The organism is Vogesella sp. LIG4 (assembly GCF_900090205.1).
Classification (GTDB): domain Bacteria; phylum Pseudomonadota; class Gammaproteobacteria; order Burkholderiales; family Chromobacteriaceae; genus Vogesella.
On sequence record NZ_LT607802.1, the window covers coordinates 715,846 to 769,137 of the forward strand.

General features: G+C 64.0%; 59 protein-coding genes and 2 tRNA genes (1 of these 61 only partly in view). 17 read left to right on the plus strand and 44 right to left on the minus strand.

Features of this window, described 5'->3' with window-relative positions; translation table 11 throughout:
- Together PSELUDRAFT_RS19725 and PSELUDRAFT_RS03320 are read left to right on the plus strand one after the other, a co-directional pair.
- On the plus strand, window positions 1-191 hold a 191-nt coding region (locus PSELUDRAFT_RS19725; protein WP_231895295.1), incomplete at its 5' end, for a hypothetical protein.
- A gap of 86 nt (window positions 192-277) precedes the next feature.
- A complete protein-coding gene (locus tag PSELUDRAFT_RS03320) occupies window positions 278-907 on the plus strand; it encodes a pyrimidine 5'-nucleotidase (RefSeq protein WP_088965497.1) in 630 nt (209 codons plus the stop codon).
- Here the strand turns inward: PSELUDRAFT_RS03320 and PSELUDRAFT_RS03325 are convergent.
- Together PSELUDRAFT_RS03325 and PSELUDRAFT_RS03330 are read right to left on the minus strand one after the other, a co-directional pair.
- The gene (locus PSELUDRAFT_RS03325; protein WP_088965498.1) at window positions 881-1,975 is read right to left on the minus strand and encodes a VanZ family protein; all 1,095 of its coding nucleotides are present in this window, start codon (window positions 1,973-1,975) and stop codon (window positions 881-883) included. The two genes, PSELUDRAFT_RS03320 and PSELUDRAFT_RS03325, sit on opposite strands and share 27 nt — an antisense overlap.
- Window positions 1,976-2,099: 124 nt before the next feature.
- Window positions 2,100-2,693: an OmpW family protein gene (locus PSELUDRAFT_RS03330; RefSeq protein WP_088965499.1), complete on the minus strand. Its 594-nt coding sequence runs from the start codon at window positions 2,691-2,693 to the stop codon at window positions 2,100-2,102.
- 160 nt (window positions 2,694-2,853) lie between these two features.
- Between PSELUDRAFT_RS03330 and ubiD the strand changes: the two genes are divergently transcribed.
- Window positions 2,854-4,329, plus strand: a complete 1,476-nt coding sequence (gene ubiD / locus PSELUDRAFT_RS03335) for a 4-hydroxy-3-polyprenylbenzoate decarboxylase (protein WP_088965500.1) — start codon at window positions 2,854-2,856, stop codon at window positions 4,327-4,329.
- A gap of 61 nt (window positions 4,330-4,390) precedes the next feature.
- Window positions 4,391-4,744: a 50S ribosome-binding protein YggL gene (locus tag PSELUDRAFT_RS03340; RefSeq protein WP_088965501.1), complete on the plus strand. Its 354-nt coding sequence runs from the start codon at window positions 4,391-4,393 to the stop codon at window positions 4,742-4,744.
- 61 nt (window positions 4,745-4,805) lie between these two features.
- Here PSELUDRAFT_RS03340 and PSELUDRAFT_RS03345 read toward each other — a convergent pair whose 3' ends face one another.
- The 24 genes from PSELUDRAFT_RS03345 to PSELUDRAFT_RS03460 form a co-directional block, all read right to left on the minus strand.
- Entirely contained in the window at window positions 4,806-5,174 is a 369-nt protein-coding gene (locus PSELUDRAFT_RS03345; RefSeq protein WP_088965502.1) for a hypothetical protein, read from the minus strand.
- 53 nt (window positions 5,175-5,227) lie between these two features.
- On the minus strand, window positions 5,228-5,710 hold the full coding sequence (locus tag PSELUDRAFT_RS03350) for a GNAT family N-acetyltransferase (RefSeq protein ID WP_088965503.1): 483 nt from the start codon (window positions 5,708-5,710) through the stop codon (window positions 5,228-5,230).
- 172 nt (window positions 5,711-5,882) lie between these two features.
- On the minus strand, window positions 5,883-7,286 hold the full coding sequence (gene aspA / locus PSELUDRAFT_RS03355; protein ID WP_088965504.1) for an aspartate ammonia-lyase: 1,404 nt from the start codon (window positions 7,284-7,286) through the stop codon (window positions 5,883-5,885).
- Between the two features lie 296 nt (window positions 7,287-7,582).
- Entirely contained in the window at window positions 7,583-8,494 is a 912-nt protein-coding gene (locus PSELUDRAFT_RS03360) for a LysR substrate-binding domain-containing protein (protein ID WP_088965505.1), read from the minus strand.
- A 240-nt stretch (window positions 8,495-8,734) separates the two neighbouring features.
- Complete coding sequence (locus tag PSELUDRAFT_RS03365; protein WP_088965506.1) at window positions 8,735-10,048, minus strand: dicarboxylate/amino acid:cation symporter; 1,314 nt, start codon at window positions 10,046-10,048, stop codon at window positions 8,735-8,737.
- Window positions 10,049-10,441: 393 nt separating this feature from the next.
- Window positions 10,442-12,328 carry a nucleoside-diphosphate sugar epimerase/dehydratase gene (locus PSELUDRAFT_RS03370; protein ID WP_088965507.1) on the minus strand — a complete coding sequence of 629 codons (1,887 nt, stop codon included), beginning with the start codon at window positions 12,326-12,328 and terminating at the stop codon, window positions 10,442-10,444.
- 31 nt (window positions 12,329-12,359) lie between these two features.
- Window positions 12,360-12,719 (minus strand): GFA family protein, encoded by a 360-nt coding sequence (locus PSELUDRAFT_RS03375; RefSeq protein WP_088965508.1) that lies wholly within the window; start codon window positions 12,717-12,719, stop codon window positions 12,360-12,362.
- 12 nt (window positions 12,720-12,731) lie between these two features.
- A complete protein-coding gene (locus PSELUDRAFT_RS03380) occupies window positions 12,732-13,424 on the minus strand; it encodes a sugar transferase (RefSeq protein ID WP_088965509.1) in 693 nt (230 codons plus the stop codon).
- A complete protein-coding gene (locus tag PSELUDRAFT_RS03385) occupies window positions 13,424-14,587 on the minus strand; it encodes a DegT/DnrJ/EryC1/StrS aminotransferase family protein (RefSeq protein ID WP_088965510.1) in 1,164 nt (387 codons plus the stop codon). The genes PSELUDRAFT_RS03380 and PSELUDRAFT_RS03385 overlap by 1 nt, the downstream gene beginning before the upstream one ends.
- Before the next feature lie 120 nt (window positions 14,588-14,707).
- Entirely contained in the window at window positions 14,708-15,751 is a 1,044-nt protein-coding gene (locus PSELUDRAFT_RS03390; protein ID WP_088965511.1) for an acyltransferase, read from the minus strand.
- Window positions 15,752-15,794: 43 nt separating this feature from the next.
- Window positions 15,795-17,024: a glycosyltransferase family 4 protein gene (locus tag PSELUDRAFT_RS03395; RefSeq protein ID WP_088965512.1), complete on the minus strand. Its 1,230-nt coding sequence runs from the start codon at window positions 17,022-17,024 to the stop codon at window positions 15,795-15,797.
- Between the two features lie 95 nt (window positions 17,025-17,119).
- On the minus strand, window positions 17,120-17,815 hold the full coding sequence (locus tag PSELUDRAFT_RS03400; protein WP_088965513.1) for a DUF1345 domain-containing protein: 696 nt from the start codon (window positions 17,813-17,815) through the stop codon (window positions 17,120-17,122).
- Between the two features lie 16 nt (window positions 17,816-17,831).
- The gene (locus PSELUDRAFT_RS03405; RefSeq protein ID WP_088968372.1) at window positions 17,832-18,935 is read right to left on the minus strand and encodes a glycosyltransferase family 4 protein; all 1,104 of its coding nucleotides are present in this window, start codon (window positions 18,933-18,935) and stop codon (window positions 17,832-17,834) included.
- 45 nt (window positions 18,936-18,980) lie between these two features.
- Window positions 18,981-20,042: a glycosyltransferase family 4 protein gene (locus PSELUDRAFT_RS03410; protein ID WP_088965514.1), complete on the minus strand. Its 1,062-nt coding sequence runs from the start codon at window positions 20,040-20,042 to the stop codon at window positions 18,981-18,983.
- Window positions 20,039-21,265, minus strand: a complete 1,227-nt coding sequence (locus PSELUDRAFT_RS03415; protein WP_088965515.1) for a DegT/DnrJ/EryC1/StrS family aminotransferase — start codon at window positions 21,263-21,265, stop codon at window positions 20,039-20,041. Before PSELUDRAFT_RS03415 ends, PSELUDRAFT_RS03410 begins: the two co-directional genes overlap by 4 nt.
- Window positions 21,259-21,765: a DapH/DapD/GlmU-related protein gene (locus tag PSELUDRAFT_RS03420; protein ID WP_231895296.1), complete on the minus strand. Its 507-nt coding sequence runs from the start codon at window positions 21,763-21,765 to the stop codon at window positions 21,259-21,261. Before PSELUDRAFT_RS03420 ends, PSELUDRAFT_RS03415 begins: the two co-directional genes overlap by 7 nt.
- 13 nt (window positions 21,766-21,778) lie before the next feature.
- Window positions 21,779-23,071, minus strand: coding sequence for a lipopolysaccharide biosynthesis protein (locus PSELUDRAFT_RS03425; protein WP_088965517.1), 1,293 nt, complete (start codon window positions 23,069-23,071; stop codon window positions 21,779-21,781).
- 59 nt (window positions 23,072-23,130) lie between these two features.
- Window positions 23,131-24,228, minus strand: a complete 1,098-nt coding sequence (locus tag PSELUDRAFT_RS03430; protein ID WP_088965518.1) for a DegT/DnrJ/EryC1/StrS aminotransferase family protein — start codon at window positions 24,226-24,228, stop codon at window positions 23,131-23,133.
- A 31-nt stretch (window positions 24,229-24,259) separates the two neighbouring features.
- Entirely contained in the window at window positions 24,260-24,829 is a 570-nt protein-coding gene (locus PSELUDRAFT_RS03435; protein ID WP_088965519.1) for an acyltransferase, read from the minus strand.
- 114 nt (window positions 24,830-24,943) lie between these two features.
- Entirely contained in the window at window positions 24,944-25,480 is a 537-nt protein-coding gene (locus PSELUDRAFT_RS03440) for a DUF4337 domain-containing protein (protein ID WP_088965520.1), read from the minus strand.
- A 68-nt stretch (window positions 25,481-25,548) separates the two neighbouring features.
- Window positions 25,549-26,607, minus strand: coding sequence for a Gfo/Idh/MocA family protein (locus PSELUDRAFT_RS03445; RefSeq protein ID WP_088965521.1), 1,059 nt, complete (start codon window positions 26,605-26,607; stop codon window positions 25,549-25,551).
- A 108-nt stretch (window positions 26,608-26,715) separates the two neighbouring features.
- Window positions 26,716-27,459 carry a polyamine aminopropyltransferase gene (locus PSELUDRAFT_RS03450; protein WP_231895358.1) on the minus strand — a complete coding sequence of 248 codons (744 nt, stop codon included), beginning with the start codon at window positions 27,457-27,459 and terminating at the stop codon, window positions 26,716-26,718.
- 46 nt (window positions 27,460-27,505) lie between these two features.
- Window positions 27,506-28,501, minus strand: a complete 996-nt coding sequence (gene ttcA / locus PSELUDRAFT_RS03455) for a tRNA 2-thiocytidine(32) synthetase TtcA (RefSeq protein ID WP_088965523.1) — start codon at window positions 28,499-28,501, stop codon at window positions 27,506-27,508.
- 126 nt (window positions 28,502-28,627) lie between these two features.
- On the minus strand, window positions 28,628-29,380 hold the full coding sequence (locus PSELUDRAFT_RS03460; protein WP_088965524.1) for a pteridine reductase: 753 nt from the start codon (window positions 29,378-29,380) through the stop codon (window positions 28,628-28,630).
- Window positions 29,381-29,497: 117 nt separating this feature from the next.
- On the opposite strand from PSELUDRAFT_RS03460, the gene PSELUDRAFT_RS03465 reads away from it, so the two are divergent.
- The 3 genes from PSELUDRAFT_RS03465 to PSELUDRAFT_RS03475 all read left to right on the plus strand — a co-directional run bounded on the left by PSELUDRAFT_RS03465 (window position 29,498) and on the right by PSELUDRAFT_RS03475 (window position 30,938).
- On the plus strand, window positions 29,498-30,652 hold the full coding sequence (locus tag PSELUDRAFT_RS03465; RefSeq protein ID WP_088965525.1) for a class I SAM-dependent methyltransferase: 1,155 nt from the start codon (window positions 29,498-29,500) through the stop codon (window positions 30,650-30,652).
- A 97-nt stretch (window positions 30,653-30,749) separates the two neighbouring features.
- Window positions 30,750-30,826, plus strand: a tRNA-Met gene (locus PSELUDRAFT_RS03470).
- A 35-nt stretch (window positions 30,827-30,861) separates the two neighbouring features.
- A tRNA-Met gene (locus PSELUDRAFT_RS03475) sits at window positions 30,862-30,938 on the plus strand.
- Window positions 30,939-31,053: 115 nt separating this feature from the next.
- Here PSELUDRAFT_RS03475 and PSELUDRAFT_RS03480 read toward each other — a convergent pair.
- Window positions 31,054-32,184 (minus strand): P1 family peptidase, encoded by a 1,131-nt coding sequence (locus PSELUDRAFT_RS03480; RefSeq protein ID WP_088965526.1) that lies wholly within the window; start codon window positions 32,182-32,184, stop codon window positions 31,054-31,056.
- Between the two features lie 9 nt (window positions 32,185-32,193).
- A complete protein-coding gene (locus tag PSELUDRAFT_RS03485; RefSeq protein WP_088965527.1) occupies window positions 32,194-33,567 on the minus strand; it encodes an APC family permease in 1,374 nt (457 codons plus the stop codon).
- A gap of 116 nt (window positions 33,568-33,683) precedes the next feature.
- On the opposite strand from PSELUDRAFT_RS03485, the gene PSELUDRAFT_RS03490 reads away from it, so the two are divergent.
- From PSELUDRAFT_RS03490 to lnt, 9 genes are all read left to right on the plus strand, one after another.
- On the plus strand, window positions 33,684-34,478 hold the full coding sequence (locus PSELUDRAFT_RS03490; RefSeq protein ID WP_088965528.1) for a helix-turn-helix transcriptional regulator: 795 nt from the start codon (window positions 33,684-33,686) through the stop codon (window positions 34,476-34,478).
- 82 nt (window positions 34,479-34,560) lie between these two features.
- Window positions 34,561-35,751 (plus strand): cation:proton antiporter, encoded by a 1,191-nt coding sequence (locus PSELUDRAFT_RS03495; RefSeq protein ID WP_088965529.1) that lies wholly within the window; start codon window positions 34,561-34,563, stop codon window positions 35,749-35,751.
- Between the two features lie 132 nt (window positions 35,752-35,883).
- The gene (gene miaB, locus PSELUDRAFT_RS03500; protein ID WP_088965530.1) at window positions 35,884-37,218 is read left to right on the plus strand and encodes a tRNA (N6-isopentenyl adenosine(37)-C2)-methylthiotransferase MiaB; all 1,335 of its coding nucleotides are present in this window, start codon (window positions 35,884-35,886) and stop codon (window positions 37,216-37,218) included.
- Window positions 37,219-37,242: 24 nt separating this feature from the next.
- Window positions 37,243-37,536 (plus strand): YciI family protein, encoded by a 294-nt coding sequence (locus PSELUDRAFT_RS03505; protein WP_088965531.1) that lies wholly within the window; start codon window positions 37,243-37,245, stop codon window positions 37,534-37,536.
- Window positions 37,533-37,895 (plus strand): hypothetical protein, encoded by a 363-nt coding sequence (locus PSELUDRAFT_RS03510; RefSeq protein WP_088965532.1) that lies wholly within the window; start codon window positions 37,533-37,535, stop codon window positions 37,893-37,895. Before PSELUDRAFT_RS03505 ends, PSELUDRAFT_RS03510 begins: the two co-directional genes overlap by 4 nt.
- Window positions 37,892-38,860, plus strand: a complete 969-nt coding sequence (locus PSELUDRAFT_RS03515; protein ID WP_088965533.1) for a PhoH family protein — start codon at window positions 37,892-37,894, stop codon at window positions 38,858-38,860. Before PSELUDRAFT_RS03510 ends, PSELUDRAFT_RS03515 begins: the two co-directional genes overlap by 4 nt.
- Window positions 38,841-39,350, plus strand: coding sequence for an rRNA maturation RNase YbeY (gene ybeY / locus PSELUDRAFT_RS03520; RefSeq protein WP_088965534.1), 510 nt, complete (start codon window positions 38,841-38,843; stop codon window positions 39,348-39,350). The genes PSELUDRAFT_RS03515 and ybeY overlap by 20 nt, the downstream gene beginning before the upstream one ends.
- 12 nt (window positions 39,351-39,362) lie before the next feature.
- Complete coding sequence (locus tag PSELUDRAFT_RS03525) at window positions 39,363-40,202, plus strand: HlyC/CorC family transporter (protein ID WP_088965535.1); 840 nt, start codon at window positions 39,363-39,365, stop codon at window positions 40,200-40,202.
- A 2-nt stretch (window positions 40,203-40,204) separates the two neighbouring features.
- Window positions 40,205-41,719, plus strand: a complete 1,515-nt coding sequence (gene lnt, locus PSELUDRAFT_RS03530; RefSeq protein WP_088965536.1) for an apolipoprotein N-acyltransferase — start codon at window positions 40,205-40,207, stop codon at window positions 41,717-41,719.
- Between the two features lie 71 nt (window positions 41,720-41,790).
- On the opposite strand, the gene PSELUDRAFT_RS03535 is transcribed toward lnt, so the two are convergent.
- A complete protein-coding gene (locus PSELUDRAFT_RS03535) occupies window positions 41,791-43,431 on the minus strand; it encodes a methyl-accepting chemotaxis protein (RefSeq protein ID WP_088965537.1) in 1,641 nt (546 codons plus the stop codon).
- A gap of 241 nt (window positions 43,432-43,672) precedes the next feature.
- On the minus strand, window positions 43,673-44,989 hold the full coding sequence (locus PSELUDRAFT_RS03540) for an aspartate aminotransferase family protein (protein ID WP_088965538.1): 1,317 nt from the start codon (window positions 44,987-44,989) through the stop codon (window positions 43,673-43,675).
- Between the two features lie 120 nt (window positions 44,990-45,109).
- On the opposite strand from PSELUDRAFT_RS03540, the gene PSELUDRAFT_RS03545 reads away from it, so the two are divergent.
- Window positions 45,110-46,501, plus strand: a complete 1,392-nt coding sequence (locus PSELUDRAFT_RS03545; RefSeq protein WP_162291238.1) for a PLP-dependent aminotransferase family protein — start codon at window positions 45,110-45,112, stop codon at window positions 46,499-46,501.
- 43 nt (window positions 46,502-46,544) lie between these two features.
- Here the strand turns inward: PSELUDRAFT_RS03545 and rplQ are convergent, their stop codons facing one another.
- From rplQ to rpsH, 14 genes are all read right to left on the minus strand, one after another.
- Window positions 46,545-46,937, minus strand: coding sequence for a 50S ribosomal protein L17 (gene rplQ, locus PSELUDRAFT_RS03550; protein WP_088965540.1), 393 nt, complete (start codon window positions 46,935-46,937; stop codon window positions 46,545-46,547).
- Window positions 46,938-46,959: 22 nt separating this feature from the next.
- On the minus strand, window positions 46,960-47,943 hold the full coding sequence (gene rpoA / locus PSELUDRAFT_RS03555) for a DNA-directed RNA polymerase subunit alpha (protein ID WP_088965541.1): 984 nt from the start codon (window positions 47,941-47,943) through the stop codon (window positions 46,960-46,962).
- Window positions 47,944-47,966: 23 nt separating this feature from the next.
- Window positions 47,967-48,590 carry a 30S ribosomal protein S4 gene (rpsD, locus tag PSELUDRAFT_RS03560; protein ID WP_088965542.1) on the minus strand — a complete coding sequence of 208 codons (624 nt, stop codon included), beginning with the start codon at window positions 48,588-48,590 and terminating at the stop codon, window positions 47,967-47,969.
- A 17-nt stretch (window positions 48,591-48,607) separates the two neighbouring features.
- A complete protein-coding gene (gene rpsK / locus PSELUDRAFT_RS03565) occupies window positions 48,608-49,003 on the minus strand; it encodes a 30S ribosomal protein S11 (RefSeq protein WP_088965543.1) in 396 nt (131 codons plus the stop codon).
- A gap of 17 nt (window positions 49,004-49,020) precedes the next feature.
- Window positions 49,021-49,383, minus strand: a complete 363-nt coding sequence (gene rpsM, locus PSELUDRAFT_RS03570; protein WP_088965544.1) for a 30S ribosomal protein S13 — start codon at window positions 49,381-49,383, stop codon at window positions 49,021-49,023.
- Window positions 49,384-49,452: 69 nt separating this feature from the next.
- A complete protein-coding gene (rpmJ, locus tag PSELUDRAFT_RS03575) occupies window positions 49,453-49,566 on the minus strand; it encodes a 50S ribosomal protein L36 (RefSeq protein ID WP_011137711.1) in 114 nt (37 codons plus the stop codon).
- A 35-nt stretch (window positions 49,567-49,601) separates the two neighbouring features.
- Window positions 49,602-49,820, minus strand: coding sequence for a translation initiation factor IF-1 (infA, locus tag PSELUDRAFT_RS03580; protein ID WP_088965545.1), 219 nt, complete (start codon window positions 49,818-49,820; stop codon window positions 49,602-49,604).
- A gap of 19 nt (window positions 49,821-49,839) precedes the next feature.
- Entirely contained in the window at window positions 49,840-51,156 is a 1,317-nt protein-coding gene (gene secY / locus PSELUDRAFT_RS03585) for a preprotein translocase subunit SecY (protein WP_088965546.1), read from the minus strand.
- Between the two features lie 10 nt (window positions 51,157-51,166).
- Complete coding sequence (rplO, locus tag PSELUDRAFT_RS03590) at window positions 51,167-51,601, minus strand: 50S ribosomal protein L15 (protein WP_088965547.1); 435 nt, start codon at window positions 51,599-51,601, stop codon at window positions 51,167-51,169.
- Window positions 51,602-51,604: 3 nt separating this feature from the next.
- On the minus strand, window positions 51,605-51,790 hold the full coding sequence (gene rpmD, locus PSELUDRAFT_RS03595) for a 50S ribosomal protein L30 (RefSeq protein WP_088965548.1): 186 nt from the start codon (window positions 51,788-51,790) through the stop codon (window positions 51,605-51,607).
- Window positions 51,783-52,301, minus strand: coding sequence for a 30S ribosomal protein S5 (gene rpsE, locus PSELUDRAFT_RS03600; protein WP_088965549.1), 519 nt, complete (start codon window positions 52,299-52,301; stop codon window positions 51,783-51,785). Before rpsE ends, rpmD begins: the two co-directional genes overlap by 8 nt.
- Before the next feature lie 12 nt (window positions 52,302-52,313).
- Complete coding sequence (gene rplR / locus PSELUDRAFT_RS03605) at window positions 52,314-52,667, minus strand: 50S ribosomal protein L18 (protein WP_088965550.1); 354 nt, start codon at window positions 52,665-52,667, stop codon at window positions 52,314-52,316.
- Between the two features lie 13 nt (window positions 52,668-52,680).
- Window positions 52,681-53,214, minus strand: a complete 534-nt coding sequence (gene rplF / locus PSELUDRAFT_RS03610; protein ID WP_088965551.1) for a 50S ribosomal protein L6 — start codon at window positions 53,212-53,214, stop codon at window positions 52,681-52,683.
- 13 nt (window positions 53,215-53,227) lie between these two features.
- Window positions 53,228-53,292: the final stretch of a 30S ribosomal protein S8 gene (gene rpsH / locus PSELUDRAFT_RS03615; protein WP_088965552.1), read on the minus strand. It continues 331 nt past the right edge of the window; only the last 65 of its 396 coding nucleotides appear in the window; its start codon lies off the right edge, out of view; the stop codon is at window positions 53,228-53,230.

Sequence of the window (53,292 nt, forward strand, 5' to 3'; positions counted from 1 at the left end):
TGTCACTTTCTCTTGCAGTGCAAGTGTCTGGCTTGCCAGGCACTTACACCTATCGGTTATTTGGTTTGTTAAAGAGCGGGCTGACTTCGTTTCGTTGCGTCGTCAGCAGAGGAGGCGAACTATACCCATCGGCCCTGAGCCCGTCAACACCCGAAAAGCCGTTTTCTGTAATTAATTATCTAAACAGCTGATTCTACGAAACAAAAAAATCCGGATTACTCGCTGATGGCGGCAGGCTACACTGCTGTTCGAATTTTCATGACGTGATGTTGTTGCGATGAACTGGCTTTTCGACCTGGATGAAACCCTGCACCACGCCGGCCACGCGGTATTTCCGCGCATCAGCCAGCGCATGACCGATTACATCGTGACCTACCTGGGTTATGAGGAAGCGCAGGCCAACCAGCTGCGTACCCATTACTGGCGGCGCTATGGCGCGACGCTGGGCGGGCTGGTGCGCCACCACCGTATCTCTGCCGACCATTTCCTGCGCTTTACCCATGATATGGATGAGCTGCTGCCGTGGATCCAGCGCGACTCGCGCCTGCCGCAGTTGCTGCGCCGGCTGCCGGGCCGCAAATGGATTTTTTCCAACGGCCCGCAACACTATGTAGAGGCAATCACCGAACACCTTGGCATCGGGCAGCTGATTACCGGCTGCTACGGCATGGAGGCGCTGGACTACCAGCCCAAGCCGCGCCGCAGCGCCTACTACCGGGTATTGCGCGACACAGGGTTGGCCGCAAGCCGCTGCGTGATGGTGGAAGATACGCTGGCCAATCTGCGAACGGCGAAACAGCTGGGCATGCGCACGGTATGGATCAACCGCCGCCTGTGCCACCCCGCCTGGGTGGACTGGCGCATCACCAGCCTGCAACAGCTAGCCGGGCTGACGTTTGATTGCTGACTGCTGCCAGATGCTGAACAGCAGGCAGGCCAGCGCCAGCAGCGGCCACAGGTCGGCCAGGAAATCGACCAGCGCATTCATATTGTGCAGATGGCCGTAAGGCCAGCGGAACAGCGACAGGAAATCGGCCTGCACCTGACTGAGCGGCCACAATACCGCCGCGGCCTGTGCTGCGGCCAACGCCAGCAGCGCAACCAGGGTTTGCAGCATGCGACCGCTGCGGGCAAACAGCCACGACAGCAGGAAGCCGGCGGCCAGCCCGGTCACCAGGTGCGGGTTCACCCACTGGAAGAAGGCAAATGGCTTGAGCAGCGCACCGGCGGCAAACAGCTTGAGCAGCCAGGCGGATACCACCACCCACAGGATGGCCTGCCCGCTGTCCCGGCGCTGCAACAGGAATGCGGTCAGGAACAGGTTGACCGCCAGCATATTGCTGGCCGCACCGCCGGCCTCCAGCAGAAACAGGAACAGCCGCGGGTTGTCGATGGGCGACAGGTAGGGCTGCGGCAACCCCTGCGGGTAGGCCACCACACCGAACAACGGCAGTGCCGGGTTGAGCTGGGTGAAGAACCACAGTCCCATGACCAGCAGGCCATAGTCGGCGGCGCTATCCGCCACGAAGTGGCGCCGCCGCCATTGCCACAAGTGATGCCAGTAGCGGCGCAGCCAGCTGGAGATGGCCAGCGTCGCCCCCAGAGCGGCGCCGGACACATTGCACAGCAAGTCGAGATTGGACGCCACGCGGCTGGGCAGAAACTGCTGGGTGAACTCCATGCCAAAGCTGGTCAGCCCGGCGACGCACACCGCAAACAGCAGCGACAGCCAGCGCGGCAACAGCAGCAACGCCAGGCAGAAGCCATAAGGGATGTAGATCAGTACGTTGGCCGCATTGTCGAATGACGAGGTGTAAAAAGGCAGAGGGTCAAACAGGAACTCCAGCAGCGGCCGGCCGCTATAACGCCAGCCATGGAACGGGTACAGGCTGAGAAAAACAATGATGACCGCGTTGATCAGGGCGGCATACAGCGCCACATGGCTGTTGGAGGCGCGGGCGGGAAAGGCGGTCATCGCCGGAGGGAGTGCAGGGTCATAACCCGGCAAGCATACCCAGCCCCCTGTGGCGGCACAAGGCGCTGCGCCAGCAAAAAAGGAGCGCCATCGCGCTCCTTTTTTGATTGGTGGCAAGTTCTTATCAGAACTTGGTACCGATACCCACGCTGGTTACCAGCGGGTTTACGTCCAGGGTGCCCAGCTCGGTACCACCAGCGCTTACCTTGGTGCTCATCCAGATTTTCTTCACGTCGAAGTTGATGAACACGCTCTTGGAAACCGGGATATCCATACCTACCTGCAGCGCCGGGCCGAAGCTGTTCTTCTTCACCGACAGGCCCAGGCCGGAATCATCGTGCAGGCCGTAGAAGCGGGTGTAGTTGATACCGGCGCCTACGTACGGGCGGAACTGGCCTTCCGGATTGAAGTGGTATTGCACGGTTACGGTCGGCGGCAGGGCTTTTACCGAACCCAGGTCACCCAGATTGGAGGTGATGGTGTGCTTGGAAGTACCCAGGATCAGTTCTGCACCAATGTTGTTGGTGAACATGTAGGTGAAGTCCAGTTCCGGAATGGTGTCATCCTTCAGATCAACACCTACTGCGGACAGGGTGTTGTTTGTCGAAGTCTGCGGATTGACGTTGGTGATACGGAAGCGGGCCAGGATGTCACCCTGGGCAGCAAAAGCGGAAGTGGACAGCACAGCAACCAGGGCAGCAACAGCAAACTTTTTCATGATTTTCTCCAAGCATGAACTAGCGATAAAAACGCGATAAAAGCTGGCGCAGCCACTGCAGCCGGTTGACTTGCCGGAAAGCGAGCAGTAGCTTGCGACGTCGAGAGAAAGCTTAACCCTGCGCCTTCTAGGGCTTTTTGCGCTAGATCATGAAAGCAACATGAAATACAACGACCTGCGGGACTTCATGTCCCAGCTTGAATCGCAAGGCGAACTCAAGCGTGTCAAGGTGCCGGTATCGCCGCACCTGGAGATGACCGAAATCGGCGATCGCGTGCTGAAAGCCGGCGGCCCCGCCCTGTTGTTCGAGACCCCGCAGCAGGGGCAAAAGCGTTACGACATTCCGGTGCTGGCCAACCTGTTCGGCACCCCCAAGCGGGTGGCAATGGGCATGGGCGCGGCCGACGTGATGCAGCTGCGCGAAATCGGCAAGACCCTGGCCTACCTGAAGGAGCCGGAGCCGCCCAAGGGCCTGCGCGATGCCTGGGACAAGCTGCCGCTCTTGAAGCAGGTGCTGTCGATGGCGCCAAAGGAAGTAAAGAAGGCGCCGTGCCAGCAGATTGTGTGGGAAGGCGCCGAGGTGGATCTGGCCCGCCTGCCCATCCAGCATTGCTGGCCGGGCGACGTGGCGCCGCTGATCACCTGGGGCCTGACGGTAACCCGCGGCCCGCACAAGAAGCGGCAGAACCTGGGCATCTACCGCCAGCAGGTCATCGGCCGCAACCGCGTGATCATGCGCTGGCTGGCGCACCGCGGCGGCGCGCTGGACTACCGCGAATTCCGTGCGGCCAACCCTGATGCGCCCTACCCGGTGGCGGTGGTGCTGGGCTGCGACCCGGCCACCATCCTGGGCGCTGTTACCCCGGTGCCGGATACACTGTCCGAATACCAGTTCGCCGGCCTGCTGCGCGGCAGCCGCACCGAGCTGGTGAAATGCATCGGCTCCGACCTGCAGGTGCCGGCCAGTGCCGAAATCGTGCTGGAAGGCCACATCCACCCGAACGACATGGCGATGGAAGGCCCGTACGGCGACCACACCGGCTACTACAACGAGCAGGACAGCTTCCCGGTGTTCACCATCGACCGCATCACCATGCGCGAGAACCCGGTGTACCACAGCACCTATACCGGCAAGCCGCCGGATGAGCCGGCGGTGCTGGGCGTGGCGCTGAACGAGGTGTTCGTGCCCATCCTGCAGAAGCAGTTTCCGGAGATCGTCGACTTCTACCTGCCGCCGGAAGGCTGCAGCTACCGCATGGCGGTGATCAGCATCAAGAAGCAGTACCCCGGCCACGCCAAGCGCGTGATGATGGGCTGCTGGAGCTTCCTGCGCCAGTTCATGTACACCAAGTTCATCGTGGTGGTGGACGACGACGTGAATACCCGCGACTGGAAGGAAGTGATCTGGGCAATCACCACCCGCATGGACCCGGTGCGCGATACCACGCTGATCGACAACACGCCGATCGACTACCTGGACTTTGCCAGCCCCATTTCCGGGCTGGGCGGCAAGATGGGGCTGGACGCCACCAACAAGCTGCCGGGCGAGACCAACCGCGAATGGGGCACCCCCATCGTGATGGATGCCGGCACCCGCCAGCGCGTGGACGAACTGTGGCAGCAACTGGGGCTGTAATCGCTGCAAAAGGGAAGCGCTGTTATCATGCGCGCTTTGATGCAACTTGAAAGCACACACCATGACCAACGCCAATTCCCGTAACCGCCTGAAACGCCTCAACAGCCGCCAGCGCAAAAAGCTGCGCGTGGGCGAGTTCCAGGAGCTGGGCTTTACCCTGCAGGCCACCCTGAACTGCGACGAAGCAGCCAGCGACGCCTTCCTGAATGCCTGGCTGGAAGTGGTGGATGCCCACGGCGTGAGCTTTGGTGGCAACTACACCAAGGGCGAGCTGGACGGCATCGTGTTCCCGGTAAGCGACGTGAAGGTCAGCGCAGAACTGCGCACCACCCTGGTAGCCTGGCTGCAGGGCCGCAAGGAAATCGCCCAGATCGAAGCGGGCGAGCTGCTGGACGTGTGGCACAGCCGCTGGTAAGCGCGCGCCAGACCGGCAAGCAGAACGGCTCCCCACGGGGAGCCGTTTTCATTTGCGCTGCTCAGCGCAGCGCCTGGCGCGCGTAGTCCAGCAGGCCGGCATTGCCATGCCGATGGCAGGTGCTGACGCAACGTTGGCCGCAACGCCACAGCGGCCGCAGCAGCCGCCCCGGGCGCACCAGTGCCAGCAGCCGTTCGCACAGCTGCATGCCGGCATCGAAACAATCATGCCCCAGGGCCAGATCATGCTGCTGCGCGGCGCGCTGCCAGTATGACCAGTAGCTGCTGCCGCTGGCCGCCGCCAGCCACAGGTGCGCACACGCCAGCCCCTGCGCACGCTGCCAGCTTTGCCAGCTCTGCCGCTGCGCGCGCTGGCAATCCAGCCACGCCTGCGGCAAGGCCGTGGGGTAGTGCGGGTGCAGTGTGGTCATGGCACACCTCCGATTGTGCAACGCAACAATCCGGTATAGCCCAGCCCACGGCATCACTCCAGCGCTTTTTCCAGCCACACGATGGCATCGTCCGGCGCACGCGGGTGCGGCTCCTCGCCGGTCTGCACATATCCGCAGCGCAGATAGAACAGCAGATTGCCCGGCAGATTGCGGCGAATGGACAGCCGCAGCCGCGCATAACCCCGTGCCCGCGCCAGCGGCTCCAGCCAGGCCAGCAGCTGTTGGCCGCAACCCTGGCCCTGCAACTGCGGCAACACCGCCACACGCTTGATCTCCGCGACATCGGCACTGTCGGTGGGCAGCAGGCAGGCGGTGGCCACCGCCCTGCCCGCCAGCTCGCCGATGGCGAACAGCTGGCCCTGCGCCAGCCGCTGCGTCAGCGTGGCCGCATCCTCGTCCAGCGCCGTGGGCCGGCTGGAGACCACGCCCAGCAGCGGGCTGAACGCCGCCTGCAGCAGCGCGCGCAGGGTGTCCACATCGTCCGGCCCGGCCAGCCGGCATGCGAGCTTGTCCATGACTCCTCCCCCTGAAAACCGCTAGCAGCCTAACAGACACAAAAAAAATGCCGCAACGCCCTGCGACGTTGCGGCCAACCCTTCTTAGGTGCCTGTGCTCAACCTTCTTGAAGAAGATCATGCCCAGGCTTCGCTTCACACTACATAAGGAGGGGACAAACTCTGTGCGCTGTTAGATCTCCACCCAGCGCGGGCTGGTAAGCGCCGCCGGCTGCAGCACGGTATCCAGCTGCTTCTGGGTGAGCAGACCGCGGCGCAGCACGATGTCGTACACGCTGCCGCCGGTCTGGTGGGCCTCCGTCGCCACTTCGGTGGCGGCGGCATAGCCGATGTAGGGGTTGAGCGCGGTCACCAGCCCCACCGAGCGGTGCACGCTGTCGCGCAGGAAGTCGACATTGGCAGTGATGCCCACCACGCAGTTCTCGCGCAGGGTGTCGCAGGCATTGGCCAGGTGGCTGACGCTACGGAACAGGCTGTAGGCGATCACCGGCTCAAAGGCATTGAGCTGCAGCTGGCCGGCTTCCGCCGCCATGGTCACCGTCATGTCGTTGCCGATCACCTCGTAGGCCACCTGGGTCACCACTTCCGGAATCACCGGGTTGACCTTGCCCGGCATGATGGAGGAACCCGCCTGCCGCGCCGGCAGGTTGATCTCGCCCAGGCCGGCGCGCGGGCCGGAGGACAGCAGGCGCAGGTCATTGCAGCTCTTGGACAGCTTCACCGCCACGCGCTTGAGCACGCCGGACAGCTGCACGAAGGCGCCGCAGTCCTGGGTGGCTTCGATCAGGTTGGGTGCGGTAATCAGCGCAAGGCCGGTGAGCGCCGACAGCTTGTCGCACACCAGCGGGGTGTAGTCCGGGTGGGCGGTGATGCCGGTGCCGATGGCGGTGGCGCCCAGGTTGATTTCCAGCATCAGCGCGCTGGCTTCGTACAGCCGCTGCTCGTCCTCGCCCAGCATCACCGCGTAGGTGCGGAATTCCTGGCCCAGCGTCATCGGCACCGCGTCCTGCAGCTGGGTACGGCCCATCTTCAGCACGTCGGAGAATTCGTCGGCCTTGTCGTCGAAAGCGTCGCGCAGGCGGGCCATGGCCGCCAGCAGGCGCTGCACGCCCCAGAAGGTGGCCAGGCGCAGCGCGGTGGGATACACATCATTGGTGCTCTGCCCCATGTTGACGTGCTCGTTGGGGTGCAGATGCTGGTACTCGCCCTTGCCACGGCCCAGCAGTTCCAGCGCGCGGTTGGCGATTACCTCGTTGGCATTCATATTGGTGGAGGTGCCGGCACCGCCCTGGATCACGTCGACCACGAACTGCTCGTGCAGCTTGCCGGCGCGAATCTCCTCGCAGGCCAGCACGATGGCGTCCTTGTGATGGTCGCTCAGCAGGCCCAGCTGGTGGTTGGCCAGTGCCGCCGCCTGCTTGATCACCGCCAGCGCGCGGATCAGGTCGCCATAGCTGGCGATGGTCTGCCCGGTGATGGGAAAGTTCTCGATGGCGCGCAGGGTGTGCACGCCCCAGTAGACATGAGCCGGCACTTCGCGGTCGCCAAGCAGATCGTGTTCCAGACGGGTTGCCATGATGTGTGTTCGCGGTGAGGTTGGGTGCTGCGCACTGTAGCCCCGGCCGCCAAAACGCCGCCAATTCCGAATGCCGATCGGATCATGCAAAAGCTGCATGATCGGCAAAAACACCGCGTTCAGCCGTAAAAATGGCCGCATCGTGCGGCCAATAAGCAGAAAAACCGAAGCCCGCAGGGCTTCCGGCACCTTGCGGCCAACCTGGCCTCACCGGATTGGCCATGCCGGCCATGCGGCGGAACGCCCCGGTGGGGCTTCCGCCCTACGGCGCATCGTAAACATTGGCCGCAGCGGCATCACACCGCCGGGTAGCGCTGCGCCAGACGCTGCCACAGCGCATCCAGCGCCGGCAGCTCGCGGCGCGCATCGCGGTAGACGCGGATTTCCATCTGCAGCGACCAGTCGTCGTCGCCGGCCAGTGCCAGCTGCCCGGCGGCCAGCTCGCGCTGCACCGCGCTGTGCGGCAGGAAGGCCATGCCGTGCCCTTCCAGCACCATGGCCTTCAGGCCCTCGGCCATATCGGTTTCGAAGCAGCGCTGCAGTGCCGCCGGCTCCGGCGAGCGCTCCAGGATCAGCTCCACCATGCGGTGGAAGTAGGCGTTGGGGCCGTAGGCCAGGAAGGGAATCGGCAGCCGCTCCTCGCCCGGCAGCTGCCACTCCGGCGTGCCATCCGGCAGCTGGCGGGTGAACGGGCGCAGCGTCTCGCTGCCCAGCACCAGCGCCTGGTAGCGCTCGGCCGGCAGCTCCACCGGGTGGCGCGGGTGGTGGTAGCACAGCATCAGGTCGGCGTTGCCTTCCGCCAGCGCCACCACCGCGTCGTGCACATTGTGCGCCAGCAGGCGCCAGGAGATTTCGCTGACCGCCTCGTGCTCCTCCGCCAGCCAGCGCGGCACGAAGCCGAACGACAGCGTGTGCGGTACCGCCAGCGTCAGCGTGGCGGCATCGGCCGCCTGCAACGCGCGCACCTGGCTGCGGGCTGTGGACAGCTCGCCCACCAGCACGCGCGCCTTGTCGCGCAGCAGCTCTCCGGCCGGCGTCAGCTGCGTCGGCCAGGTGGTGCGGTCGATCAGGTCGGCGCCCAGCCAGCTTTCCAGCGACTTGATGCGACGCGAGAACGCCGGCTGCGTGAGGTGGCGCAGCTCGGCCGAGCGGGTGAAGCTGCCGGTTTCGGCCAACAGCAGAAAGTCTTCCAGCCAGCGGGTATCCATCAGGTGCTCCTGCACAAGTTGGCCGCATGCTACACCAGTGCGTGCCCTCATGCCCTTGATTCCGACCTGGCCGGCATAGACGCCCCGGCCACTTGCCCCCAGGCATCGCCGGCCAAGCCCAAAAGCATCAGGATAATAAGGCGGTGAATGTTGGGCTTCGCTTCGCTCAACCCAACCTGGCACTGCCAAAAGAAAAGCCGCCCGTAGGCGGCTTGTCGGTGCGGCGGCAGGCAGCGGCGATCAGGCCTGCTGCTTGGCGTACGCCGGCTCCACGTCCTGGCGCGGTTCCGGGTCGATGTCGTCGTCTTCGTCCAGCTCCGGCTGGGCGGCTCCCAGCGCGTTCTCGGTCTTGGCTACCACGCTGGCGGCAATGGCGTTGCCCAGCACGTTGGTGGCGGAGCGGCCCATGTCCAGGAAATGGTCCACGCCCAGCAGCAGCAGCAGGCCGGCTTCCGGAATGTTGAACTGCGACAGCGTGGCGGCAATCACCACCAGCGAGGCGCGCGGTACGCCGGCCATGCCCTTGGAAGTCACCATCAGGATCAGCATCATGGTGATTTCCTGCGACAGCGACAGCCGGATGCCGTAGGCCTGGGCAATGAAGATGCTGGCGAAGGTGCAGTAGATCATCGAGCCGTCGAGGTTGAACGAGTAGCCCATCGGCAGCACGAAGCTGGCGATGCGGTCACTGCAACCGAAACGCTTCAGGCGGTCCAGAGTCTTGGGGTAGGCGGCCTCGGAGCTGGCGGTGGAGAACGCCAGCAGCGCCGGCTCACGCACGGCAACCAGCAGCTCCAGCACGCGGCGCTTGAGGAACACGCTGCCCATCAGCAGCAGGCACAGCCACAGCATGCCCAGGGTCAGGTAGAACTGGCCCATGAAGCTGCCGTAGGTGGACAGGATGCCCAGGCCTTCCTTGGCCACCATGCTGGCAATCGCCGCGAACACGGCGAACGGCGCGAAGTTCATCACGTAGCCGGTGACCTTGAGCATGATGTGCGCCACGGCGTCGATGGCTTCGATCAGTACCTTGGCCTTGTCGCCTACCGCGGAAGCGGCGGTGCCGAAGAACAGCGCGAACACCACGATGGAGAGGATCTCGTTCTTGGCCAGCGCGTCGAACACGCTCTTGGGAATCAGGTGGCCGATGAAGTCCTTCAGCGTCAGCGCGCTCTTCTCGATGCCGCTGTGGGCGGCAACGTCCGGCAGCGGTAGGCCCAGGCCCACGCCCGGCTTGAGCAGGTTCACCATGATCAGGCCCAGCGCCAGCGAGACGAAGGAGGCGGTGAGGAACCAGCCCATGGTCTTGGCGCCGATGCGGCCAACGGTAGCGGAGTCGCCCATGCGTGCGATGCCCACCACCAGGGTGGAGAACACCAGCGGCGCGATGATCATCTTGATCAGGCGCAGGAAGATATCGGTAAGAATGGTCAGCTGGTCGGCGAAGGCATTGATGGCCTCCGGGCTGCCAGCGGTTTCACGCCAGCCGTAGCCAGCAGCAATACCCAGCAGCATGGCGGCCAGGATCATTGCGGTAAGTCGGTTGATTTTCACGGTGGTTTCCCTGTGCTGTCATCACTGAAAAACCTCCTTTGTAGTGCGAAGCGCTTGTTGTCTTCGGCCTTCTGCGAGGCCTGCACGCCGGCGGGGTCCGGCCTTCATCGCGGCAAGCTGCTGCTTTCCGTCGTGAAGGGGAGGGATTAAAACAGAAAACGCTGCGCTTGCCAGCCCTCGCTTTCCCTAATGCCGCAAAAAACCCCGCCGGCATGGGGCGGGGTGTGGCAGGAAAACCAGTGGCAAGTGCATCTTGAAAAACGCCTGCTTTCGTCGCGATACTGCGTTGCTCACGAAAAATTTCTCCTTACATATCACTCATATGCTGCGTCGAAATTTTCCGTTCGCGCCTTGTCTCGCTTAGAAACCAGGGTTTTTCGATATTCACATAAGTCAGGGACGTCGCGCCTGGTTCACCCAGTCCGCGGTGGCCTCGGCGGCGCGGAACTCATGCACCACGCCCTGCAGCAGCGCAAACGCCTGCGCCGCATCCAGCGCGTCGCAGGCCGCCGTCAGCGCCGCCAGGTGCCCGTCCAGCTCCGCCGGCGGCAGGTGGTATTCCTGCGCGCGCATGATGCGCGGGTGGTCGGTGGCCAGCACACCGTCGCCAATCAGCAACTCCTCGTACAGCTTCTCGCCCGGGCGCAGCCCGGTGCAGCGGATTTCGATATCGCCGTGCGGGTGCTGCTCGTCGCGCACCTCCAGCCCGGACAGGTGAATCATGCGTCGCGCCAAGTCGATGATCTTCACCGGCTCGCCCATGTCCAGCACGAACACGTCGCCGCCCTGCCCCATCGCCCCGGCCTGGATCACCAGCTGCGCCGCCTCGGGAATGGTCATGAAGTAGCGGGTGATGTCCGGGTGGGTCAGCGTCACCGGGCCGCCAGCGGCGATCTGGCGCTTGAACAGCGGCACCACCGAGCCGGAGCTGCCCAGCACGTTGCCGAAGCGCACCATCACGAAGCGGGTGGCGCTGCCGCGCGCGTGCCGCGCCTGCAGCGTGAGCTCGGCCAGCCGCTTGCTGGCGCCCATCACATTGGTTGGCCGCACGGCTTTATCAGTAGAAATCAGCACGAAAGTAGCCACGCCGGCCGCCTCCGCCGCCTGCGCGCAGCTGTCGGTACCGAAGGCATTGTTGACGATGCCGGCAATCGGGTTATGTTCCACCATCGGCACATGCTTGTAGGCGGCGGCGTGGTACACGGTTTCCACCGCGAACGCCTGCATCACCGAGGTGAGCCGCGCGAGATCGGTCACCGTGCCCAGTACCGGCACCCGCGCCACCGCCGGCGCCAGCCGCGCCAGTTCCTGGTCGATGCTGTACAGCGCAAATTCGGTGAGTTCGAACAACACGATGCGCGCCGGCTGCTGCTTGACGATCTGGCGGCACAGTTCGGCACCGATGGAGCCGCCGGCGCCGGTCACCATCACCACCTTGCCGTGAATGTTGGCCGCAAGGAGTTCGCCACGCGGCGGCACCGGGTCGCGGCCCAGCAGGTCGTCGATCTCCACCTCGCGCAGCTCGTCCACCCGCACTTCGCCAGACACCAGGTCGGCCATGCCCGGCAGGCGCTTGATCGGTACGTGCAGGGCTTCCAGCTGCTCCAGGATCTGGCGGTGGCGGCCACGACTGGCCGACGGCATCGCCAGCAGGATCAACTCGGCATCGGTATCGTCCACCAGCGCCACGATGGTGGCCGGGTCGTGCACCATCAGGCCGCGGTAGGTGCGGCCCCACAGCTGCGGGTTGTCGTCCACGAAGGCCAGCGGCCGGTATTCGCGGCCTTCCTGCAGCGCCACCATCAGCTGCAGGCCGGCACGGCCGGCGCCGTAGATGATCACCGGCCGCCGCGGCGCATCCAGCGCGTCGATACGGCGCACCACGCCGCGCAGCAGGAAGCGGCTGCCGCCGATGTAGGCCATGGCGAACACCCAGAAGATGATGATGGAGGTGCGCGGGAACGGCCCGATGCCGGCCATCAGGATCACCGCCATCAGCACCAGCACCGACAGTGATACGCCAACCACCACGGTATAGACGATGCGGTCGTCGAGGAATTTGAGCACCGCGCGGTACAGCCCCAGCTTGATGAAGATGGGCAGCACCCACAGCGGCGGCACCGCGAAAATCCACAGGTAGGGGTCCAGCTTCGGGTCCCAGTTGCCGCCCAGGCGCAGCACTACCGCGCTCCACATTGCCAGCGGCAGCAGCAGCGCATCCAGCAGCATCAACAAGGCCATCTTGTGATGGCGCGAGAAGGCAAACAGTTTTTCCAGCATGTCAGCTCTTGTAATGAGTTACGGCAGCCGTTCAGGGCATCGCGGCGCCAACGGCCTGGCGCAGCGGGATGCCCGTCGGGTCGAAACCCTCCAGGCAGAACACGTTGATGCCGAAATTATCCGGCGTTACGCGCTTGCGGTGGAACGGGTAAATGCCACACACCTTGCAGAAGAAATGCCGCGCAGTATGGGTATGAAACTGGTACTCCGCCAGCTGCTCTGCCCCGGCCAGCAGGGTAAAGCAGCTTTCGTGCACCTTCACCATCAGCGCGTTCTTCTTGCGGCACAGCGAGCAGTCGCACATGGTCAGCTCGGGAAAATCACTGCGGATCTCGAACTGCACCGCACCGCAGTGGCAGCTGCCGCGGTAAGTCTGTTCCGGTCGGCTCATGGCTTGCTCCACTTAACGCGTCACGATCTTCAGCAAGGTGGCGAGGATGATCTGCACATCCCCGGCCAGGCTGTAGCCCTGCGCATAGCGCAGGTAGTAGGCCAGCTTTTCCGGCAGCACCTGTTCGATATAGGCGCGCTCCGGGTCGGCAGCCTTACCCAGTATCTCGTTCTCGTCGATCATGCGGATCGACGCCCAGTCGGTAATGCCGGGGCGCACCGACAGCACGATGTCGCGCACATTGTCCGGGTAGCAGGCCACGTACTTGGGCACTTCCGGGCGCGGGCCCACCAGGCTCATGTCGCCGAACAGCACGTCCAGGAGCTGTGGTAGCTCGTCCAGCTTGCTCTTGCGCAGGATGTGGCCGGCGCGGGTGACGCGGCTGTCCGCGCCCACCGTCAGCTGGCCGGCGGCCTCGGCATTGATGCGCATGGTGCGGAACTTGTGGATGCGGAACAGCCGGCCGCCGCGCCCTACCCGCACCTGGCGGAAGAACACCGGGCCCGGCGAATCCAGCTTCACCCACAGGCCGATCAGCAGCAGCAGCGGCCAGATCAGTGCCAGCCCGGCCAGCACGGCAACCAGGTCGAACAGGCGCTTGAGCAAGGGCGAGCCGTGGCGTGCGGCCAACGTTGGCCGCAAGGTATCCAGCTGCCCAGCGCTACTGCGCGACTCGTCTGCGGCGTAATCCGGCTTGTCGCTCATCACTTGCCCAGCAGCTGGCGCACGGCGGCAATGACGCGGGTCTGATCGTCATCGCTCATGCGGGTGTACAGCGGCAGCGTCACCTCGGCTTCGAACGCCGCATCGGCCACCGGGAAGCTCTCGCGCTTGAGGTCGTAACCATCACGCCATACCGGCTGGCGATGCAGCGGGATGAAGTGCACCGAGCAGCCGATACCCAGCTCCGCCATGCGCACGATGAAGTCGTCGCGGCTGATGCCGGCTTCCGGCTTGATGCGCACCGGGTACAGGTGCCAGGCGTGGTTGCTGCCGGCGTCCACCGGGCGGGCCGGCAGGATCAGCGGCAGGTCGGCCAGCTCGCGGTCAAAACGCACGGCCATCGCCTCGCGTTTTTCGTGGAAGGCGCGGATTTTCTTCAGCTGGTGGATGCCCATCGCCGCGGCGGTATCCGGCATGTTGTACTTGTAGCCGGGAGCGATTACCTCGTAATACCAGGCCGGGGTCTTGGAGGTGTAGCGGTCGAAGGCATCGCGGCTGATGCCATGCAGGCGCATCACCTTGCAGCGGGCGATGATGTCCTTGTTTTTCGACACCACCATGCCGCCCTCGCCGGTGGTCATGGTCTTGTTGGCGTAGAAGCTGAACACCGTCACATCGGAATCCAGCGCGCCGATCAGCTTGCCCTTGTAGTAGGTGGGCATGGCGTGAGCGGCATCTTCCACCACCTTGAGATTGTGCTCGCGGGCAATGGCGATGATCGCGTCCATATCGCAGGCGAGGCCGGCGAAGTGCACCGGCATGATGGCGCGGGTCTTCGGCGTGATGGCGGCGCGAATCGCCTCCGGGCGGATGTTGAAGGTGGCCGGGTCCACATCCACGATCACCGGGTGCGCGCCGAGATAGCGCACCACCTCGGCGGTGGCGGTAAAGGTGTAGCTGGGCACGATCACCTCGTCGCCCTCGCCCACGCCCACCGCTTCCAGCGCCAGGTGCAGGCCGGCGGTGGCGGAGTTCACCGCGATGGCTTCCACGCCGTCGCCGATGAAGGCGGCAAAATCGGCCTCGAACTGTTTGGTCTTGGGGCCGGTGGTCACCCAGCCGGAACGCAGCGCATCGACCACTTCATTGATTTCGTCTTCGCCGATGTCCGGCAGCGCAAAAGGGAGGAATTTCTGTTCAGCCATTGTCTTGTCTTTCATTACCTTGCCGGCGGCACGGTGCCACCGGGTAAAAATCCTTGCGGCCAACGTTGGCCGCGTCACTCATGCCATGTATCGGCGGAACTCCGCCTGGCGGCTTCCGCCCTACTTCAGCTTGTCCGCCAGCCGCTTGCCGATTTTCTGCGTCGGCTGTTCCACAAAGCGGTTGATCGCCAGTGCCAGGCACCAGGTTGCCGCCAGCGCGATGATCACCATCAGCCACCACGGGGTGCCGTATTGTGCCAGCGTGAACAGGATGGCGTAACCGGGCACCGAGTGGCAGACATACCAGGCGTAGCTGACACTCGCCACGCGGGTAAGCAGCGGCGCGGCCACCAGTTGCGGCCACAGCGCGCCGGCCAGGAACAGCGCGATGCCGATGCCGTAGCTGGCGTACAGCTCTACCGAGCCCCAGTTGGTGACCCACACGAACAGCGCCAGCAGCACGATGAAATGCGCAACCGTTTCCAGCTTGCCGGCCTGGCCGCTGCGGTAGAAGTACAGCCAGCAGCCGGCGAACATCAGCGGGAAGTAGCAGACGATGGTCTGGAAATTATTCGGCTCGGCATAGCGCGTCAGCCACGCCACCAGCGGCAGCAGCAGCCAGATCGCCCACTTGATGCGCCGGCCGGTAATGGCGAACGCCGCGCCCAGCATGGCGTAGAACCACAGCTCCACTTTCAGCGTCCACATCACCGGGTCGATATTGCTGCCGCCCAGCCAGTCCTGGAAGGCGATGCTGGCATGGCCCAGCACATCGGCGCGGGTGACGTCGAACTCGCCGTCCGGCAGCCAGGATGCCAGCCACAAGGCAGTCACCGTCAGCGCGAGGCCGGCCCAGTAGGTGGGGTAGATGCGGAAGAAGCGCGACACCGCGAAGCGCGCCGCGCCCATGCGGGTGAGCGACAGCGGAATCAGCAGCCCGGAAATCAGCAGGAACAGCCCCACCCCCACCGCGCCCAGGTTGAACGGCAGCACGAAGGAGGCACCGTGGTAGCCTTCGACCTGCGGCAGGTTCATCACCTCGGCGATGCGGTCGCGGCGCTGCCAGAAGATCTGCGTGTAGTGGAACAGCACCACGGAGAGCATGGCCAGGCCGCGCAGGCCGTCGGCGAAGTCGAAGCGGATGTGTGGCTGTTGCTGGCTCATGCTGCTCTCGTTATCTGAAGGTTGGCCGCAAGGCAGGCCCGGCTTACTGCATGCAATGCAGGAAACGTTTCGCCAGCACCGCGTAATCGTGCCTGGCCAGCACGTAAGCTTTGCCGGCAGCGCCCATGCGGCCGCGTTCGTTCGGCGTCAGCGCCGCCATGCGCTGCAGTGCATCGGCGATGGCTGCCGGATCTTCCGCGCCCACGCTGATGCCGGCGCCTGCCTCGGCCACCATGTCGTTGCCGGCCTCCACCGAATGCACCACCGGCTTGCCGGCCATCATGTAGTCGAACAGCTTGTTCGGGTTGATGCCGAAGCGGTAGATGGGCAGCTTGCGCCAGCCGATGTACAGCGCATCGCACTCGACGAGGAAGGCCGGCACCGCGTGCTTGGGGATGGACGGCAGGAAGGTGACGTTCTGCAGCCCCAGCGCCTGCGCCTGGCTGACCAGCGCCGCCTTGTCCGGGCCATCGCCCACCAGCACCATGTGCACACTGCTCTCTTGCGGCAGCTGGCTGGCCGCCTGCAGCAGGAAGTCCAGCGCATTGGCCAGCCCGTGGCCGCCGGCGTAACCGACGATGAAGCGCTTGTCCGCCTTCAGCTGCGCCAGGCGCATGCGATGCTCGGCCGGCAGCGGCTCGCTGGCACCCTGCCACTCGGCCACATCCACGCCATTGGGAATCACCACGTATTTTTCCGGCGCCATGCCATGCGCCAGCATGTAGTCCTTCGCGCACGGCAGCATCGACACCACGGTGTCCGCCTTGCGGTAGCCAAAGTCTTCCGCCCACTGCAGCAGGCGGATGAACGGATGCTTCGGGCTCATGCCCCCCACTTCCACCGGGGTCAGCGGCCACAGGTCATGCACCTCGTACACCAGCTTCGCCCCGGTCTTGCCGGCGATGAAGGCCGCCGGGATGGTGTCCAGCGGGTAGGTGGAGGAAGCAATCACCACGTCCGGCCGCCATTGCTTGAGGTAGCGCCCGGACAGGCCCATCACCCGCCCCAGGAAGCGGAAGATGTTGATCACCCGCTTCAGGCCGTTGCCCTCGTAGCGCGGGGTGCGGCACCAGGTGTAGCGGATGCCGTCGATGTCCTGGTCGGCGTAGTTGCTGCCCAGTTGCGGGTTGTGCTGGCGCAGGTGCGAGTAGTCCGCCGCCAGCATGTGTACCTCGTGCCCGGCCTGCACCCATTCGCGGGCCAGGTAGTAGGGGCGGAACTCCATGCCGTGCTGCGGGCTGCCGGCGTAGTGGTTGATATACAGAATGCGCACGTAAAACTTTCGTTATTGGTCTGGGTTGGCCGCAAAGCGGCCGACGGCTATTTATGATCTCGCGAGCCAAGGCGGGACAAGGCGAAATCGCAAGGCTAGAACAGCCCGGCCAGGATATTGATCATCAATGCCACCACGGTGATGTTGAACAGGAAGGACAGCGTGCAATGCACGGTGCCGATGCGGCGCATCTGGCGGCTGGCCAGGCACACGTCCGCCGTCTGTCCCGAGGTGCCGATCACCACCGAGAAATAGAAAAAGTCGCCGTAGTCCGGCGTGTCGCAACCCGGAAACTGCAGCGCCGGCTCTTCGCCGCGCAGCTGGCCGCTGAAATAGACATGCGCGTAGTGCAGCGCAAACATGGTCTGGGTGAACAGCCAGGAGGTCAGGATGGTGAGCGCCGACAGCACCACATGGCCGATGCGCACCGCGCCGTGCAGCTCGCGCGCCACCGACAGCTCCAGCACGATGGCCAGCAGGCAGGTAATGGCCGAGGCCACCACCAGCGCCATGATGGTGCGCTGGCCCACGTCCTCGCGCAGCGCGCGGTGGCGGATGCGCTCCAGGCTGGCGCCGGACATCATATAGCCGATCAGCAGCAGGTACAGCACGGCGCCGGCGTTCCAGCCCAGGGTGAAGGCGGTGATGCCGCGCACCGGCAGCAGCGTCTGCGCCTGGGCCAGCAGCGCCACCGCCAGGCCGAACAGCCCGGACGACAGCAGCCGTGGCCGCACCAGCAGCATGCGCAGCGGCATGGTGACGCGGTGGCGATGTTGATGCGTGGTAGTCATGGCGTGCCTTTCCGCTTCATGCGGCCAACTGTTGGTACAGCGCCACCAGCTTGTCGGCCTCGGCCGCCCAGCTGTACTTGGCCAGCACTGCGCGCTTGCCGGCATCGCCCATGGTCTGGGCACGGGCATCGTCGGAGAGCAGCGTGGCGATGGCCTCGGCAATGGCATGCGGGTCCTGCGGGTCCACCAGCAGGCCGCAGCCGGCATCCTCGACGATGTCGCGCCACAGCGGGAAATCGCTGGCGATCACCGGCATGCCGGCGGCCATGTATTCGAACAGCTTGATCGGCAGCGATTCCACGTAGCTGGGCGTGGGCAGCAGCGTCACCAGACCCACCTTGCTCTGCGCCAGCACCGTGGCCACGCCGGCGCGATCCAGCACGCCCAGGTCGTTCACCCGCGCCCAGCCGGCTTCGCGTTGCAGTGCGGCCTTCAGGTCCGGCTCGCTCCAGATGCCGGCCAGGTTCAGCCGGGTGTCGGTGTCCGGCAGCGCGGCGATGATGGGCTCGATGCCGCGGGTGCGGCTGATGCCGCCCAGGTAGCACACCTCGTTGCGGCGGCTGGCCCACGGCGTGTCGCGCACCAGTTCGGCCAGGATCGGGTAGTTGCACACGTCGATGCTGTGGCGGGCGCCGGCGCGTTCGAAGCGCTGGCGGATCACCGGCGTGGCGGCCACGATGGCATCGAAGCGGCGCGCGGCGTAGTCCTCCAGCGTTTCCACCCCGCGCGACACCCACGGCCGTGCCATGCCGGGAATCCAGTGCTTGGCCAGCACCTGGCGCGGCACGTCCTCGTGCACGTCGTACACGATTTTGATGCCGGCCTGCTGCAGGCGCAGCGCGGCAGGAATCAGCTCCGGGTCGTGAAAATGCGCCACGTCCGGCATCAGTTCCAGCGCCTTCTGGTACACGCGCTTCACCGTGCCGGTCATGCGCGACAGCCGGCCGCCGCTCTTGGGGCCCACGTCGTGAAAGCGCACGCCGCGGTTGATCTCCTCGCCCAGCCCGTCGGCCACCACCAGGTGCACCTCGTGCCCGGCGGCCGCCAGGCTGGCGCACTCCTTCACGAAGATGCGGATATCGTGGCGCGGGTGGGCGCTGCTGAGATGGGCGATTTTCACGTTCAAACCTTTCCGGCCGCGGCGCCTGGCGCCACGGCAAAATTCTCAATGCGCCAGCAGCTGGCGGTAAATATCGGCAAAGCGCGCCATATTGTGCTGGTGCAGGCCTTTTTCGCTCACCAGCCGGCGGTTGAGCGCCACGGCCTCGGCCAGTTGTTCGTTGTCGCCGGCGCGCAGCAGCTGCGCCTTCAGCGCCGTGCCCAGCCGCGCCACGTCCTCGACGATGGCGCCGTTGACGCCGTCCAGCACCCATTCCAGGTTGGCCGGCAGGTTGGACAGCAGCGGCAGGCAGCCATGGCCCATGGCTTCCAGCAGGCTGATGCTGGTGGCGTCGCTGGTGGGCACGCTGACGAACAGTCGCGCGTCGCGGTACAGCCCGGCCAGTACGTCCGGCGTCACGAAGCCGGTGAAGTGGATGCGCTGCAGTTGCAGCTTGCGCGCCAGTTGCAGCAGCGCATCGGTTTCGCTGCCGCTGGCGGCCACGGTGAGCGACCAGCCGGCGAAGCGCGCATCGGCCTCCACCTCGGCCCAGGCGCGCACGATGGCATCGATGCGGTACAGCGGCTTGTGCAGGCGGCAGGACAGCACGCTCAGCGGCTTGGCGGCGATGTCCGGCTGCGCCGGCAGCTCGTCCATGCCGAAGTTGAGCACGTCCATGCGCCGCAGCGGCGCCAGCTGGCGGCATACCGCCGCCATGTGCAGCGAATCGCTGGTCACTGCGCTGGCGGCCGCCAGATTGGCCGCCACCATGCTGCGCAGCAGCCGGCTCTGCTGCGGCAGCAGCAGCACGTCCGAGCCCCAGGCGGTGAGCAGCCACGGCATGCGCCGGCCGGCCAGCGCGCGGCGCGCGTGCCAGGCGACGCTGTTGGCCTGGTGCACGTGCACGATGTCCGGGCGCAGCTCGTCGATCAGCGCGGCGATGCGGCTGGCGGTGCGCAGTGCGCGCAGGCTGAAATCCACCTGCAACACGCGGCCAAGGTTGGCCGCATGGTAGCGCTCCGGCAGCGGGCCGCTGGTAACCAGGTGCACCTCGCTCACCTGTGGCGCAATGCCGGCCAGGTAGCGGAAGGTATGTACCGAGGCGGAGCCGATCAGCAGCAGCTTCATGCCGCCCCTTTCTGTTCGCGCAGCAACCGTGCCAGCGCCTGCTGCAGATGTTGCAGGCGGCGCGCCAGCGCGGCATCGGCGGCCAGGTTGATATTCACCGGCAGGTTGAACACGCTGGCGGCCAGTGTCTCGGCATCCGGCGCGCCGCCGGGCAGGTAACCGTGGCGGAAGGAGCCGGCCGGGTGGATCACGTCGTCGAACCACACGCCGATGTTCAGCCCGCAGGCGGCGGACAGTTCACGTGCCAGCCGCGCCTTGTCCACCACGTGGAACGGCAGCGCGAACGGGTAGCGCACCCAGTGGGTGTCCGCCGGCGCCTGCCACTGGACGATGCCGGGCACGCCATCCAGCATGGCGCGGTAGCGCGTCACCAGTTGCTGCTTGTGCGCCAGCGTAGCCGGCAGCCGCGCCAGCTGCGAGCGCAGCAGCACGGCGGACAGCAGCGGCATCTCGCGGGCCGGGTGCGGTGCGCCGTCGCGCACTTCGGCATCGCCGGAGCGGTAGATCAGGCCCATGCGCCGCACCATGGCCATGGCGATGCGACCCAGCAACGGCCAGCGCGCGGACAGCACGTGCGCCTTCAGCGTGGCCAGCAGCCGCCACTGGTCGGCGCAACTTACCTCGGGCAGCGCCGGCTGCGGCTGATAGTCGCCAACCGGCAGCAGCGCAAAGCCGCCGATACCGCCGGTAAGGTTCTTGGAGTATTCGAAGCTGAAGAAGGCGCCGTCGTGGTAGCTGCCCAGCCACTGGCCGTCGCAGCGCGAGGCAAAGCCGTGGGCGGCGTCATCGATAAAGCGCACCTGGCGGTGCTTCTCGCGCAGCCAGGTCGGCACCTCGCAGGCGATGCCGAAGTTATGCGGCACCACCACCACGCGGGTATGGCGGCGGATGGACAGGTCCAGCAGCTGCCAGTCGTAAGTCATGCTGCTGCGGCGGATATCCACGAAGCGCAGGCTGGCGCCGGTGGGCGGCACCTGGTTGGGCACCACCACGCAGGTGAAGGCCGGCACGAGCACCTCGTCACCAGGCCCGACGCCATGCAGCTGCAGCAAGGCGGCAAAGGCGGCACGGCCGCTGTCGAACAGGCGGATGCGCTGCTCGTCCACCTGCAGCAAGGCGGCCAGCTCTCGACGCAGCGCGCCGCGCTGGCGCAGGCGGCCCAGCAGCATGCCGGGCAAGGCGGCAACAAAACGCGGGTAGCTCAGCGAGTTGGCGGTCAACACAGCGGCTTCACCTTTCTGGCCGGCTGGCCGGCATACACCCAGCCGCTTTCCAGCTCGCCCTTCACCACGCTGCCGGCACCCACCACCACGTTATCGCCGATGCTGGCGCCCGGCAGCACGATGCAGCCGGCGCCGATCAGCACATTGTTGCCAACGGTGATGTCGCCATCGATATGGCATTCGGTGAAGGTGGTGGTGGTCACGTCGGCCGGAATGCCATTGCTGTGACAGAAGAACATGCAGCGCGGCCCGACTGCCACGTGGTTGCCGAAACTCAGGCGGCGGTCGGCCACCAGGCAGTAGTGATGCGGCGCCAGGTGGCTGCTGTGCCCGAGGCGGAACTCGCCGCGCGGCCCCAGCAGCACATCGCCGCCCCAATACAGGCGCGCATGCTCGCCCATTTCGATACCGCGTACCCGGCTGAAACGGCTGCCGGCGTGGATGCGCGCGCCGCGCGCCAGCCTGGCGCCGCGCACACGCAGGCAACAGGCATGCAACATGAGCAACAGTCGTTCAAGCATGGCGCACCTCGCGGCGGGCACAGAGTCGATAAACCCAGGACATGTAGATAATGTAATAGACCGACATCGCCCACGCCTGCACGCGGAATACCATGTGTGCGTCGTGCGCCAGCCGGTACACCAGGCCCAGGGTGCCCAGGTTGACCACGACCCCGAGCAGGGCGAACAGGAAGGAGGCACGCTGACGCGACAGTACCATGGGCACCATGAAACAGGGCGTGGCAATGAACATGCAAAAAAACGACGGCGCCAGCAAACCGGCAATCACTCCCGCATCGCGCCACGCCGCACCGAATGCCAGCGCGAACATCGGCTCGCCCCAGGCCATCAGCGCCGCGAACGGCAGCAGCGCCACCCCGCCCAGCACCAGCTGCGCCTTCAGCAGCAGGGGCCGCAGCGGGCGATGCTGGGCATGCGCCTCGGCCAGGTCGCGGTACAGCACCTGCGATACCGCCTGGCCCAGCAAGGCGGCCGGCAGCTTGAGCACGCGCAGTACCAGGCCGTAGTGGCCCATTACCGTGGCGCTGGCGATTACCGTCAGGATCTGCACCATCAGCGAGTCCTGCAGCGCCACCACGAAGGCATGCGGGGTATTGATCAGCGGAAACTCGCGGTATTTCGCCATCAGGCGGCGCACGCCACCGGCGCGCGCCCGTCGTACCCATACGGGCAGGACCTTCAGGTCCGGGCGGCTTTGCAGCAGCCAGGACGCACCCTGCCCCGCCAGTTGACCAACAATCAGCCCGGCCGTTCCCAATTTGCCGAAACCGGCGGCCAATTGCACGCTGCTCATCGCCAGCGACTGGCCGATGCGGCCCTGGGCATTGAGCTGGTAGCGGCGCAGGCGGTTGTTCCAGTTGGTCCAGATCTGGTTGTTGGCTGCCAGCCATACGCCCAGCGGCAGCAGCGGCAGCCACGGCGCCAGCTCCGGCGCGTCCAGCTGCCGCGCCAGCCAGCCGCCATCCAGCCAGAACGGCAGGCTCAGCAGCACCAGCAGCAGGGTGTTGAACACCAGCGCCAGCACCAGCAGGCGCTCGGCGTCCTCGTCCTCGCGCGGCAGCACGATGGCCATGTCGTAGCGCCAGGTGGCGATCACCACCAGGTTGGACAGCCAGGTAACGAAATGGGTAAGCACCCCGAAATCGGCCGGGGTGTACAGGCGGGTGAGCAAGGGGGTGAACAGCACCGGCAGGAACTGCGCCACCGCCGCGCCACCCACCAGGGTGGCGACGTTGCGCACGAAGCCGCCGGCGGTCAGCCGTTGCCACAGCGCGGCCGGGTTCATGACTGTCGCCCCAGCCACGCCCTGGCAGGCGCCCGGGAGTTGGATACCGGCAACGCCACTTAGGCCAGCGCCTTCTTCACCGCGGCAACAATGGCGTCCTGGGTGGCTTCATCCAGGAACGGGTGCATCGGCAGGCTCATCACACGCTTGCCGGCGGCCTCGGCCAGCGGGAAGCTGCCCTCGCCCTGGCCCAGGTGGGCGAATGCCGGCTGCAGGTGCAGCGGAATCGGATAGTGCACCGCGGTGGGGATGCCCATGGCTTGCAGCGCCTGCTGCACCGCCTCGCGGTTATCCACCTCGATAGTGTACTGCGCGTAGACGTGGCTATTGCCCGGCGCAATCACCGGCACGCGTGCCACGTCCTGCAGCAGCGCGCTATAGCGGGCGCCGATGCGCGCACGCGCCTCGACCTCGGCCGGGAAGCTCGGCATCTTGGCCAGCAGCACCGCGGCCTGAATGGTATCCAGCCGGCCATTGAGGCCGATTACCGGGTGGTGGTAGCGGCGGTCCTGGCCGTGGATGCGGATCTCGCGCATCTTCTTGGCCAGCTCGTCGTCGTTGGTGAACACCGCACCGCCATCGCCGTAGCAGCCCAGCGGCTTGCTGGGGAAGAAGCTGGTGGTGCCGATGGTGCACAGGTTGCCGGAACGTTTGCCATGCTGGCTGGCGCCGAAGCTCTGCGCACCGTCCTCGATCACCGCAATGCCATGGCGCTCGGCAATGGCGTTGATGGCGTCGAAATCGGCACACTGGCCGTACAGGCTCACCGGCATGATGGCGCGGGTGCGCGGGGTGATGGCCGCTTCCAGCAGTGCCGGGTCCAGGTTGTAGCTTACCGGGTCGATATCGACGAACACCGGCTTGGCGCCCAGTAGGGCGATCATTTCGCCGGTGGCGATGAAGGTGAACGGCGTGGTGATCACCTCGTCGCCCGGCTTGATGCCCAGCGCCATCAGTGCGATCAGGATCGCCTTGGTGCCGTCGCACACGCCGATGGCGTGTTTGGCACCGGTGTAGTCGGCCAGCTGCGCTTCCAGCTCCTTCACCTCCGGCCCCATGATGTACTGGCCATGCTCCAGCACGGCGTGGATGCGGGCGTCGATATCGGCCTTGAGATGCTGGTACTGCGCTTTCAGATCGATGAACTGGATGGACATGGTAGTGCCTTGTCGGAATGCGTTATGGGGATTACAGCGGTGCGCAGTGGTTGCCGCCGATGTCGTAACGTTGGCCGCATGCCGCGCAGGCATGCTCGTCGATGCTGTCCGGCAGACGCTCGCCGCACTGGCACATCCAGCCTATGCGCCGCGCCGGGGTGCCCACCATCAGTGCGTACGGTTTCACATCGCGGGTCACCACCGCGCCGGCGCCGATGAAGGCAAACTCGCCCACGGTATGGCCGCAGACGATGGTGGCGTTGGCGCCGATGCTGGCGCCGCGCTTCACCACCGTGCGGCGGTATTCGTTCTTGCGGTTGACATGGCTGCGCGGGTTGTTGACGTTGGTGAACACCATGGACGGGCCGCAGAACACGTCGTCCTCCAGCGTTACCGCATCGTAGATCGACACGTTGTTCTGCACCTTCACGTTGTCGCCGATGATCACGTCGTTGCCGACGAACACGTTCTGCCCGAAGGAGCAGCCTGCGCCGATACGGGCGCTGCTGCAGATGTGCACCCAGTGCCAGATGCGGGTATCGGCGCCGATCTGCGCGCCATCGTCGACGATGGCGGTGGGATGTACGGTGTATTGAGTCATGTAATGCAGCCTCGGACTGCTAAACGATAACGATGCTGAGTTGGCCGCAGCGGCTGCCGCCTGCTGCACAGGCCGCCAGCCTAGCAGCCACGCGCGGGCATGCCGGCCGGGTACTCAGAAAAACAGGAAAAAGCCGTCGGCAAAGTACACCAGCCCCAGCACGCCCACCGGCAGTGCAGCCAGCCAGATGATCTTGCGCTTGAACAGGCCGGCAACCGACGAAATCAGGATCGCCACCTGCAGGAAGATCACCGCCACGCCGAACGGCTTGCCCTGGCGCTGCGCCGCATCGCGGATGCTTTCCAGCTTGCGCGCTTCCTGCTCGATCTGGCTGCGTTCGTTGCCGTAGCGCGTCACCTTGTCGCCCAGTTTCTTCAGCTGCTGCTGGTAGTGCTCACGGGTGGCGGCCGGCGTACCCGCCGGCAGGTTGTCCAGCTCGAACTGCAGCCGTTCGCGCTCGACATCGTACAGATTGCCCTTGATGCCCTTGGCCTGGTAGTAGGCCCACTGGTCGGACGCCTGCGACTGCGCCAGCACGCTGCGGGTGGAATAGCCACCACCCTTGAAGGTGGACAGCGTGGCGCATACGGCCAGGATTACCGTGGTCAGCGCCAGATAACTCAGCCAGGGTTCTTTCTTTTCTTCTGCCATGACGTGCCTCGATCACATCCTATCTTCACAAGCGCAGCCGGGCGCCCATGGCGCCCGCACACTGCAGCTCAGTATTCCAGCGGCAGGCTCACGCGCTTGCCGTCGCGGGCGGACAGATACATACCGATCAGCAGCTCCAGCGACTTCAGCCCTTCGCGGCCGTCGGTTTCCGGCTCCGCCTCGCCACGCATCACCTGGATCACGTTGTCGTAGTACAGCGGATGGCCAAAACCATACACGCTGGTGGTGGCGTAGCTGGCGTGCTTGATCTCTTCGTCCATTGCGTGCGGCTCGGAGAACTCCCAGTGCTGGATCTCGTTCACCGCCATGCCGCCCACGCGCACGCTGCCCTTTTCGCCGAGGATGGTGATGCTGCCTTCCAGGTTCTTCGGGTAGGTGAGCATGGTCACGTTCATGCTGCCCAGCGCGCCGGAACGCCAGCGCAGGCTCACCACGCCGCTGTCTTCCACTTCGATGTCGCGCTCCAGCGTGGCGGTGTAGGCCTGCATGCTTTCCACCGGGCCGATCAGCCAGTCGATCAGGTCCACGTAGTGGCTGGCCTGGTTCATGAAGGCGCCGCCGTCGTATTCCCAGGTGCCGCGCCAGTCGGCCTGGTCGTAGTAGGACTGCGGGCGGGTCCAGAACACGTTGATGTTCACCATGTAGATGCGGCCGAAGCGCTTTTCCTGCACCGCGCGCTTGAGCAGCTGCAGGGTGGCGTTGCGGCGGTTCTGCTTCACCACGAACAGGCGCTTGCCGGCCTGGTCGGCGGCCTTCACCATCGCCACGCCGTCGTGCCAGCGGGTCGCCATCGGCTTTTCGGTCATCACGTGGAAGCCGGCGGCAAAGCAGTCGATGGCTTGCTGCGGGTGCAGGCCGGACGGGGTGGTGAGAATCACCACGTCGGCATCGCTGCTGGCCAGCAGTTCGCGCAGCGTGGCATGGCCACGGGCGCCGGTGCGCGTTACCGCGGCAGCCAGCGCCGCCGGGTCGGTATCGCATACGTCCACCAGTTCGCAGCGCTCGGCATGCTGTTCGATGGCACCAAAATGGTTGGCCGCAATGCGGCCGCAGCCGACCAGCGCGAAGCGCAGCTTGCGGTCGGTAATGGTTTCGTAACTGATCATCGCCTTATTCCTTGCCTGGCCGGCCTGTGGCCAACCTTCAACCTGCCGTCATGACGGCAGGCAAAAAAACCGTTGGCCGCACACGGCGGCCAGTTTGCACGCCTGCTGTTACAGCAGCAGGCGGTTGTCGCTGTGCAGATTCACATCCTTGATGCGGCTGACAAAATCGCAGAACTCCAGGCCGAAACGGCCTTCCAGCTCGTCGGCACGCTTCTCCAGCGCCTCCCAGCTCAACGGCGCCGGCGTTTCCTTGAACGCCATCACCGCCATATTGCCGTGACTTACCGCCGGCAATTCGATCACCCGGCCCTCGAACACCGCCAGCAGGCGCTCCACGAACTGCTGGTAGCGCTTGTCGCCGCTCCACCAGTTGGTGACGAACACGCCGTTCGGCGTCAGCGCGCGGTGGCAGTCCTCGAAGAACGCCTCGGTGGTCAGCTCGTCCACGATCTGCAGGCCATCGAAGCCGTCCACCAGGATCACGTCGGTGGACTCGCGGAACACCTTCACGTACTCGGCGCCATCGGCCTCGATGATCTCGAAGAAGTCGCCCTCTTCCGGCAGCTGGAAGAACGAACGCGCCACCGCGATCACCTGCGGGTTGATGTCCACCGCCACGCTTACCGCGTCCGGCAGGTATTCGTCGATCCAGCGCGCGAAGGAGCCGCCGCCCAGGCCGATCTGCAGGATGTGGCGCGGGTCGTCGTGCCACAGCAGGAAGGCCATCATCGCGCGGCTGTAGGACAGCACCAGGTCGGCGGGCTCATCCAGGTTCATCGAACTCTGGATGGTGGCCGAGCCCAGGTGCAGCGAGCGGATATTGCCCTCTTCGGAGATTTCCACCTCCGGCATGGCATCCACGCCCTTGCGCACGCGGCGGCGGAACGGGTGCAGGGCCTTATGCGCCACAGCCGCCTCCGGACACCTCGGTCGATGCGGCCTTGGGGCGCGAATCCAGGATGCTGATGGTGCGGCGCGGCGCGACGGCCGGCGCGGCTTCGTCGTCTTCGGCCGGCGGCTGCGGGTCGCGGAATTCTTCCTTGTCGAAGGCGGTATCGCCGCCCTCGAACGGGCTATCGCCGGTCTGCAGGCCGGCAAAGTCGAACAGGGCAGTGTCGGCCAGGTGCGAGGGCACCACGTTCTGCATGGCGCGGAACATGCTCTCCACGCGCCCCGGGAAACGCTTGTCCCAGTCGTTCACCATCTCCTTCACCACCTGGCGCTGCAGATTCGGCTGCGAGCCGCACAGATTGCACGGAATGATGGGGAATTCGCGCAGGGTGGCGTAGCGCTCGATGTCCTTCTCGCGGCAGTAGGCCAGCGGGCGGATCACCATGTGCTTGCCGTCGTCGGACACCAGCTTGGGCGGCATGGCCTTGAGCTTGCCGCCGTAGAACATGTTCAGGAAGAAAGTGTGCAGGATGTCGTCGCGGTGGTGGCCCAGCGCGATCTTGGTGGCACCCAGCTCGTCGGCCACGCGGTACAGAATGCCGCGACGCAGGCGCGAGCACAGGCTGCAGGTGGTCTTGCCTTCCGGCACCAGGCGCTTGACGATGCTGTAGGTGTCTTCCTCGACGATGCGGTACTCCACGCCGATGGACTGCAGGTACTGCGGCAGCACATGCTCGGGGAAGCCCGGCTGCTTCTGGTCCAGGTTCACCGCCACGATGCTGAAATTGATCGGCGCCGATTTCTGCAGCCCCAGCAGGATGTCCAGCAGGGTGTAGCTGTCCTTGCCGCCGGAGAGGCAAACCATCACGCGGTCGCCCTCTTCGATCATGTTGAAATCGTTGATGGCATCGCCCACCTGATGGCGCAGGCGCTTGGTGAGTTTATTGCCTTCAAACTGGGCCTTTTTGGCCTTGGCCTCGGCATCGTGGAGCTGTTCGGACATGGGGTACGGCTAAGAAATTGAAAAACCGGCTATTTTAGTCCGATCACGGCGATTTGTGCCATGCAGCGGCCGGCATTTTTTTGCGCCGCCGCAAGGGTGAGCGCGAGAAGGTTGGCCGCAAGGCAACTACAGCACCACGCTGCGGCCGCCATCCACCGCCAGGACCTGACCGTTGACATAGTCGGTATCGAACAGCAGGAAGGCCACCGCGCGGGCAATGTCCTCCGGCACACCGGTGCGCGCCAACGGAATCGACGCCTCGATGGCGGCACGCTCGCCGGCATCGAACGACACCTCGTCCTCCGGCCACAGATTCACCCCCGGCGACACGCCGTTCACCCGCACCAGCGGTGCCAGCTCCACCGCCAGGCTGCGGATCAGCTGCGCATGGCCGGCCTTGGCCAGGCTGTACACCAGGTGGCGCTTCATCGGCCGCTCGGCGTGAATATCGACGATGCCGACGATGGCGCCGCGGGTGGCCGCCAGGTAGCTGGCCGCCGCCTGCGCCAGGAACAGCGGCGCCTTGAGATTGCTGCCCATCAGGTCGAACCAGTCCTGCTCGCGGATGGCGCCCATCTCGGTGGGGTAGAAGCTGGAAGCATTGTTGACCAGGCCATCCAGGCGGCCAAAGGCGGCATAGGCATCCTCCACCAGCTGCGGCAGCGCGGCAGTATCCAGCAGGTCGGCCTGCAGCAGCACCACCGAACCGGGGCGGGTGGCGTTCAGCTCTGCGGCCAACGTCTCTGCCGTCTGGCGCGAGCCGCGGTAGTGCAGCGCCAGCCGCGCGCCACGGGCATGCAGGTGGCGCGCAATGCCCGCGCCCACGCGTCGTGCCGCGCCGGTAATCAGCACCACCTTGTCATGAACTTCCGCTTGCATACCCTCTCCCGTCGGTATTTGCTTGGCGACTGCGCGCCGATTAGCGACAATTCCCGCCATTTTAACGCGAACCCGCGCCAGAAAATGGCCGCGCGTTCCGAGCCGCGAGTTTTTACCATGCCCCTGCCCGAAGCCTCCGCCGACGCCCTGGCCGTCAGCCACACCCTCGCCCGCACCATCGCCGCCGAGATTGCAGACCGCGACGGCTGGATGCCGTTCTCGCGCTATATGGAGCTGGCGCTGTACGCGCCGGGCCTGGGCTACTACACCGCCGGTAGCCGCAAGTTCGGCGAGGCCGGCGACTTCATCACCGCGCCGGAGCTCACCCCGCTGTTCGCCCAGTGCCTGGCGCGCCAGCTGGCCGAGCTGCTGCCGCAGACCGCCGGCCACATCGTGGAATTCGGCGCCGGCAGCGGCCGCCTGGCCGCCGACCTGCTGCTGGCGCTGCAGGAGCTGGGCTGCGAGCCGGCCAGCTACAGCATCGTCGACCTGTCACCGGACCTGATCGAACGCCAGCAGGCCACCATCGCCACCCTGCCGCCAACGTTGGCCGCAAAGGTGCGCTGGCTGCCGACACTGCCGGACAGCGTGGATGGCATCCTGCTGGGCAACGAGGTGCTGGACGCCATGCCGGTGGAACTGGTGCTGCGCAATGCCGGCAAGCAGCTGCAGCAGCGCGGCGTCACCGTGCGCGACGGAGCGCTGTGCTTCGAAGACCGCGCCTTCGACGACCCGCAACTGGCCGCGCTGGCCGATGCCCTGCTGCCGGACATCCCGGATTACGTCAGCGAGATCAGCCTGGCGAATCGCGGCTTCATCCGCACCCTGGCCGGGGTGCTGACGCGCGGCGCCATGCTGATGATCGACTACGGCCACAGCGCCGGCGAGTACTACCACCCGGAACGCAGCATGGGCACCCTGCTCGGCCACTACCGCCACCACACGCTGCACGACCCGTTCTACCTGCCGGGGCTGATGGACCTCACCACCCACGTGGACTTCAGCGCGGTGGCGCAGGCCGGCATCGACGCCGGGCTGGATCTGATCGGCTACACCAGCCAGGCGCAGTTCCTGGTCAACGCCGGCATCACCGGCCTGCTGTCGCACCTGGATGCGGCCAACATCAAGGACTACCTGCCGGTGGCCAAGGCGGCACAGCGGCTGCTGTCGCCGCAGGAAATGGGCGAAACCTTCAAGGTGATCGGCTTTGGCAAACAGGTGGGAATCGACTGGCTGGGCTTCAGCCAGGGCGACCGCTGCTACACGCTGTAAGCATCGCTAGACCATTTTTGGCATTCTGCAGAAATAGTTGACACCCCGAAATCCGCTGCGTATAGTTCGCAACCTCGATGCCAGCGCATCGAAATGTGGCGAATTAGCTCAGTTGGTTAGAGCGACGGAATCATAATCCGCAGGTCCGGGGTTCGAGTCCCTGATTCGCCACCACAGTTTATCGAGACTGTGTGCAAGCAGAGTCTCACGGCGAATTAGCTCAGTTGGTTAGAGCGATGGAATCATAATCCACAGGTCCGGGGTTCGAGTCCCTGATTCGCCACCAATAAAAAAGCCAGCTCAACGAGCTGGCTTTTTTGCATTTCCGCAGGTCTTTCCCCGCAAAACCCAGACAGGGAAAAGCCGGCTCCCCGAGCCGGCTTAGTTCATGTCACCACCGTTCACTCCCCGCCGGCAGCGCGCCAGCCCAAGTCGCGCAGCGCACCCAGCAATGCCGCGTGCGGCAAGGCCCTGGCCTGGTGGCCGTTGTTACCATCGACATCCTCCGCCGCCAGCAAGGCATTGACGATGGCCTCTTCCACCGCCTCCGCCGCCGCTTCGAACAGCGGCGAGATGTGATCCGGACGCACCATTTCCACCTGCTGGGTGAACGCCCCCTGCTGCGCATAGTCGGCCACCGGCAGCTGCTGGTTGCCGGTGGCAAACGCCAGGAAGATGTCGCCGCTGGAGTCCTCGGTGCCCCCGCCGGTGCGGGCAATGCCCAGCGAGGCGCGCTGCGCCAGGCGGCGACACTGCTCCGGCAGCAGCGGCGCGTCGGTGGCCAGCACCACCACGATGGAACCCATGCCCGGCTGCGGCAGCCGACGCTGGCTGAACGGCGACGGGATCAGCGCATCGTCCAGCATGCGGCCAACGGGGTAGCCCTGCACCAGCAGCGAGCCGCGCTTGCCGTGGTTGGCCTGCACCAGCGCGCCCACCGTCCAGCCGCCCTGCGCAGCGCCAAGCCGGCGCGAGGCGGTGCCGATGCCGCCCTTGAACTCGTGGCAGATCATGCCGCTGCCGCCACCGACATTGCCCTCCGCCGGCAGGCCGCCGTGTGCCGCCTGCAGCGCTTCGGCCACGTGCTCTCCGCTCACGTGAAAGCCGTTGATGTCGTTCAGCAGGCCGTCGAAGGTTTCCATCACCACCGGCATGGTCCAGTACACCGCATCGCCGGCGGGCAACTGCTGCCGCTCCAGGCGGATCAGGCTGTCGCGCACCACGCCCACGCTGTGGGTGTTGGTGATGGCGATGGGCGTGGTGAGCACGCCAGCCTCGCGTACCCACTCCAGGCCGGTGGCGTCGCCGTTGCCGTTGAGCACGTGCACGCCGGCAAAACAGGGCTGCAGCCGGGCGGCGTCGGGGCGCGGCTCGATCACCGTCACCCCGGTGCAGGCGCGGCGGCCGTCGGCGAACTGCTCGCGTACCGAGCTGTGCCCTACCCGCACGCCCGGCACGTCGGTAATGGCGTTCAGCGGGCCGGGGCGGCCGTGGCCGATGCGGATGCCGAGTTGTGTTGCGCGTTGTTTCATAGTGCTTTCCTATCGGGTTGAGGTTGCCGGTTGCTGTGCCCGCTCTTGCCAGCGGCCGAACAGCAGGCCGACCACGATGATGGCGGCCACGATCAGGAAGTCGCGCAGCGGCGCGTCCTGCAGGATGGCCCACAAGGTGTACAGGGTGCCGCCTATCGCCAGCAGTACCGGCAGCGGCCACCACGACATGGTGTACGGGTGATGGATATCGCTACGGCGGCGGCTGACCAGCGCGGCAATGCCCATGCCGAGGTAGGACAGCAGGATCAGGATCACGGTGAACGAGGTCAGGTCCGCCAGGTTGGAGTTGAAGGTGAGCAGCGCCGATGGCACCGCGAACAGCAGGGTGGCGATCCACGGCGTGCCGAAACGCGGGTGGATGCGCAGCAGCGCTTCGTTCATGCGCGCCGGCCACATGCCGTCGCGGCCGCTGGCGTACAGGAAGCGGCTGCTCTGCAGCACGATGGCGATGATGGCGTTGAACACCGACAGGAAAATGCCGCCGCTCACCGCCCGAGCCAGCAGCGGCGAACTGAGGCTGCTGACCACGTAGCTGATCGGGTCCGCCTGTCTGGCAAGCTCGGTCAGCGACGGTGCGCCCAGCAGCAGCGCGGTCATCGGCAGCAGCTCCACCAGCACCACGATGCCCAGCGAAATCAGCACCGCGCGCGCCATGGCCTTGCCGCCCTGGTGACGTTCGTGCATGTCTTCGGCCAGGTAGATGGCACCGCCAAAACCGTTGTAGGAGAACATGGCGCTGCCGATCATGGCGGCGATCACCGGCACCGACACCGTGGCCAGCACACCATGGCTGTCGGCCATCACCGGGTGCAGCAGCAGGGCAGCCGACTGATGCTGCTGGCCAAAGCCCAGCACCGCGATCAGCGCCAGTACCAGCACCTCCACGCCGAGGAACAGCCCGGTCACCAGCGCGTTGAGCTTGATGTCGAGAATGCCTATCGCGTAGCACAGCACTACCACCACCAGCGCCACACTGGCGCTGTCGAACTGCGTGCCCAGCGCGGAATTGAGATAGGTGGCGGCGCCGGTGGCCAGCACCGCCGGAATGAACAGCAGCAGGCACAGCACGAACAGATACATCTGCAGGCAGGCCAGCCGCCCGAACAGCCGCTGCACGATCACATACTCCCCGCCGGCGTTGGGGTGCGCGGCGCCAAGCTCGGCGTAACACAGCGCATAGGTCACCGCGAGGATGGCCGCCAGCACGAAGGACAGGAAGGCCCCGGTGCCGGCGCCATGAATGGCGAACGGGGCGATCACGAAGATGGAACTGGCCGGGGTGACCCCGGAAACGGTAATCAGCACCACGTCGGCAATGCCGAGCGAGCGCCGCAATCCGCTGCTGGTATTTTGTTTTGACACGGCTACGGTCTCCTGTTGTAGTCAGAACCTTCTGCTCAGGTCTGTGCGTCACAGTGTAGGGAGCCCCCGGCGGGCGCCCAATTACCAACACCGGTTACCCCAGATAGGTTAGAGACATGGAAGGTCTGCTTCGAGAACTGCCGTTGCACCACGGCCTGGCACAGCTGTTCGAGCACTTGGGTGGTGCGCGTTTCTGGCGCGCGCTGGTCTTGCAGCTGCGCCAGCTTGCGCCGTTCGACAACGCGCTGGCAGTGTGCTTCACCCCGCGGCAAGCGCCGCTGATCCTGGATGAATCCAGCTTCGACGCCGCGCCGGCAGCCTCGCCGATGCCGCTGTACTGCCAGGGCCTGTACCTGCTGGACCCGTTCTACCAACTGGCCTGCGAGCCGTTTACCGATGGCCTGCACCACCTGCCGGACATCGCGCCGGACCAGTTCCAGCAAAGCACCTACTACCTGGACTATCACCGCAAGGAGGTAGGCGTGGACGAGGTGCAGTTCCTGCTGCGGCTGGCGCCCGAGCAGGTGCTGTCGCTGTCGCTGGGCAGCAGCAGCCCCTACCAGGCCGAACAGATCGGCCGCCTGCGCATCGTGCAGGGCTGGGTGCTGGCGGCCATGAAACGGCACTGGCAGCTACAGGAAGCGCCGCAGGCCAGCCCGCCGCGCAATGGTCTGTCCGACCAGCTGGCGCAGATGCTGGAACAGTTCGGCCGTGGCTGCCTGTCGGAGCGCGAATCGGAAATCGCCCGCCTCACCCTGCGCGGCCTGTCCAGCAAGGCCATTGCCCAGCAGTTGGCGATTTCGCCGGAAACGGTGAAGGTGCACCGCCGCAATATGTACAACAAGCTGGGGGTGGCCAATCATTCCGAACTGTTCAACCGCTTCATCTGCCAGCTAAGCCAGAACGGTTAGCCGGCGCAGGTTCCGGCCAGGAACTCTGCCCGCCCGTCGCCCTCGTATCTATAAAACCAGAACCGGATACCAGGGAGTCACCATGCACGCAACACCCCTCATCACCACCCTTGTCGGCGCCCTGCTGGCGGCGTTCGCACTGGGCGCGCTGGCACTGAAGCTGCGCCTGCCGCCGCTGCTGGGCTATCTTGCCGCCGGCATCATCGTCGGCCCGTTCACCCCCGGTTTCGTTGCCGACGGCCACCTGGCCGCCGAGCTGGCCGAACTGGGCGTGATCCTGCTGATGTTCGGCGTGGGCCTGCATTTCTCCATTCACGACCTGCTGGCGGTGCGGCGCATCGCCCTGCCCGGCGCCATCGCGCAGATCGCGGTGGCCATCGCGCTGGGCTACGGCCTGTCGGTGTTACTGGGCTGGCCGCTGGCCGAAGGGCTGCTGTTCGGCATGGCGCTGTCGGTGGCCAGTACCGTGGTGCTGCTCAAGTCGCTGGAGGAACACCAGCGGCTGGAAACCCCGGCCGGCAAGGTGGCGGTGGGCTGGCTGGTGACCGAGGACATCGCCACCATCCTGGCGCTGGTGCTGATTCCGGCCATTGCCGGCAACGATGCGGCCAACCTTGGCGGCTCGCTGCAGGCCATCCTGCTGACGCTGGGCAAGGTGGCGGCCTTCGTGGCAGTGATGATGCTGGTGGGGCAGAAGCTGATTCCGCTGATGCTGGAAAAGATCGTGCACACCGGCAGCCGCGAGATGTTCCGCCTGGGCGTGCTGGCCACTGCGCTGGGCGTGGCCTACGGCGCCAGTGCGCTATTCGATGTGTCGTTCGCGCTGGGCGCCTTCTTTGCCGGCACGGTGCTGGCCGGCTCGCCGTTCAGCCACCGCGCTGCCGAGGAGGCGATGCCGCTGCGCGATGCGTTCTCGGTGCTGTTCTTCGTGGCCGCCGGCATGCTGTTCGACCCGCGCGTGCTGCTGGACGACCTGCCGGCGGTGCTGGCCACGCTGGCCATCATCATCGTCGGCAAAGGGTTGGCCGCATGGTGGCTGATGGCCTCGCTGCGCCAGCCGCGGGCCGACCGCTGGCTGATTGCCGCCAGCCTGGCGCAGATCGGCGAGTTTTCCTTCATCCTCGCCGGCCTGGGGCTGCAGCTGGAGCTGCTGTCCAGCCGCGGCCATGCGCTGATCATGGCCGGCGCCATCCTGTCCATCCTGCTCAACCCCTTCGTGTTCAAGCTGGCACTGCGTCGCGGCGGCGGCGCTGCAGCCGGCGTGGCGGTGTGATAAACTCGCGCGCAAGCTATTCATTCGCCAGCGAAAAAGCGCTTTTCCCCACGGGAACCGGTGCGGCCAACGCTGGCCTTTATTTTTTTGCGGCAGCCGCGCTGCCGCCCATCAGCAGACACACAAGCAGGCATGAAAAAGGTTTACATCAAGACATTCGGCTGCCAGATGAACGAGTACGACTCCGACAAGATGGTGGATGTACTGGGCAGCAGCGAAGGCATGATCAAGACGGATAACCCGGAAGAAGCCGACGTTATCCTGTTCAACACCTGTAGCGTGCGCGAAAAGGCGCAGGAGAAAGTGTTCTCCGACCTGGGCCGCATCCGCCCGCTGAAGGAAGCCAACCCCGACCTGATCATCGGCGTGGGCGGCTGCGTGGCCTCGCAGGAAGGCGACAGCATCGTCAAGCGCGCGCCGTTCGTGGACGTGGTGTTCGGCCCGCAGACCCTGCACCGCCTGCCGGAGCTGATCAAGGGCCGCCAGCAGAGCGGCGCCGCCCAGGTAGACATTTCCTTCCCGGAAATCGAGAAGTTCGACCACATTCCGCCGGCCAAGGTGGAAGGCGGCGCGGCCTTCGTCTCCATCATGGAAGGCTGTTCCAAATACTGCTCGTTCTGCGTGGTGCCCTACACCCGCGGCGAGGAAGTATCGCGCCCGTTCGAGGACGTACTCACCGAGATCGCCGGCCTCACCGCCCAGGGCGTGAAGGAAATCACCCTGCTGGGGCAGAACGTCAACGCCTACCGCGGCAAGATGGCCGATGGCGAGATCGCCGACTTCGCCATGCTGCTGGAGTACGTGCACGAGATTCCGGGCGTGGAGCGCATGCGCTTCACCACCAGCCACCCGCGTGAATTCAACCAGCGCATCATCGATTGCTACGGCAAGCTGCCCAAGCTGGTTTCCCACCTGCACCTGCCGGTGCAAAGCGGCTGCGACCGCGTGCTCACCGCGATGAAACGCGGCTACACCGCGCTGGAATACAAGTCCATCATCCGCAAGCTGCGCGCGCTGCGCCCGGACCTGTGCCTGTCGTCCGACTTCATCGTCGGCTTCCCCGGCGAGACCGAGGCCGATTTCGAGGCGACGCTGAAACTGGTGAAGGATCTGGAGTTCGACTTCAGCTTCGTGTTCATCTACAGCCCGCGCCCGGGCACGCCTGCGGCCAACCTGCCGGACGACACCCCGCACAAGGAGAAAGTGCGCCGGCTGGAAGCGCTGAACGAGGTGATCGAGGCCCGTGGCTTCGACATCAACAAGAGCATGGTGGGCAGCGTGCAGCACGTGCTGGTGGAAGCCATCTCCAAGAAAGACCCGAACATGCTGGCCGGCCGTACCGCCAACAACCGCGTGGTGAACTTCCACGGCAACCCGCGCCTGATCAACCAGATGATCGAAGTAGTGATCACCGAAGCCTTCCCGCATTCGCTGGGCGGCGAGGTGCTGACTACCGAGACGGTATAAGGCCGCCAGGCCGGGAGCATGTCCATGTACGTGGTTTCGCTGCACTACACCGCACCGCTGAGCCGCATCGACGAACTGGTGCCGGCACACGTGACCTGGCTGCAGGCAGCCTACCGCGACGGCCTGCTGCTGGCCTCCGGCCGCAAGCTGCCACGCACCGGCGGCGTGATCCTGGCGCGGAGCATGCCGCGCGAGCAACTGGATGCGCTGCTGGCGCAAGACCCGTTCGCCCGCGCCGGCGTGGCCGAATACGACATCACCGAATTCGCCCCCAGCCTGAGCGCACCGGAACTTGCCCACCTGCTGGAGCCGGCATGAGGCGCGCACTGCTGCCGCTGCTGCTGGCGCCCGTGCTGGCCGGCTGCGCCAGCACCCCTGATGACGACTTCGTCGCCAGCGACCCGGCCACGCTCGACTGCCCGGCGCTGGCGCGCCAGCTCATCCGCAGCGATGCCCGCCTGCGCCAGCTGCTTGCGGCCAACCCCAATATCGACATGAACATCGGCCTTGGCAGCAGCATCGGCAGCCACGGTGCCATCGGCGTGCTGATTCCGCTGCCCATGGGCCAGCTGCGCACGCCATCGCAGGAAGCGGTGGCGCTTGAACAATACCAGTCCCGCCTACGACAATGGCAGCAACAACGACACTGCCCGGAAGCCCTCCCCAAGACGCCATGAGCGAGCAACAAAGCTGCAGTTACCAGTTCACCCCGGTGGACAACGAACGACTGGCGCGCCTCACCGGCCCGCTGGATGAAAACCTCAAGCAGATCGAAACCGGGCTGGATGTCAGCATCCAGCGCCGCGCCGAGCAGTTCAACATCAAGGGTGAGCAGGCCACCCGCGCGCTGCTGCTGCTGCAACGCTGCTACGAGCTGGCGGAAAAGCGTGAGCTGAACGTGCGCGACATCCAGCTGGGGCTGGTGGAAGCGCGCCAGGACAACCCGGCAGACGACGATTCGCCGCAGCTGGCCACCCGCCGCCGCGACCTCAAGGGCCGCACCCCGCGCCAGAGCAGCTACATCAAGCAGATCTTCAGCCATGACATCACCTTCGGCGTCGGCCCGGCCGGTACCGGCAAGACCTACCTGGCGGTGGCCTGCGCGGTGGACGCCATGGAGCGCGACGCAGTGAAGCGCATCGTGCTGGTGCGCCCGGCGGTGGAAGCCGGCGAGAAGCTGGGCTTCCTGCCCGGCGACCTGGCACAGAAGGTGGACCCGTACCTGCGCCCGCTGTACGACGCGCTGTACGACCTGATGGGCTTCGACAAGGTGGCGCGGCTGTTCGAGAAGAACCTGATCGAGATCGCGCCGCTGGCCTATATGCGCGGGCGCACGCTGAACAACGCCTTCATCATCCTGGACGAGGCGCAGAACACCACGCCGGAACAGATGAAGATGTTCCTCACCCGCATCGGCTTCGGCTCCAAGGCGGTGATCACCGGCGACGTGACGCAGATCGACCTGGCCCGCCACCAGAAGAGCGGGCTGGTGGAGGTCGAGCACATCCTCAAGGACGTGCGCGGCATCCATTTCCATCATTTCAACAGCGAAGACGTGGTGCGCCATCCGCTGGTGCAGAAAATCGTCGACGCCTACGACCGTTATCAAAGCAAGCAAGACAATGAAACAAGCCAAACGTAATCCGCTGCTGCAAAGGTTGGCCGCACGCCTGGAACTGAGCCTGGAAGACCGCCTGGAAAGCGAACAGCCGCTGCCGGAAGGCAAACTGTGGCGCCGCTGGTGCCAGGCCGCGCTGCAAAGCGGTGTGCGCCAGGCACAGATCTCGCTTGTGGTGGTGGACGAAACCGAGGGCCGCACGCTGAACCGCGACTACCGCGGCAAGGACTACGCCACCAATGTGCTGTCCTTCGCGCTGAACGAAGGCGACAGCGTGGCGGGCATGCCACTGTTCGGCGACCTGGTGTTCTGCGCCCCGGTGGTGGCGCGCGAGGCCGCCGAGCAAGGCAAGGCGCTGGAAGCGCACTATGCGCACCTGGCCGTGCACGGCATGCTGCACCTGCAGGGCTTCGATCACGAGGCCGATGACGAGGCGGACAGAATGGAAGCGCTTGAAACGGCCATCCTCGCCAAGTTAGGCTATGCCGACCCTTACGCCACCGAAAAGGCCTGACCCCGCCACACCATGGACGATTCCAGTAAACCTTCCCCCAGTTGGTTCGAGCGCCTGCTGAACCGTTTCACCCACGAGCCGGAAGACCGCGAGGAGCTGAAAGCCCAGCTGCACGCCGCCTTCGAGCGCAATCTGCTGGATGCAGAAGCGCTGGCGATGATCGAAGGCGTGCTGTCGTTCTCCGAACGCACGGTGCGCGAGATCATGATGCAGCGCAGCCAGATGGATGTGATCAGCCTGGACGACACGGTGGAAAAGCTGCTGCCGCGCGTCATCGAGCTTGGCCATTCGCGCTTTCCGGTGATCGGCGACGACAAGGACGACGTCAAGGGCATCCTGCTCACCAAGGATTTGCTGCGCTACTTCACCGCGCCGCAGGACTTCAACCTGCAGGCCATGCTGCGCCCGGTGGTGTTCGTGCCGGAAAGCAAGCGCGTGGACAGCCTGCTGCGCGAATTCCGCGCCACCAAGACGCATATGGCGATTGCCGTCGATGAATACGGCGGCGTGTCCGGCCTGGTGACCATCGAGGACGTGCTGGAGGAAATCGTCGGCGACATCGACGACGAGCACGACCTGATCGAGTCGGAAGAGGAAATCGTGCCGGTGCGCGGCGGCCGCTATCGCGTGCTGGCCACCACCACGGTGGAAGACTTCAACACCTTCTTTGAGAGCCAGCTGCCGAACGACGAAGTGGACACCGTCGGCGGCCTGGTCACCGCCAACCTCGGCTATGTGCCGGCGCGAGGCGAGGGCCTGCAGCTGGATGGCTGGCATTTCACCGTGATCCGCGCCGACAGCCGCCGCCTGCAGGCACTGCTGGTGGAACGCCGCGGCCTGGCACAGGATTGAGCATGCTGTTGCAACTCGCCTGGCTGCTGCTCACCATCGGCAGCGGCGCCGCCACCGTACTGGCCTATGCGCCCTACCGGCTGTTCTTCCTGATGCCGCTGTGCCTGGCCACCCTGCTGTGGCTCGTGCAACGTTGGCCGCAGCGTGCCTTTACCACTGCCTGGCTGTGGGGGCTTACCGCCTACTGCAGCCAGTTCTACTGGATCTACATCAGCCTGCACGACATCGCCGGCCTGCCATCGCCCCTGGCCGGCGGCATGACGCTGCTGCTGCCCGCCTACCTGGCGCTGTATCCGGCGCTGGCCTGCCACCTGACGGTGCGCATCCACAGCCATGGCTGGGTGCGTCACCTGCTGCTGTTTCCGGCGGCGTGGACGGTGGGTGAATGGCTGCGCAGCTGGATGCTCACCGGTTTTCCGTGGGGCGCCGCCGGCTACAGCCAGATCACCGAAAGCCCGCTGGCCGGCTACGCGCCGCTGGGCGGCATCCACCTGGTGACCTTTGCCGTGGCGCTGAGCGCCAGCCTGCTGGCCTGGCTGCCGCAGCTGCCACGCAAGGGCATGCTGAGCGGCCTGCTGGCCATTGCCCTGCTGTGGGGCGGCGGTGACCTGGCCAAGCGCCAGCAATGGACGCAGGACAGCGGCAAGCCGCTGACGGTATCGCTGCTGCAGGGCAATATCCCGCAGGCGCTGAAGTGGGACCCGGCCACCTTCGAATTCACCCTCGCCACCTATTACCGCATGGTGGCGCAGGCGCCGGCCTCGCAGCTGCTGCTGCTGCCGGAAACCGCGCTGCCGGTGTTCCTGGACGACATGCCTTCCGGCTACCTGACCATGATCAACGGCGCCGCCGACCTGAAGAACAGTGCGCTGATCACCGGCCTGCCACGGCGCACGCCGGACGGCCGCGGCTATCTCAACGCCGTGGTGGCGCTGAACCAGCCGCAGTTCCCCTACTACGCCAAGGATCACCTGGTGCCGTTCGGCGAGTTCATCCCGCTGCCGATGATCACCAGCTGGATCTACCAGTTCATGAACATGCCGCTGTCCGGCTTCAGCCGCGGCGGGCCCATGCAGCACCCGCTGCAGGTGGCCGACCAGCGCATCGCCTTCAACGTCTGCTACGAGGACGGCTTCGGCGAGGAACTGATCGGCCCTGCGGCCAACGCCACCATGCTGGCCAACGTCAGCAACCTGGCCTGGTTCGGCAAGAGCAACGCCATGAGCCAGCACCTGCAGCTGTCGCAGGCGCGGGCACTGGAAACCGGCCGCGCCATGCTGCGCAGTACCAATACCGGCATGACCGCAGTGATCGACCATCGCGGCGAAGTGGTCGCCGTTGCCGCGCCGGACACCCGCCAGACCATCAGCGCCACGGTGCAGGGCCGCAGCGGCCTGACGCCGTATATGCAGACCGGCAACCTGCCCATCCTGGCGCTGTGTGCCGCCCTGCTGCTGATCGCCGCCGGCCTGGGCTTGTGGCAACGCCAGCAGCAGCGTACTGCGCTGGAGCACTGAGCTTCGCGCAGCAGCAAAGCAAACAGCCCGGCATGCCGGGCTGTTTTGCTGTCGGACCATCCTCGGCCGCACTACACCTGGAAGCGTGCCACCATGCCGCGCAGCCGCTCGGTCAGCTGGTTCAGCTCGCCCATGGCGCTGGAGGTAGTGCCGGACGCCTCGGCATTGTTGGCCGCAGCCTGTGCGATCTGCTCCACGTTGCGGGTAATCTCCTCGCTGGCATTGCCCTGCTCCGTCAGCGCCTGCGAAATCTCCTTCACCACCCCCACCACGCCGTTGGCGCTGTCGCGGATGTGGCGGATGGCTTCGCCGCCCTGCTCGGCCAGCGCGAGGCCCGCCTTCACCCGGCTCACCGCCTCTTCCATATTGGTTCGCGACTGCTCGGAGCCATGCTGGATGTCGCGGATCATGTCGGCGATTTCCTGCGTGGCGCCGGCAGTACGCTCGGACAGCTTGCGCACCTCGTCGGCAACCACCGCAAAACCGCGGCCGCTTTCGCCGGCGCGCGCCGCCTCGATGGCCGCATTCAGCGCCAGCAGATTAGTCTGGTCGGCAATGTCCTTGATCACCTGCATGATGGTGGAGATGGTCTCGGTCTTGCCGACCAGCTCGTCGATGGTCACCGCGGCATGATCCACCGCGGCATTGATGCGCTGCATCTCCACCACCGCGCTGGCGATTACTTCGCCGCCCTGGTTGGACAGCTCGCCGGAGTTGGCCGAGACATCGCGCGCATGGTCGGCCAGCTCGGCCACCTGCTTGATGCTGGCAGTCAGCTCCTCGATCGCCGCCGCCATCTCGGTGGCGGCGTGGCTCTGCTGGTCGGAACTGGCCGCCACGGCGCCGGCGCTGCCGGTAATGTCGCCGGCCATGCCGGCCAGGCTGCGGCTGCTGTTGGCGATGCCGCCCACCAGTTCACGCAGGTGCTGCTGCATATCGGCCACGGCGGCCAGCAGGCTGTCCTTGTCGCCATCGGCAATCGGAATCGGCACGTGCAGATCACCCTCGGCAATGCGGTGCACCACATCGCGGGTAACGGCCGGCTCGGCTCCCAGCTGCTGCATCACGCTGCGGCGCAGCCAGGTGCCGAAAATCACCACCACCACCAGGGCCACCAGCACCTCTACCGCCAGTTGCAGCGCCTGCTGCAGGAAGTCGGCCTGCACGTCATCCAGGTAGATGCCGGTGCCCACGACCCAACCCCATTTCGGCGAGGTGGCAACGTAAGACACCTTGGGCTGCGGCGTATCGAATCCCGGTTTGTCCCAGATATAGTGGGCCTGGCCCTTGCCGCCGCCACGGTTCAGCGTTTCCTCGAACACTTCGCGCAGCGTGCGGCCACCGCCTTCCTTCAGGCTGGCGGCATTCTTGCCGATCATGGCGGCCTTGGCGCCATGCACTACCCAGTTCCAGTCGCGGTCGAAGGCAAAGAAATATTCACCACCGTTGTAATGCGCGCCATTGAGCACCGCCACCGCCTGGCGCTGTGCCTCGGCATCGCTCAGTTGCCCGGCCGCGGCGCGCTCCTCGTAACTCTTGACCACCGACAGCGCCACCTCGGCCAGGTTGCGCACCTTGTCTTCGCGGTCTTGCAGCATGGTGCTGCGTTCATGCAACAGCGACAGCACACCAAGCAGTATCAGGATGGCGGCCACGGCCACCACCTGCAGCAGCAATCGGCGCTTCAGGGACCAGCGTGTATTTTGCTTCATCGATTCTCTCCAAGGGGCATTTTATTGTATATACAGCTTTACTTACGCTTTTTTTATACTGAACAATTTAAAGACAAAGCCACCGGCTGTCACCACGCGACATAAAAAAAGCCCGGCCAAAAGCCGGGCAAACACTGCGAGTCAAGGGTAATCCCCAAGCCTGCCGTGTGCGGCGGCAGGCCAACGTCATGCGCTTCTGTGCTCCTGACAGCCTGCAACAGCAGGCAAACCGCCAGCAGCCTCATTCGGTTTCGTGAATCGCCTCCGCGATGGTGGCAAACAGGGTGTCGATCTGCTGTTTGTCGATGATCAGCGGCGGCGATACCGCGATGGTGTCGGCGGTGAAGCGCAGCAGCACGCCTTTCTCCCAGCACTTGAGGAAGACATCGAAACCGCGCTGCCCTACCGCACCCGGACGGCTTTCCATCTCGATGCCGGCCACCAGCCCCAGGTTGCGGATGTCCTGCACGTGGCGGGTGCCGCGCAATGCATGCGCCTGCTGCTCGAAATAGGCTTCAAGGTTGGCCGCACGCTGGAACAGTTGCTCGTCGCGGTACAGGTTCAGCGTGGCAATGGCCGCGGCACAGGCCAGCGGGTGCGCCGAGTAGGTATAGCCATGCGGAAACTCGATGGCGCGCTCGCCAGCCGCCGCCATGAAGGCATCGTGGATCTCCGGCTTCACCAGCACCGCGCCCATCGGCACCGTACCGTTGCTCAGGCCCTTGGCACAGGTAATGATGTCCGGCTGCACGTCGAACTTGTTGGCGCCCCAGTCGGCACCCAGGCGGCCAAAGCCGGTAATCACTTCGTCAAAAATCAGCAGGATGCCGTATTTGTCGCAGATCTCGCGCAGGCGCTGCAGGTAGCCACGCGGCGGAATCAGCACGCCGGTGGAGCCAGCCATCGGCTCCACTATTACTGCAGCAATGGTGGACGGGTCGTGCAGCGTGGTGATGCGCGCTTCCAGTTCATCGGCCAGCTCGGCGCCAAATACCGGCTCGCCATGGCTGAAGGCGTTACGCGCCAGATCATGGGTGGCACGCAGGTGGTCCACCCCCGGCAGGCCGGTAGCGAACAGTTTGCGGTTGCCGGCCATACCGCCTACGGCGATACCGCCGAAGTTCACGCCATGGTAGCCACGCTCGCGGCCAACCAGCTTCACCCGTGCCGCATCACCACGCACCCGGTGGTAGGCCAGCGCAATTTTCAGCGCGGTATCGGCAGCCTCGGAACCGGAGTTGACAAAGAACACCTTGGACAGCCCGGCCGGCGCCATCGCGGCCAGGGTTTCCGCTGCCTCGAATGCCAGCGGGTGGCCCATCTGGAATGGCGGCGCGTAGTCCAGCACGCCAACCTGGCGCTGTACGGCTTCGACGATGCTGCGACGGTTATGGCCGGCGTTCACGCACCACAGGCCGGCGCAGCCATCCAGCACCTGGCGCCCGGCATCGTCGCGGTAATACATGCCATCGGCGCTGACCAGCATGCGCGGGTCGGCCTTGAAATGGCGGTTGGCGGTGAACGGCATCCAGAATGCATCCATGCTGTACTGGCTCATGATGGCCTCGTCGGTGGGGTGTGAGGCCTGTCAATGTAGGCAAAATCCCAGTACAGTGACAGATACGGAACCATGACAATCGGCCCGATCGTACCGGTCAATTTTTCAGTACAGTTTGCAATGAACAGCCATAACCACCTGCTGGACCGTAGCCAGCGCAGCAAGGTTACCCAACTGGTGCACGGCATCGGCCAGGCCATCCGCCAGGGAACACTGCCAGCCGGCTACCGCCTGCCTTCCATCCGCCAGCTGGCCGCCGAACTGGGCTTCAGCGCCTTTACCATCAGCGATGCCTATGACCGCCTGCTGCAGCAGGGTCTGCTGCAATCGCGGCCCGGCGCCGGCTACTACGTGCTGCGCAAGAGCCTGCCGCCGCTGCCGCAGCAACCGAACCGGCTGGCACAGCTGCCACTGGACAGCGACTGGCTGCTGACCGGCATCTACGATGGCCAGGCACGCGGCATTCTGGCCGGCTGCGGCTGGCTGCCGGAAAGCTGGTACGACGCCGACGGCATCGCGCGCGCCATGCGACGCATCGCCCGCGAGCAATTGCCCGGCCTGAGCTATGGCCACCCGCAGGGCCTGCCGGCACTGCGCCAGTTGCAGGCCGACAAGCTGCAAGCAGTGGGCATTCCATGCAGTGCCAACCAGATTCTGCTCACCCAGGGCGCAACGCAGGCGTTGAGCATCCTGTGTGATGCGCTACGACTGGAGCAGCAGACGGTGCTGGTGGACAGCCCCGGCTACTGCAACCTGATTTCTTCGTTGAAGTTCCGCGGCTGCAAGATCGTCGGTGTGCCGTGGACGGCAGATGGCCCCGAGCTGGACAGCCTGGCACGCCTGCTGCAGGAACACCGCCCGCGGGTGTTCTTTACCAATCCGTGGCAGCAGAACCCCACCGGCGCCAGTTACTCGGTGCAGACTGCACATGGCGTGCTGCAACTGGCGCGCGAACATGACCTGCTGATCGTCGAGGACAACGTCAGCGCCGACCTGCTGGACAACCCTCTGCCCACGCTGGCGGCCATGGATGGCTTGCAGCAGGTGATCCACATCGGCAGCTACAGCAAATCGCTGAGCCCGGCACTGCGTGTCGGCCACCTGGCGGCGCCGCCGCGCTGGGTAGAGGCACTAACCCGTGCCAAGATGTTGGCTGCACTGGGCACCTCCAGCCATACCGAGCAGCTGGCCTACGAGCTGGTGCGCGATGGCAAATATCGCCGTCACAGCCAGCGGCTGGCCGATCGTATCGCCGAACACAGTGCCGTCGCCATTGCCCGTTTCGAGCAACTGGGCTGGCAGGTATTCCAGCCAGCCAGCCGCAGCATGTTCATCTGGGCCTGCCCGCCGCCAGGCGTGCACATCGATGCCAGCCGGGCACAGCAGCAGCAGATCTACCTGACCCCCGGCACGCTGTTTCACGCCGATGCGGCCAACTGTGCCTACTGGCGCTTCAATTCCGCCTACCTGCAGCCGGATGCCTTCTGGCACTGGCTGCGGCAGCAGCAATGAAAAAAGCCAGCGCAAGCGCTGGCTTTTTTTGAATCGGCTGCGATTACTCGGCAGCTTCTTCCACAACTACTTCACCTTCCGCACGATCCACCAGTTCAACCAGTGCCATCGGAGCGTTGTCGCCCTGACGGAAACCGTACTTCAGGATGCGAACGTAGCCGCCGTTACGGGCTGCGAAACGCGGGCCCAGAACGTCGAACAGTTTCACAACCACTTCACGGTCGCGGGTGCGGTCGAATGCCAGACGGCGGTTTGCCAGGGACGGCTTCTTACCCAGGGTAATCAGCGGCTCGGCAACGCGGCGCAGTTCTTTGGCCTTCGGCAGAGTAGTCACGATTGCTTCGTGACGCAGCAGCGAGTTAGCCATGTTGCGGAGCATGGCCAGACGGTGGCTGCTGGTACGATTCAGTTTACGATTGCTATTACGATGACGCATTGTAGTGTCCTTTTATCCCGGCTCAGGGCTTTTCGAGACCAGCCGGCGGCCAGTTTTCGAGTTTCATGCCCAGGGTCAGGCCTTTCGAAGCGAGAACTTCCTTGATCTCATTCAACGACTTACGACCAAGGTTCGGAGTCTTCAGCAGCTCGGTTTCCGTACGCTGGATCAGATCACCGATGTAGTAGATGTTCTCGGCCTTCAGACAGTTGGCGGAACGTACCGTAAGTTCGAGATCGTCTACCGGACGCAGCAGGATCGGATCGATCGGCGGCGCCTTTTCAACGACTTCCTCAACTGCGGTGCCTTGCAGGTCTGCAAAGATCGACAGCTGATCAACCAGGATGCGGGCAGCCAGACGGACTGCTTCTTCCGGTTCGATCACGCCATTGGTCTCGATATCGAGAACCAGACGATCCAGGTCGGTACGCTGCTCTACACGGGCGCTTTCAACATTGAAGCTGACACGACGCACCGGGGAGAAGGAGGCATCAAGCTGGATGGTACCGATCGAACGGTTGTCGTCATGGTTGATACGAGCCGCTACCGGCTGATAGCCACGGCCTTTCTCTACCTTGATTTCCATGTCGATCTTGCCACCAGCAGCCAGATGACCGATGACGTGATCAGGGTTGATCACTTCAACGTCATGCGGCAGCTCGATGTCACCGGCCAGAACAGCGCCTTCACCATCCTTTTTCAGGGAGAGGATCAGGCTGTCACGACCATGCAGTTTAAGCACTACGCCCTTCAGGTTCAGGAGGATGTCAACAACATCCTCCCGTACACCGTCAAGAGCGGAATACTCATGCAAAACGCCAGCGATGGTTACTTCGGTCGGGGCGTAGCCCGGCATCGAAGAGAGCAGAATGCGGCGCAGCGCATTACCCAGGGTATGGGCATAGCCACGCTCAAACGGCTCCATCGACACACGTGCATGTGTAGCCGATACCGGCTGCACATCGATCAGACGCGGTTTCAGAAATTCCGAAGCGCTGTTTTGCATAGTCATTCCTTAAGAGCTAGCGATTACTTGGAGTAGAATTCCACAACGAGCTGTTCGTTGATATCGCTAGACAACTCGGAACGCTCCGGAACAGTCTTGAATACGCCTTCCATTTTCTTGGAGTCAACTGCAACCCAAGCCGGGAAGCCGATCTGTTCCGCCAGAGCCAGACCTTCTTGAATACGAACCTGCTTCTTGGCCTTCTCACGAACAGCAACCACGTCGCCAGATTTAACCTGGTAAGACGGGATGTTCACTACAACGCCATTTACAGTGATCGCCTTGTGGCTTACCAGCTGGCGTGCTTCTGCGCGAGTGGAACCGAAACCCATGCGGTAAACAACGTTATCCAGACGGGATTCCAGGATCTGCAGCAGGTTTTCACCAGTGGAGCCTTGACGGCGAGCAGCTTCAGCAAAGTACTTACGGAACTGACGTTCCATAATGCCGTACATGCGGCGTACTTTCTGCTTTTCACGCAGTTGAACACCGAAGCCGGACAGGCGGGTGTTCTTCTTAGCGCCATGCTGACCTGGAGCGGTATCCAGTTTGCACTTGGAGTCCAGTGCACGGCGTGCGCTCTTCAGGAAGAGATCAGTCCCTTCGCGACGAGCCAGTTTACATTTCGGGCCAGTGTAACGTGCCATTTCTCAGACTCTCCAGATTAGATACGACGTTTCTTGGGAGGACGGCAACCGTTGTGCGGAACGGGCGTCACGTCGGAGATGCTGGTCACTTTGAAACCCAGTGCATTCAGCGCACGTACGGAGGATTCGCGGCCAGGGCCCGGACCCTTGATACGTACTTCCAGGTTTTTTACACCGTATTCTTGGGCAACTTTACCAGCGTGCTCTGCTGCTACTTGAGCGGCAAAGGGTGTACTTTTACGCGAGCCTTTGAAGCCAGCACCGCCGGAGGTAGCCCAAGACAAAGCATTCCCTTGACGATCGGTGATGGTAATAATGGTGTTATTGAAGGAAGCGTGCACGTGCACGATGCCATCGCTAACAGACTTGCGTACTTTTTTGCGTACACGACCAGCTGTGTTTGCTTTAGCCATTATCTAAGTTCCTTGAATTACTTCTTACCAGCAATCGCCTTACGCGGGCCTTTGCGGGTACGTGCATTGGTACGGGTGCGCTGACCACGGCACGGCAGACCACGACGATGACGGAAGCCGCGGTAGCAGCCCATATCCATCAGTCGTTTGATGCTCATGGTGATTTCACGGCGCAGATCACCTTCAACGGTGAATTTAGCCACTTCAACACGCAGAGCTTCCATCTCGGCTTCAGTCAGATCCTTTACCTTGCTTGCCGGGTTGATACCGGTAGCAGCACAGATGTGCTTGGCGCGGGTCTGGCCAATGCCATAGATTGCCTGCAGGCCGATAACGGCATGCGCATGATTGGGGATGTTTACCCCTGCAATACGGGCCATTCTCTTTCCTTAAGCGTTAAGCTTGAAAAGGTTGCGATTCTAGCACAACAAGTGCTCAGCCAACAAATGTTAGCCTTGCTTTTGCTTGTGGCGCGGATCAGTGCAGATCACTCGTACAACACGGTTGCGACGAATGATTTTGCAGTTACGGCAAATTTTCTTTACCGAAGGTTGTACACGCATTTCAGTTCCTTTCTATCTGAAAAGAGCAAGTGCGATTACTTCGCACGGAACACGATGCGGGCACGGGACAGGTCGTAGGGAGTCATCTCCACAGTAACCTTGTCACCCGGCAGAATGCGAATGTAGTGCATGCGCATCTTGCCGGAGATATGTCCCAGCACAACGTGTCCATTCTCGAGCTTGACCCGGAACGTTGCATTCGGCAGCGTTTCCAGGACTTCGCCCTGCATCTGGATGGTATCTTCTTTCGACATTTGCTCAGTTACCGATTGCTTAGCGGCTACCGCCACTCTTGAAGTTCGCCTTCTTCAGCAAGCCTTCATACTGGTGGGACAGAACATACGACTGCACTTGCGCCATGAAGTCCATGGTCACGACAACCATGATCAGCAGCGAAGTCCCGCCGAAGTAGAACGGTACGTTCCAGTTCAGGATCAGGAATTCCGGCAGCAGGCAAACCAGCGTGATGTAGATCGCACCAATCAGCGTGAGTCGAAGAATGATCTTCTCGATGTAACGGGAAGTCTGTTCACCAGGACGGATACCGGGGATGAATGCCCCGCTTTTCTTCAGGTTGTCTGCAGTCTCTTTGGGGTTGAAAACCAAAGCGGTGTAGAAGTAGCAGAAGAAAATGATCGCCGCAGCGTACAGCAACACATAAACCGGTTGGCCAGGATGAAGCTTGTCAGCGACAGACTTCAGGAAACCCAGACCTTCGGTATTGCCAAACCAGCCCAGCACGGTAGCAGGGAACAGAATGATACTGGATGCAAAAATCGGCGGGATAACACCGGCCATGTTGAGCTTGAGCGGCATGTGCGTGCTCTGGCCCTGCATGATGCGGTTACCTACCTGACGTTTTGCATAGTTCACCAGAACCTTGCGCTGTCCACGCTCAACGAACACCACGATGTAGGTCACTGCGACAACGGCAACGAACAGCAGGATAACCAGCAGAATCGGCAGCGAACCCTGACTGGTCAGGGTCAACGTCTTGCCAATGGCTGCCGGCACACCTGCAGCGATACCACCGCAGATCAGCAACGAGATGCCATTACCCAGACCACGTTCGGTAATCTGCTCGCCCAGCCACATGAGGAACATGGTGCCGGTAACCAGGCTTACCACGGTCGTCACGTAGAACTCGAACTGCGGAGCCACAACGAGGTTGGGTTGCTTGAACAGCATCACAGCAATGCCAAAACTCTGGAACGAGGCCAGAGCAAGGGTGGCATAGCGGGTGTACTGAGTGATTTTGCGACGGCCAGCATCACCCTCCTTCTTCAACTGCTTCAGAGTCGGAACGATCTCGGAAGCAAGTTGAAGAACGATGGAGGCAGAGATGTACGGCATGATGCCCAGGGCAAATACCGTAAATCGCTGAAGGGCACCGCCCGAGAACATGTTGAACATGTCGAGCAGGCCGGTTTGTGACGACTGGAACAACTTCGCTAGCGCCGCCGGATCAATACCGGGAACCGGAACATGCGCACCAATGCGATAAACAATCAGCGCGCCGAGCAGAAACAAGATACGACGCTTGAGGTCGCCGAACTTGTCGCTGTTTCCAACTAGAGAAGTATTCGCCACGGACTGAGCCTTATTCTACGAAGCTACCACCAGCAGCTTCGACAGCAGCCTTGGCACCAGCAGTGGCAGCAACGCCACGCAGGGTAAAGGCACGGTCTACGCCACCAGACAGGATCAGCTTGGCACCCAGCGATTGCGCCGGAACCAGGCCAGCCTGCTTCAGAGTCAGCAGATCCACTTCCACAACCGGCAGCAGAGCCAGTTCGGACAGACGTACTTCAGCCACGGCACCTGCGGTCAGCGACTTGAAGCCGCGTTTCGGCAGACGACGCTGCAGCGGCATTTGACCGCCTTCGAAGCCTACTTTGTGGAAACCACCTGCACGGCTCTTCTGACCCTTGTGGCCGCGACCACAAGTCTTGCCCAGACCGCTGCCAATGCCGCGGCCAACACGGCGCTTGGCATGCTTGGAGCCGGCACCAGGCTTAATGGTATTCAGCAACATTTCTCAGCCCTCGAATTTAACCAGGTAGCTGATCTTGTTGATCATGCCACGGTTAGCCGGAGTGTCGATTACCTCGACAGTCTGATTCAGCTTCTTCAGGCCCAGGCCGCGCGCGCAGGCACGGTGGGACTCGATGCGGCCAATCAGGCTCTTAACCAGCGTTACTTTGATGGTCTTGGTATCACTCATGGTCAGCCCCCAGGATCTGCTCAACGGTCAGACCACGCTTGGCAGCGATCTGCGACGGAGTGCAGATCTTGCTCAGGCCGTCCAGGGTTGCACGCACCACGTTGTACGGGTTGGTGGAACCATGGATCTTGGCGGACACGTTGTGTACACCCAGTGCTTCGAAAACAGCGCGCATCGGACCACCGGCTTTAACACCGGCACCTTCCTTAGCGGGCTGCATGAATACGGTGGTAGCGCCATGGACACCAACCACTGCATGATGCAGCGTGCCGTTTTTCAGCGGAACTTTGAACATGTTGCGGCGAGCCTGCTCCATACCTTTTTGTACGGCAGCCGGCACTTCCTTGGAACGGCCCTTACCCATGCCGATACCACCATCGCCATCACCAACAACGGTCAGAGCCGAGAAGGCCATGATGCGACCGCCCTTCACCACTTTGGTGACGCGGTTTACACCGATCATTTTCTCGATCAGACCGTCGCCACGATCTTCGATCTCGTGCTTAGCCATTCTTAACTCCGATTAGAATACAAGACCGTTTTCGCGGGCTGCATCAGCCAGGGCCTTGATACGACCATGGTACTTGAAGCCGGAACGATCAAAGGCAACCTGGCTAACACCTGCTGCCTTGGCCTTTTCGGCAATTGCTTTGCCTACGATAGCTGCAGCAGCGGTATTGCCACCATTCGATGCTTGACCGCGCAGACCGGCTTCCAGGCTGGAAGCGCTAGCCAGAACACGGCTGCCAGTTTCATCGATGACCTGAGCGTAAATGTGGCCATTAGTGCGATGAACGCACAGACGAGCCATCTTGAGCTCCGCAATACGAGCACGGGTTTTGCGTGCACGACGGAGTCGAGTCTGTTTCTTGTCCATTTCAGTGCCTCAATTACTTCTTCTTGGTCTCTTTCAGAACCACAACCTCGTCCACATAGCGAACGCCCTTGCCTTTGTACGGCTCCGGCGAACGGTAAGCGCGGATTTCAGCTGCGACCTGGCCAACCTGCTGCTTGTCAGCACCTTTGATCAGGATCTCGGTCTGCGTCGGAGTTTCACACTTCACGCCAGCCGGCATCTTGTGCACGACCGGATGAGAGAAACCAAGCGAAAGGTTCAGCGCTTCGCCCTGTGCCTGAGCACGGTAGCCTACGCCAACCAGTTGCAGTTTCTTTTCGAAGCCTTTGCTAACGCCAGTCACCATGTTGTTCAGCAGGGCACGCAGGGTACCGGACATGGAACGGGCGAATTTGCTGTCGTTCTTGGCAGCAAACTGCAGCTGGTTGTCCACCAGCTTGACTTCTACTTCGCTGGACAGCGCGGTAGTCAGGGTGCCCAGTGCGCCTTTAACGGTCACATCGGAAACGCCAAACTTAACTTCCACGCCAGCGGGGATAACCACGGGGTTTTTAGCTACGCGAGACATATCAACCCTCCGATTAAGCCACTACGCACAGCAGCTCACCGCCGATACCGGCAGCACGCGCTTTGCGGTCAGTCATCA

Excerpts from the sequence above, each read along its gene's own strand:
- infA (WP_088965545.1), bottom strand. The coding sequence starts at position 49,820 with ATGTCGAAAGAAGATACCATCCAGATGCAGGGCGAAGTCCTGGAAACG.
- PSELUDRAFT_RS03320 (WP_088965497.1), top strand. The coding sequence starts at position 278 with ATGAACTGGCTTTTCGACCTGGATGAAACCCTGCACCACGCCGGCCAC.
- rpmJ (WP_011137711.1), bottom strand. The coding sequence starts at position 49,566 with ATGCGTGTACAACCTTCGGTAAAGAAAATTTGCCGTAACTGCAAAATC.
- PSELUDRAFT_RS03525 (WP_088965535.1), top strand. The coding sequence starts at position 39,363 with ATGGACGATTCCAGTAAACCTTCCCCCAGTTGGTTCGAGCGCCTGCTG.
- PSELUDRAFT_RS03390 (WP_088965511.1), bottom strand. The coding sequence starts at position 15,751 with ATGAGCCAGCAACAGCCACACATCCGCTTCGACTTCGCCGACGGCCTG.
- PSELUDRAFT_RS03490 (WP_088965528.1), top strand. The coding sequence starts at position 33,684 with ATGGAAGGTCTGCTTCGAGAACTGCCGTTGCACCACGGCCTGGCACAG.
- aspA (WP_088965504.1), bottom strand. The coding sequence starts at position 7,286 with ATGGCAACCCGTCTGGAACACGATCTGCTTGGCGACCGCGAAGTGCCG.
- miaB (WP_088965530.1), top strand. The coding sequence starts at position 35,884 with ATGAAAAAGGTTTACATCAAGACATTCGGCTGCCAGATGAACGAGTAC.
- PSELUDRAFT_RS03505 (WP_088965531.1), top strand. The coding sequence starts at position 37,243 with ATGTACGTGGTTTCGCTGCACTACACCGCACCGCTGAGCCGCATCGAC.
- PSELUDRAFT_RS03345 (WP_088965502.1), bottom strand. The coding sequence starts at position 5,174 with ATGACCACACTGCACCCGCACTACCCCACGGCCTTGCCGCAGGCGTGG.
- PSELUDRAFT_RS03340 (WP_088965501.1), top strand. The coding sequence starts at position 4,391 with ATGACCAACGCCAATTCCCGTAACCGCCTGAAACGCCTCAACAGCCGC.
- PSELUDRAFT_RS03545 (WP_162291238.1), top strand. The coding sequence starts at position 45,110 with ATGAACAGCCATAACCACCTGCTGGACCGTAGCCAGCGCAGCAAGGTT.
- PSELUDRAFT_RS03480 (WP_088965526.1), bottom strand. The coding sequence starts at position 32,184 with ATGAAACAACGCGCAACACAACTCGGCATCCGCATCGGCCACGGCCGC.
- PSELUDRAFT_RS03330 (WP_088965499.1), bottom strand. The coding sequence starts at position 2,693 with ATGAAAAAGTTTGCTGTTGCTGCCCTGGTTGCTGTGCTGTCCACTTCC.
- PSELUDRAFT_RS03510 (WP_088965532.1), top strand. The coding sequence starts at position 37,533 with ATGAGGCGCGCACTGCTGCCGCTGCTGCTGGCGCCCGTGCTGGCCGGC.
- rpoA (WP_088965541.1), bottom strand. The coding sequence starts at position 47,943 with ATGCAAAACAGCGCTTCGGAATTTCTGAAACCGCGTCTGATCGATGTG.
- PSELUDRAFT_RS03380 (WP_088965509.1), bottom strand. The coding sequence starts at position 13,424 with ATGAGCGACAAGCCGGATTACGCCGCAGACGAGTCGCGCAGTAGCGCT.
- rplO (WP_088965547.1), bottom strand. The coding sequence starts at position 51,601 with ATGTTGCTGAATACCATTAAGCCTGGTGCCGGCTCCAAGCATGCCAAG.
- PSELUDRAFT_RS03435 (WP_088965519.1), bottom strand. The coding sequence starts at position 24,829 with ATGACTCAATACACCGTACATCCCACCGCCATCGTCGACGATGGCGCG.
- ubiD (WP_088965500.1), top strand. The coding sequence starts at position 2,854 with ATGAAATACAACGACCTGCGGGACTTCATGTCCCAGCTTGAATCGCAA.
- rpsD (WP_088965542.1), bottom strand. The coding sequence starts at position 48,590 with ATGGCACGTTACACTGGCCCGAAATGTAAACTGGCTCGTCGCGAAGGG.
- rpmD (WP_088965548.1), bottom strand. The coding sequence starts at position 51,790 with ATGAGTGATACCAAGACCATCAAAGTAACGCTGGTTAAGAGCCTGATT.
- lnt (WP_088965536.1), top strand. The coding sequence starts at position 40,205 with ATGCTGTTGCAACTCGCCTGGCTGCTGCTCACCATCGGCAGCGGCGCC.
- PSELUDRAFT_RS03325 (WP_088965498.1), bottom strand. The coding sequence starts at position 1,975 with ATGACCGCCTTTCCCGCCCGCGCCTCCAACAGCCATGTGGCGCTGTAT.
- PSELUDRAFT_RS03515 (WP_088965533.1), top strand. The coding sequence starts at position 37,892 with ATGAGCGAGCAACAAAGCTGCAGTTACCAGTTCACCCCGGTGGACAAC.
- rpsM (WP_088965544.1), bottom strand. The coding sequence starts at position 49,383 with ATGGCCCGTATTGCAGGGGTAAACATCCCCAATCATGCGCATGCCGTT.
- ybeY (WP_088965534.1), top strand. The coding sequence starts at position 38,841 with ATGAAACAAGCCAAACGTAATCCGCTGCTGCAAAGGTTGGCCGCACGC.
- PSELUDRAFT_RS03425 (WP_088965517.1), bottom strand. The coding sequence starts at position 23,071 with ATGAACCCGGCCGCGCTGTGGCAACGGCTGACCGCCGGCGGCTTCGTG.
- PSELUDRAFT_RS03350 (WP_088965503.1), bottom strand. The coding sequence starts at position 5,710 with ATGGACAAGCTCGCATGCCGGCTGGCCGGGCCGGACGATGTGGACACC.
- PSELUDRAFT_RS03440 (WP_088965520.1), bottom strand. The coding sequence starts at position 25,480 with ATGGCAGAAGAAAAGAAAGAACCCTGGCTGAGTTATCTGGCGCTGACC.
- rplF (WP_088965551.1), bottom strand. The coding sequence starts at position 53,214 with ATGTCTCGCGTAGCTAAAAACCCCGTGGTTATCCCCGCTGGCGTGGAA.
- rplR (WP_088965550.1), bottom strand. The coding sequence starts at position 52,667 with ATGGACAAGAAACAGACTCGACTCCGTCGTGCACGCAAAACCCGTGCT.
- PSELUDRAFT_RS03360 (WP_088965505.1), bottom strand. The coding sequence starts at position 8,494 with ATGGATACCCGCTGGCTGGAAGACTTTCTGCTGTTGGCCGAAACCGGC.
- rplQ (WP_088965540.1), bottom strand. The coding sequence starts at position 46,937 with ATGCGTCATCGTAATAGCAATCGTAAACTGAATCGTACCAGCAGCCAC.
- PSELUDRAFT_RS03445 (WP_088965521.1), bottom strand. The coding sequence starts at position 26,607 with ATGATCAGTTACGAAACCATTACCGACCGCAAGCTGCGCTTCGCGCTG.
- PSELUDRAFT_RS03450 (WP_231895358.1), bottom strand. The coding sequence starts at position 27,459 with ATGCCGGAGGTGGAAATCTCCGAAGAGGGCAATATCCGCTCGCTGCAC.
- PSELUDRAFT_RS03410 (WP_088965514.1), bottom strand. The coding sequence starts at position 20,042 with ATGAAGCTGCTGCTGATCGGCTCCGCCTCGGTACATACCTTCCGCTAC.
- PSELUDRAFT_RS03420 (WP_231895296.1), bottom strand. The coding sequence starts at position 21,765 with ATGTTGCATGCCTGTTGCCTGCGTGTGCGCGGCGCCAGGCTGGCGCGC.
- PSELUDRAFT_RS03465 (WP_088965525.1), top strand. The coding sequence starts at position 29,498 with ATGCCCCTGCCCGAAGCCTCCGCCGACGCCCTGGCCGTCAGCCACACC.
- PSELUDRAFT_RS03495 (WP_088965529.1), top strand. The coding sequence starts at position 34,561 with ATGCACGCAACACCCCTCATCACCACCCTTGTCGGCGCCCTGCTGGCG.
- rpsK (WP_088965543.1), bottom strand. The coding sequence starts at position 49,003 with ATGGCTAAAGCAAACACAGCTGGTCGTGTACGCAAAAAAGTACGCAAG.
- PSELUDRAFT_RS03400 (WP_088965513.1), bottom strand. The coding sequence starts at position 17,815 with ATGACTACCACGCATCAACATCGCCACCGCGTCACCATGCCGCTGCGC.
- PSELUDRAFT_RS03535 (WP_088965537.1), bottom strand. The coding sequence starts at position 43,431 with ATGAAGCAAAATACACGCTGGTCCCTGAAGCGCCGATTGCTGCTGCAG.
- PSELUDRAFT_RS03460 (WP_088965524.1), bottom strand. The coding sequence starts at position 29,380 with ATGCAAGCGGAAGTTCATGACAAGGTGGTGCTGATTACCGGCGCGGCA.
- PSELUDRAFT_RS03430 (WP_088965518.1), bottom strand. The coding sequence starts at position 24,228 with ATGTCCATCCAGTTCATCGATCTGAAAGCGCAGTACCAGCATCTCAAG.
- rpsE (WP_088965549.1), bottom strand. The coding sequence starts at position 52,301 with ATGGCTAAGCACGAGATCGAAGATCGTGGCGACGGTCTGATCGAGAAA.
- ttcA (WP_088965523.1), bottom strand. The coding sequence starts at position 28,501 with ATGTCCGAACAGCTCCACGATGCCGAGGCCAAGGCCAAAAAGGCCCAG.
- PSELUDRAFT_RS03375 (WP_088965508.1), bottom strand. The coding sequence starts at position 12,719 with ATGAGCCGACCGGAACAGACTTACCGCGGCAGCTGCCACTGCGGTGCG.
- PSELUDRAFT_RS03370 (WP_088965507.1), bottom strand. The coding sequence starts at position 12,328 with ATGCTGGAAAAACTGTTTGCCTTCTCGCGCCATCACAAGATGGCCTTG.
- PSELUDRAFT_RS03540 (WP_088965538.1), bottom strand. The coding sequence starts at position 44,989 with ATGAGCCAGTACAGCATGGATGCATTCTGGATGCCGTTCACCGCCAAC.
- PSELUDRAFT_RS03385 (WP_088965510.1), bottom strand. The coding sequence starts at position 14,587 with ATGGCTGAACAGAAATTCCTCCCTTTTGCGCTGCCGGACATCGGCGAA.